The organism is Sulfitobacter sp. HGT1, from assembly GCF_013282155.1.
Taxonomy (GTDB): domain Bacteria; phylum Pseudomonadota; class Alphaproteobacteria; order Rhodobacterales; family Rhodobacteraceae; genus Sulfitobacter.
Genome location: NZ_BLWI01000010.1, coordinates 1 through 56,839 on the forward strand (window position 1 = coordinate 1; position 56,839 = coordinate 56,839).

54 protein-coding genes and 1 pseudogene are annotated in these 56,839 nt (G+C 59.2%); 30 read left to right on the plus strand and 25 right to left on the minus strand.

The features are described 5' to 3' along the window. Window positions 1-187: hypothetical protein (locus HGT1_RS18230; RefSeq protein WP_217902982.1), on the plus strand; the 187-nt coding region annotated here is incomplete at its 5' end. Between the two features lie 119 nt (window positions 188-306). Here HGT1_RS18230 and HGT1_RS10030 read toward each other — a convergent pair. Genes HGT1_RS10030 through HGT1_RS10045 form a run of 4 tightly spaced genes read right to left on the minus strand, consistent with a single transcriptional unit; the run spans window position 307 to window position 4,720 of the window. Then, the gene (locus tag HGT1_RS10030; protein WP_176249810.1) at window positions 307-618 is read right to left on the minus strand and encodes a hypothetical protein; all 312 of its coding nucleotides are present in this window, start codon (window positions 616-618) and stop codon (window positions 307-309) included. Beyond that, entirely contained in the window at window positions 605-1,903 is a 1,299-nt protein-coding gene (locus HGT1_RS10035; protein WP_176249811.1) for an acyclic terpene utilization AtuA family protein, read from the minus strand. Before HGT1_RS10035 ends, HGT1_RS10030 begins: the two co-directional genes overlap by 14 nt. Continuing rightward, the gene (locus HGT1_RS10040; RefSeq protein WP_176249812.1) at window positions 1,900-3,759 is read right to left on the minus strand and encodes a TRAP transporter fused permease subunit; all 1,860 of its coding nucleotides are present in this window, start codon (window positions 3,757-3,759) and stop codon (window positions 1,900-1,902) included. Before HGT1_RS10040 ends, HGT1_RS10035 begins: the two co-directional genes overlap by 4 nt. A 1-nt stretch (window position 3,760) precedes the next feature. Beyond that, entirely contained in the window at window positions 3,761-4,720 is a 960-nt protein-coding gene (locus HGT1_RS10045) for a TAXI family TRAP transporter solute-binding subunit (protein ID WP_176249813.1), read from the minus strand. 90 nt (window positions 4,721-4,810) lie between these two features. Here HGT1_RS10045 and HGT1_RS10050 point away from each other — a divergent pair, with 90 nt between their 5' ends. The 3 genes from HGT1_RS10050 (at window position 4,811) to HGT1_RS10060 (ending at window position 7,469) form a co-directional block, all read left to right on the plus strand. Then, window positions 4,811-5,761, plus strand: a complete 951-nt coding sequence (locus HGT1_RS10050) for a LysR family transcriptional regulator (RefSeq protein ID WP_176249814.1) — start codon at window positions 4,811-4,813, stop codon at window positions 5,759-5,761. Window positions 5,762-5,949: 188 nt separating this feature from the next. Further along, window positions 5,950-6,600, plus strand: a complete 651-nt coding sequence (locus tag HGT1_RS10055) for a DUF1007 family protein (protein ID WP_176249815.1) — start codon at window positions 5,950-5,952, stop codon at window positions 6,598-6,600. Further along, window positions 6,585-7,469 (plus strand): nickel/cobalt transporter, encoded by an 885-nt coding sequence (locus HGT1_RS10060; RefSeq protein WP_176249816.1) that lies wholly within the window; start codon window positions 6,585-6,587, stop codon window positions 7,467-7,469. Before HGT1_RS10055 ends, HGT1_RS10060 begins: the two co-directional genes overlap by 16 nt. A gap of 274 nt (window positions 7,470-7,743) precedes the next feature. Here the strand turns inward: HGT1_RS10060 and HGT1_RS10065 are convergent, their stop codons facing one another. Continuing rightward, complete coding sequence (locus HGT1_RS10065) at window positions 7,744-9,162, minus strand: MATE family efflux transporter (RefSeq protein WP_176249817.1); 1,419 nt, start codon at window positions 9,160-9,162, stop codon at window positions 7,744-7,746. 181 nt (window positions 9,163-9,343) lie between these two features. Between HGT1_RS10065 and HGT1_RS10070 the strand changes: the two genes are divergently transcribed. After that, window positions 9,344-9,787 (plus strand): helix-turn-helix domain-containing protein, encoded by a 444-nt coding sequence (locus tag HGT1_RS10070; RefSeq protein WP_176249818.1) that lies wholly within the window; start codon window positions 9,344-9,346, stop codon window positions 9,785-9,787. Window positions 9,788-9,994: 207 nt separating this feature from the next. Here the strand turns inward: HGT1_RS10070 and HGT1_RS10075 are convergent, their stop codons facing one another. Further along, window positions 9,995-10,348, minus strand: a complete 354-nt coding sequence (locus HGT1_RS10075; RefSeq protein WP_255200163.1) for a response regulator transcription factor — start codon at window positions 10,346-10,348, stop codon at window positions 9,995-9,997. Window positions 10,349-10,556: 208 nt separating this feature from the next. Here HGT1_RS10075 and HGT1_RS10080 point away from each other — a divergent pair, with 208 nt between their 5' ends. Next, window positions 10,557-11,765, plus strand: coding sequence for a CynX/NimT family MFS transporter (locus HGT1_RS10080; protein ID WP_176249819.1), 1,209 nt, complete (start codon window positions 10,557-10,559; stop codon window positions 11,763-11,765). A gap of 173 nt (window positions 11,766-11,938) precedes the next feature. Here HGT1_RS10080 and HGT1_RS10085 read toward each other — a convergent pair whose 3' ends face one another. Next, window positions 11,939-12,529 (minus strand): hypothetical protein, encoded by a 591-nt coding sequence (locus HGT1_RS10085; RefSeq protein ID WP_176249820.1) that lies wholly within the window; start codon window positions 12,527-12,529, stop codon window positions 11,939-11,941. Window positions 12,530-13,000: 471 nt separating this feature from the next. Here HGT1_RS10085 and HGT1_RS10090 point away from each other — a divergent pair, with 471 nt between their 5' ends. The 7 genes and pseudogenes from HGT1_RS10090 to HGT1_RS10120 all read left to right on the plus strand — a co-directional run bounded on the left by HGT1_RS10090 (window position 13,001) and on the right by HGT1_RS10120 (window position 20,913). Beyond that, complete coding sequence (locus HGT1_RS10090; protein ID WP_176249821.1) at window positions 13,001-13,591, plus strand: rhodanese-like domain-containing protein; 591 nt, start codon at window positions 13,001-13,003, stop codon at window positions 13,589-13,591. Between the two features lie 537 nt (window positions 13,592-14,128). After that, a complete protein-coding gene (locus tag HGT1_RS10095; protein WP_176249822.1) occupies window positions 14,129-15,136 on the plus strand; it encodes a TRAP transporter substrate-binding protein in 1,008 nt (335 codons plus the stop codon). Continuing rightward, window positions 15,120-15,704: a TRAP transporter small permease gene (locus tag HGT1_RS10100; RefSeq protein ID WP_176249823.1), complete on the plus strand. Its 585-nt coding sequence runs from the start codon at window positions 15,120-15,122 to the stop codon at window positions 15,702-15,704. Before HGT1_RS10095 ends, HGT1_RS10100 begins: the two co-directional genes overlap by 17 nt. Beyond that, a complete protein-coding gene (locus HGT1_RS10105; protein ID WP_176249824.1) occupies window positions 15,701-16,993 on the plus strand; it encodes a TRAP transporter large permease in 1,293 nt (430 codons plus the stop codon). Before HGT1_RS10100 ends, HGT1_RS10105 begins: the two co-directional genes overlap by 4 nt. Further along, on the plus strand, window positions 16,990-18,687 hold the full coding sequence (locus HGT1_RS10110) for a dihydroxy-acid dehydratase (protein WP_176249825.1): 1,698 nt from the start codon (window positions 16,990-16,992) through the stop codon (window positions 18,685-18,687). Before HGT1_RS10105 ends, HGT1_RS10110 begins: the two co-directional genes overlap by 4 nt. Further along, window positions 18,684-19,127, plus strand: coding sequence for a nuclear transport factor 2 family protein (locus HGT1_RS10115; RefSeq protein ID WP_176249826.1), 444 nt, complete (start codon window positions 18,684-18,686; stop codon window positions 19,125-19,127). Before HGT1_RS10110 ends, HGT1_RS10115 begins: the two co-directional genes overlap by 4 nt. A gap of 318 nt (window positions 19,128-19,445) precedes the next feature. Then, window positions 19,446-20,913: pseudogene (locus HGT1_RS10120) on the plus strand (IS3 family transposase). 433 nt (window positions 20,914-21,346) lie between these two features. On the opposite strand, the gene HGT1_RS10125 reads toward HGT1_RS10120, so the two are convergent. The 5 genes from HGT1_RS10125 to HGT1_RS10145 all read right to left on the minus strand — a co-directional run bounded on the left by HGT1_RS10125 (window position 21,347) and on the right by HGT1_RS10145 (window position 24,913). Beyond that, complete coding sequence (locus HGT1_RS10125; RefSeq protein WP_176249827.1) at window positions 21,347-22,414, minus strand: IS630 family transposase; 1,068 nt, start codon at window positions 22,412-22,414, stop codon at window positions 21,347-21,349. A 125-nt stretch (window positions 22,415-22,539) separates the two neighbouring features. Next, the gene (locus HGT1_RS10130) at window positions 22,540-23,193 is read right to left on the minus strand and encodes a hemolysin III family protein (RefSeq protein WP_176249828.1); all 654 of its coding nucleotides are present in this window, start codon (window positions 23,191-23,193) and stop codon (window positions 22,540-22,542) included. Window positions 23,194-23,278: 85 nt separating this feature from the next. After that, window positions 23,279-24,253 (minus strand): Gfo/Idh/MocA family protein, encoded by a 975-nt coding sequence (locus HGT1_RS10135; protein ID WP_176249829.1) that lies wholly within the window; start codon window positions 24,251-24,253, stop codon window positions 23,279-23,281. A gap of 180 nt (window positions 24,254-24,433) precedes the next feature. Further along, window positions 24,434-24,646, minus strand: a complete 213-nt coding sequence (locus HGT1_RS10140) for a DUF1127 domain-containing protein (RefSeq protein ID WP_176249830.1) — start codon at window positions 24,644-24,646, stop codon at window positions 24,434-24,436. Between the two features lie 96 nt (window positions 24,647-24,742). Then, window positions 24,743-24,913, minus strand: a complete 171-nt coding sequence (locus HGT1_RS10145) for an RSP_7527 family protein (RefSeq protein WP_176249831.1) — start codon at window positions 24,911-24,913, stop codon at window positions 24,743-24,745. 372 nt (window positions 24,914-25,285) lie between these two features. On the opposite strand from HGT1_RS10145, the gene HGT1_RS10150 reads away from it, so the two are divergent. Next, window positions 25,286-25,630 carry a TfoX/Sxy family DNA transformation protein gene (locus HGT1_RS10150; RefSeq protein WP_176249832.1) on the plus strand — a complete coding sequence of 115 codons (345 nt, stop codon included), beginning with the start codon at window positions 25,286-25,288 and terminating at the stop codon, window positions 25,628-25,630. Window positions 25,631-25,733: 103 nt separating this feature from the next. Here HGT1_RS10150 and ndk read toward each other — a convergent pair whose 3' ends face one another. Further along, on the minus strand, window positions 25,734-26,156 hold the full coding sequence (ndk, locus tag HGT1_RS10155) for a nucleoside-diphosphate kinase (RefSeq protein WP_176249833.1): 423 nt from the start codon (window positions 26,154-26,156) through the stop codon (window positions 25,734-25,736). Between the two features lie 104 nt (window positions 26,157-26,260). On the opposite strand from ndk, the gene HGT1_RS10160 reads away from it, so the two are divergent. From HGT1_RS10160 to HGT1_RS10170, 3 genes are all read left to right on the plus strand, one after another. Next, on the plus strand, window positions 26,261-28,123 hold the full coding sequence (locus HGT1_RS10160; RefSeq protein ID WP_176249834.1) for an ABC-F family ATP-binding cassette domain-containing protein: 1,863 nt from the start codon (window positions 26,261-26,263) through the stop codon (window positions 28,121-28,123). Window positions 28,124-28,205: 82 nt separating this feature from the next. Continuing rightward, window positions 28,206-28,859: a MarC family protein gene (locus HGT1_RS10165; RefSeq protein ID WP_176249835.1), complete on the plus strand. Its 654-nt coding sequence runs from the start codon at window positions 28,206-28,208 to the stop codon at window positions 28,857-28,859. A 51-nt stretch (window positions 28,860-28,910) separates the two neighbouring features. Next, a complete protein-coding gene (locus HGT1_RS10170; protein ID WP_176249836.1) occupies window positions 28,911-29,498 on the plus strand; it encodes a TIGR02281 family clan AA aspartic protease in 588 nt (195 codons plus the stop codon). An 18-nt stretch (window positions 29,499-29,516) separates the two neighbouring features. Here HGT1_RS10170 and HGT1_RS10175 read toward each other — a convergent pair whose 3' ends face one another. After that, on the minus strand, window positions 29,517-29,975 hold the full coding sequence (locus HGT1_RS10175) for a DNA polymerase III subunit chi (protein WP_176249837.1): 459 nt from the start codon (window positions 29,973-29,975) through the stop codon (window positions 29,517-29,519). 3 nt (window positions 29,976-29,978) lie between these two features. Continuing rightward, a complete protein-coding gene (locus HGT1_RS10180; protein WP_176249838.1) occupies window positions 29,979-31,451 on the minus strand; it encodes a leucyl aminopeptidase in 1,473 nt (490 codons plus the stop codon). Window positions 31,452-31,588: 137 nt separating this feature from the next. Between HGT1_RS10180 and lptF the strand changes: the two genes are divergently transcribed. The 6 genes from lptF to rsmA are packed head-to-tail and all read left to right on the plus strand — an operon-like array spanning window position 31,589 to window position 39,012. Beyond that, window positions 31,589-32,719, plus strand: coding sequence for an LPS export ABC transporter permease LptF (lptF, locus tag HGT1_RS10185; protein WP_176249839.1), 1,131 nt, complete (start codon window positions 31,589-31,591; stop codon window positions 32,717-32,719). Beyond that, window positions 32,716-33,813, plus strand: coding sequence for an LPS export ABC transporter permease LptG (gene lptG / locus HGT1_RS10190; protein WP_176249840.1), 1,098 nt, complete (start codon window positions 32,716-32,718; stop codon window positions 33,811-33,813). Before lptF ends, lptG begins: the two co-directional genes overlap by 4 nt. 1 nt (window position 33,814) lies before the next feature. After that, a complete protein-coding gene (locus HGT1_RS10195) occupies window positions 33,815-35,932 on the plus strand; it encodes an LPS-assembly protein LptD (RefSeq protein WP_176249841.1) in 2,118 nt (705 codons plus the stop codon). Next, a complete protein-coding gene (locus tag HGT1_RS10200; protein WP_255200164.1) occupies window positions 35,920-37,155 on the plus strand; it encodes a peptidylprolyl isomerase in 1,236 nt (411 codons plus the stop codon). The genes HGT1_RS10195 and HGT1_RS10200 overlap by 13 nt, the downstream gene beginning before the upstream one ends. Continuing rightward, window positions 37,152-38,123 carry a 4-hydroxythreonine-4-phosphate dehydrogenase PdxA gene (gene pdxA, locus HGT1_RS10205; protein WP_176249842.1) on the plus strand — a complete coding sequence of 324 codons (972 nt, stop codon included), beginning with the start codon at window positions 37,152-37,154 and terminating at the stop codon, window positions 38,121-38,123. Before HGT1_RS10200 ends, pdxA begins: the two co-directional genes overlap by 4 nt. A 46-nt stretch (window positions 38,124-38,169) precedes the next feature. Then, window positions 38,170-39,012, plus strand: a complete 843-nt coding sequence (rsmA, locus tag HGT1_RS10210) for a 16S rRNA (adenine(1518)-N(6)/adenine(1519)-N(6))-dimethyltransferase RsmA (protein ID WP_176249843.1) — start codon at window positions 38,170-38,172, stop codon at window positions 39,010-39,012. An 82-nt stretch (window positions 39,013-39,094) separates the two neighbouring features. Here the strand turns inward: rsmA and HGT1_RS10215 are convergent, their stop codons facing one another. From HGT1_RS10215 to prfA, 3 genes are all read right to left on the minus strand, one after another. After that, window positions 39,095-39,811 (minus strand): DUF4167 domain-containing protein, encoded by a 717-nt coding sequence (locus tag HGT1_RS10215; RefSeq protein WP_176249844.1) that lies wholly within the window; start codon window positions 39,809-39,811, stop codon window positions 39,095-39,097. A gap of 215 nt (window positions 39,812-40,026) precedes the next feature. After that, window positions 40,027-40,869: a peptide chain release factor N(5)-glutamine methyltransferase gene (prmC, locus tag HGT1_RS10220; protein ID WP_176249845.1), complete on the minus strand. Its 843-nt coding sequence runs from the start codon at window positions 40,867-40,869 to the stop codon at window positions 40,027-40,029. Further along, the gene (prfA, locus tag HGT1_RS10225) at window positions 40,866-41,921 is read right to left on the minus strand and encodes a peptide chain release factor 1 (RefSeq protein ID WP_176249846.1); all 1,056 of its coding nucleotides are present in this window, start codon (window positions 41,919-41,921) and stop codon (window positions 40,866-40,868) included. Before prfA ends, prmC begins: the two co-directional genes overlap by 4 nt. A gap of 63 nt (window positions 41,922-41,984) precedes the next feature. Here prfA and HGT1_RS10230 point away from each other — a divergent pair, with 63 nt between their 5' ends. Then, complete coding sequence (locus tag HGT1_RS10230; protein WP_176249847.1) at window positions 41,985-42,284, plus strand: hypothetical protein; 300 nt, start codon at window positions 41,985-41,987, stop codon at window positions 42,282-42,284. On the opposite strand, the gene HGT1_RS10235 is transcribed toward HGT1_RS10230, so the two are convergent. Genes HGT1_RS10235 through HGT1_RS10250 form a run of 4 tightly spaced genes read right to left on the minus strand, consistent with a single transcriptional unit; the run spans window position 42,213 to window position 45,774 of the window. Next, a complete protein-coding gene (locus HGT1_RS10235; RefSeq protein WP_176249848.1) occupies window positions 42,213-42,644 on the minus strand; it encodes a DUF1499 domain-containing protein in 432 nt (143 codons plus the stop codon). The genes HGT1_RS10230 and HGT1_RS10235 overlap by 72 nt on opposite strands. A 51-nt stretch (window positions 42,645-42,695) precedes the next feature. Next, the gene (speB, locus tag HGT1_RS10240; protein WP_176249849.1) at window positions 42,696-43,643 is read right to left on the minus strand and encodes an agmatinase; all 948 of its coding nucleotides are present in this window, start codon (window positions 43,641-43,643) and stop codon (window positions 42,696-42,698) included. Further along, window positions 43,640-44,605, minus strand: a complete 966-nt coding sequence (gene speB / locus HGT1_RS10245; protein WP_176249850.1) for an agmatinase — start codon at window positions 44,603-44,605, stop codon at window positions 43,640-43,642. Before speB (HGT1_RS10245) ends, speB (HGT1_RS10240) begins: the two co-directional genes overlap by 4 nt. Next, a complete protein-coding gene (locus tag HGT1_RS10250; RefSeq protein ID WP_176249851.1) occupies window positions 44,605-45,774 on the minus strand; it encodes a M20 aminoacylase family protein in 1,170 nt (389 codons plus the stop codon). Before HGT1_RS10250 ends, speB (HGT1_RS10245) begins: the two co-directional genes overlap by 1 nt. A gap of 63 nt (window positions 45,775-45,837) precedes the next feature. Here HGT1_RS10250 and mazG point away from each other — a divergent pair, with 63 nt between their 5' ends. The 4 genes from mazG to HGT1_RS10270 all read left to right on the plus strand — a co-directional run bounded on the left by mazG (window position 45,838) and on the right by HGT1_RS10270 (window position 49,579). Beyond that, complete coding sequence (gene mazG / locus HGT1_RS10255; protein ID WP_176249852.1) at window positions 45,838-46,662, plus strand: nucleoside triphosphate pyrophosphohydrolase; 825 nt, start codon at window positions 45,838-45,840, stop codon at window positions 46,660-46,662. A 75-nt stretch (window positions 46,663-46,737) separates the two neighbouring features. Next, the gene (locus tag HGT1_RS10260) at window positions 46,738-47,679 is read left to right on the plus strand and encodes a nucleoside hydrolase (protein ID WP_176249853.1); all 942 of its coding nucleotides are present in this window, start codon (window positions 46,738-46,740) and stop codon (window positions 47,677-47,679) included. Continuing rightward, window positions 47,676-48,125, plus strand: a complete 450-nt coding sequence (locus HGT1_RS10265; protein ID WP_176249854.1) for a GNAT family N-acetyltransferase — start codon at window positions 47,676-47,678, stop codon at window positions 48,123-48,125. The genes HGT1_RS10260 and HGT1_RS10265 overlap by 4 nt, the downstream gene beginning before the upstream one ends. Window positions 48,126-48,166: 41 nt before the next feature. Continuing rightward, entirely contained in the window at window positions 48,167-49,579 is a 1,413-nt protein-coding gene (locus HGT1_RS10270; protein WP_176249855.1) for a YdiU family protein, read from the plus strand. Here the strand turns inward: HGT1_RS10270 and HGT1_RS10275 are convergent. Then, the gene (locus tag HGT1_RS10275; protein WP_176249856.1) at window positions 49,576-50,469 is read right to left on the minus strand and encodes a DMT family transporter; all 894 of its coding nucleotides are present in this window, start codon (window positions 50,467-50,469) and stop codon (window positions 49,576-49,578) included. The genes HGT1_RS10270 and HGT1_RS10275 overlap by 4 nt on opposite strands. 138 nt (window positions 50,470-50,607) lie before the next feature. Here HGT1_RS10275 and HGT1_RS10280 point away from each other — a divergent pair, with 138 nt between their 5' ends. Further along, window positions 50,608-51,483: a DUF533 domain-containing protein gene (locus HGT1_RS10280; protein WP_176249857.1), complete on the plus strand. Its 876-nt coding sequence runs from the start codon at window positions 50,608-50,610 to the stop codon at window positions 51,481-51,483. Window positions 51,484-51,533: 50 nt separating this feature from the next. Here the strand turns inward: HGT1_RS10280 and mfd are convergent, their stop codons facing one another. After that, window positions 51,534-55,016: a transcription-repair coupling factor gene (gene mfd, locus HGT1_RS10285; RefSeq protein ID WP_176249858.1), complete on the minus strand. Its 3,483-nt coding sequence runs from the start codon at window positions 55,014-55,016 to the stop codon at window positions 51,534-51,536. 31 nt (window positions 55,017-55,047) lie between these two features. After that, window positions 55,048-55,575, minus strand: coding sequence for a component of SufBCD complex (locus HGT1_RS10290; protein ID WP_176249859.1), 528 nt, complete (start codon window positions 55,573-55,575; stop codon window positions 55,048-55,050). A 153-nt stretch (window positions 55,576-55,728) separates the two neighbouring features. Here HGT1_RS10290 and hemB point away from each other — a divergent pair, with 153 nt between their 5' ends. Further along, complete coding sequence (gene hemB, locus HGT1_RS10295) at window positions 55,729-56,727, plus strand: porphobilinogen synthase (protein ID WP_176249860.1); 999 nt, start codon at window positions 55,729-55,731, stop codon at window positions 56,725-56,727. The last annotated feature ends 112 nt before the right edge of the window (window positions 56,728-56,839 follow it).

The window sequence follows — 56,839 nt, forward strand, 5'->3', positions numbered from 1 at the left end:
AGTTTTAAGTGACATCCAACATAAGGACCTAATGGGGTTCGATCTATCCAAGCCTTATTCGCTTTCCACTTCAGGGCCGGATTCAGAGTTCTTTGCTGAAATAACCCGTGTATGTGCAGCAAGCCCGTCGTTGGATGCATTGGAAGCCATTGGCCAAGCCGCACGAAACCTCAATCTAACGGATTAGCCTGCCACGCGATTGAGGCTGTCGTAGGTTTTGAAAACTGACCTGTTCATCATTGATGTGTCCGCAAGGTGGGTTGACAGACTGGATCGGCAGTTGGGCAATATTTCAGTGCCGGCCGCTTACGAATGATCGGGCGTCAGCGGCATTTCAAGCAGGATTGAGGAAAGACATTTGCCATGGGCGTCCAGTGCCAAGGATCTTGTCACCCCGCCTTTGAGCGCCCCTGCAAGGACAAAGTTCATCGCACAAAGCTGAGGCAGTACATAGCGCGTCACGGCGCTGGCTGGCTGGTTCAGGTGCGCGGCGACACGGTCGGCTGTGACATCGGCAAGCAGACGATCAAAATCCTCTGCGCGGTAAGCGATAATGGATATGTTCGAAGTATCGCCTTTATCTCCGGTTCGGCCGTGCGCCAGATCATGCAGCTTCATCGTTCACTCCCAAAAGGTCAGAGCGCAACAAGACGCTATCTGAAGGCATCAATGTCGAGGCAATGGCAATGATTTCCCGCACTGATTTTGAAACGCCACCCCCTGCTGCGGGGCCGCATAGGTAAAGCGATTCCACTTCTTCGCCGATCAGACGGGCTGTGGCGGCGCTGGTGCAGCGTGCGGTGTAGCGCAGACGTGTATGATCGTCGCTTCCGATCAGATGACCCAGCCGCTCTTGGATATCAGGAGCATCAAGCCGTTGGTCCAGAATTGATCTGGCCAGTTCGGCACGGGCGCGGGCGTTGATACCCATGTAGGATATTTGCCCCTCTCCCTGCCAGCCATCCCGGTAAGCCACCGAAACCTTGAGCTGTCCGGTCGGAGGATGTCCGGCTGCACCGCGGACAGCCACGCGGTTCGTGCCAATGGCTTCGAAGGTGACCTTTGAGAAATCGGCCACAACGTCCGGCTGCAGGTAGCGTGCGGGATCATGGATTTCGTAAAGTAGCTGTTCGGTACACGTGGCCGGTGTGACAGTTCCGCCGGTGTTCTCAAGCTTGGTCACAACGGCATTACCGTCTGCCGTCACCTCGGCAAAGGGAAAGCCGATATTGGCGATGTCAGGCACATCCTTGACGCCCGGATCGGCAAAATACCCGCCTGTAATTTGCGCTGAACACTCAAGGAGGTGTCCGATCAATGTACCGCGGCCGAGCTTTTCGTAGTCGTCCATGGCCCAGCCAAAGTGATGCACCAACGGCGCCAGAAACAGCGCAGGATCAGACGCACGGCCGCATATGACGATGTCAGCACCCTGCGAAAGCGCTTCGACGATGCCGGAAATGCCGATATAGGCGTTTGCCGAAACCATGCGTTGCCCTAGGGCCGAGGCGGGCTGATGGGTTTCGTCAAGAATGAAATCCGCGATCCGGTCAGAGACATCGTCCCCCGTCACCGTCGCGACTTTCAACGACAAGCCAAGGTCAGCCACGATGGCGCGCGCTTTTTTCGCTGCTGCACGCGGGTTGGCTGCCCCCATGTTCGTGATAATCTTTGTGCCGTGTTTTGCACAGCCCGGTAGGGTCGCGCGAAGGCGGCGTTCAAGCAGGGGATCATACCCCCCGTTGGGATCGTCAAGCCGTGCCTTTTGCGCCAATGCGATGGTGCGTTCTGCCAGACATTCGAAGACCAGAACATCCAGCGCCCCGCGATTGGCAAGGTCGGTAGCCGGTTCGATCCGGTCCCCTTGAAATCCCGCGCCACAGCCAATTCTGAACGGTTTCATGCCAAGACCTCCTTGGACCGTTGGCCCAGCTTGCGCGCGCCGAAATACACAGCGAATGCAATGATTGGCGTGATTGGGTGGGGCCAGATCGCAAGAAGGATCACCGCAATCAGCAAAGCCGTGTCAATCAGCCGGTTACCGACAAGCGGCGACCCTGTCAGCAATGTCGGCACCGCAATCACAAGCACCGCCCCTGCCAAGATCGCTTCGGCGATCGCCACCGGGCCCCCTTGCAGCAACATGCCCGGAAAAAGCAGCAGCAAGAAGGGCACGAGATAGGTCACGGCACCAAGACGAACGGCTTGCCCGGCGGCAGGCAGCCAGTTCGTGTTTGCTATGCCGGCCCCCACAAAGACCGCCACGCAGACGGGCGGCGTGATCACAGAGATGGTGGCAAAATAGAACACGAAAAGATGGGCGGCCAAGGGGTCAACCCCCACAGCTGTCATTGCGGGTGCCAGCACGGCGGCAACCAGAACATAGGCGGCGGTCGTCGGCAGACCCATCCCCATGATCAGGCAGACAAAGCCCACGATGACCGCAACCATTGGCACGCTGTCACCGGCCATCGACACAATCAGGGAGGACAACGTGACGCCGATGCCCGTCAGATTGATCATCGACACCAGCACCTGCGCGCCCGCCAACAGCACGCCGATGATGACCATGCCTTTTCCCGCATCTTCCAATCCGTTGATGACCTTTGCGATCATCTCACGCGGGGATAGCCTGCCGGCTTCGGTCACAACAAATGCGATCAGCAGACCGATGACGCCGTAAAATGCAGCCGTAGCAATAGAGCGGCCAAGCCAGATGCCGATGCCCAGCCCGCCAAGCGCACAAAGGATCGGTGCGACGCGACGCGGTGACACGATTGTTGCCCATGCAGGCAGCTCGTCCTCTGGGACAACCGCAAGACCGCGGCGCAGAGCGACAAAATGAACGGTAACGAAGACAGAGGCATAGAACAGGATCGCAGGAATGATCGCCCCGAGGATAATCGTGGTATATGGCAGGCCCAGAATTTCGGCCATGACGAAGGCGGCAGCCCCCATGATTGGCGGCGCAATTTGGCCCCCTGTCGATGCCACGGCCTCAACCGCTGCGGCGAAGGGGCGCGGATAACCCAGCCGGATCATCATCGGGATGGTAAAGTTACCCGTCGTCGCAACGTTTGCCACAGCGGAGCCAGAGATCATCCCGAACAATCCACTCGCAATCGTTGCGATTTTGGCCGCGCCACCAGGCTGGCGACCGCCAAGGCGCATCGCAAGGTCCATGAACGCCTGCCCACCGCCAGTGTGCAGCAACAGCGCGCCAAACAAGACAAAAGCCGCGATGACCGTGGCTGCGACGCCCGTTAGCATGCCCCAAATCCCGAGATCCCCCAGAAAGATCGTTTCGGTCACAAAGGCCGTGTCGAAACCGCGATGGCGCAAGGCTCCGGGCAGCAGGTTTCCGAATAGGGCATAACCAAGCCCCACCATAACAAGGACCGGAAAGATCAACCCGACGGTGCGCCGCCCAAGCTCCAGAACCGCCAGTACAAGCCCTACGGTCAGCGCTTTGTCCAAGGTTGTGGCCCACGGCAGGGATGTCATTATTTCGTCGTAGTTCCAGACAACATAGCCGCAAGCGATCAGGACAAGGGCGCAAAGCGCAAGATCAATTGCGACACCCATCGGACGCCAGCGGGTGCCGGCGCCCAACGGGTAGAGTGCGAAACCCAAAGTGGATACAAGCGCAAGGAAAACCGCGCGCTGGATCAGCCCTTCGAAAGGGCCGCTTGCCGCTGTGTAGAAAACGAAGGCTCCTACCAATATGGCAAGCGCTTTTTGGATATTCGCAAGGGTCATCTTACTCGGCCTTCAGCTTGGCCGGGATTTCCATGCCCTGTTCCTCGAACCAGCGCGCGGCTCCGGGATGCAGTGGTACGGTGCCATAGTCCAAAGTCATCTGCGCCAAGTTGACACCCTTGAGCGAGGCCATCGCATTGGCCTGTGCCGTTTCGTCAGCCATGATGGCAGAAACGATTTGGTAAGCCGTTTCATCGTCCATGGATGCCGGTGCCGCAACACCAACCCCAAAGGCCCAGGTGCTGTAAGCGGGGATACCATCAGCAGCACCTGCTGGAATTTCCACGACGGAAATGTCTGGCATGTCTGTGCGCAGGGTTTCGGCCTGTTCGGGGCTTAGCCCGAGAACCGAAATATCTGTCGAAACCGCGATATCCATCGTGGACCCGTCAAGCTTGATGCCCGAGCCGGATTTGACATAGCCCACAAGGCGATTGTCCTTGATTGCGCCCACGATATCGGTTGTCGACCCGCGCACGTAATCGGCGCTCAGGCCAAGAGTTTTGAACACGGCTTCGGTCGTGGCTTCGGTAGAACCGCCCTTGATGCCAGGATTGAATCGTTTTCCCGCCAGCCCCTCAAGACTGTCCACATCAGCATCAGCGCGAACAACGACGTTTTGTGGCGCGTTGGTATACACCCACAGCAGACGCAGGTCTTGCGCATCGCCCTCAAACGCGTTGGTCCCCGACACGGCGTGCTGGACGGCATTTGTTGTCACCAGACCAAGGTCGATCTGTCCGCGGCTCATGCGGCGGATGTTGTCCAACGTCGCGCCTGTCTCGACCACAGAGGCTTTGAGCCCTTCGGTGTTTTCGTTGATCAATTGTCCTACGGCAACGAAATAGCCGTAATGGCTGGACGATGCCGAGGTCGACCCTATCAGTAGGTCGGTTTCCTGCGCAGCCAGTGGCGATGCAAGCAAAGTTGCGCCCAAAAGCGCGGCGAATGTATGTTTCATGATTTCCTCCCTTGGATGCCCTATCGGGGCCGGGTGATGATGCAATGGATTACCTGTTGCGAAAATAGTTGATTTTGGGATAATTGATGCATGAATCGCAACAATATGTCCCTGTCTGATTACACCGCGGTACTGACACTGCAAGAAGCCGGATCATTCCGCGCCGCCGCCGAGGCTTTGCGCATATCCCCCTCTGCGCTTTCCCGCCAGATTTCCGCGCTCGAAGATCAGCTTGGAACGCGGCTTTTTGACCGGGACACGCGCAACGTCAAACTGACAGCAAGCGGCACTGTGCTTGCCCGGATCGCGGCGCGTATGGTTAACACCGCCCAGGATGCCCATGCAGAGTTCGACGCTCATCTCTCTGCGCGCCACGGACAGCTAACCATTGCGGGGCTACCGTCTGTCACGGCGGCGTTTTTGCCCCAGATCCTTCGTCGTTTTACATCCAAGTACCCGGACATCGACCTGAAAATCATCGACGCGCTATCAGAAAGCGTGATCGAGGTGATTGAAACGGGGCGTGCGGAAATCGGATTTACTGCGGGGACTCTTTCAACGCGGTCGCGTCTGGCGTTTCAACCGGTGATGGATGATGCGTTTGTTGCAATCGGGGCACCCGACGGGCCGCTTGAGGAAGACCGGCCCTATGATTGGTCAGAGCTGGTCGAGATGCCGTTCATCGCAATGGCCCAAGGCACGTCCGTGCGTGAATTGCTGGACGGCGCATGCCTGCGGTTGAACCGCCCGCTTTCCCCCCGCTTTGAGGTCGCGCATCTGGCGACCGCAGGTGCCTTGGTGGCCGAGGGACTGGGCATTACGGCCTTGCCGGAACTGACACTGCCGGTGTTGCCGACTGAACGCCTTGTCCAGCGATCCATCATCGGATTCGGTGCCAGACGGCGCATCGGTCTGGTGCGTCAAACCGGTCGATCTCTCTCTCCCGCAGCCAGTGCTTTTCTGGAGGTTCTGTCGGAAACGCCCGTCAAATCCAAACACTCGCCCGTCGGCATTCGGGCAAGACGATCTGGCAATCACTGACACTTTCGCGACACCGGATGGCTCCTTGCTCTCTTGCTGTTATCGCTCGCCATATCTTAGGGCCGTTTGTTGTTCGTGGCGTCACAAAGCCAAAAAGGAACCACGGGCCCGTTTTCCTCTTGGCCGACAATTGCTTAAGCAAACCACGGCCAGTTGCATTAAACTTCGAGCAGAGATAATCAAAAATCATGCTCAGATTTCTTGCTCCCTTGCTTTGTAGTGCCCTTGCCACTTCCCTGGCAGCCCATCCTCATGTCTTCATTGATACAGGGTTTGAACTGATCGTTGACGATTCAGGGCAGTTGACCCACGTGAGAACAACTTGGGAATATGACGAGCTTTATTCGCTTTTGATCACTGAAGACATGGCGCTGGACCCGGATGGCGACGGGATACTGACCGCAGACGAAATCGGCAAACTGAATGGGTTCGACATGCAGTGGATCGAAGGGTTCAATGGCGACCTTGTGATCGCCGCTGGCGATAAGGGTGTTCCGCTTTCGGGGCCGACGGAAGTGGCGACGAAATTTGAGGCTGGCCGCATCATCACAACGCATTTGCGGACGCTTGAAGCACCCATTCCAGCAGGTGAAACAGGGATCATCAAGGCCTACGATCCGACCTATTACACCGCCTACGAAGTGACCCGACCCGTCACCCTGATTGGTGAAAGCACCTGCGATATCACGCAGACAGCACCGGATGTGAACGCCGGGGTGGTCGCGCTGCAACAAGAACTTTCTATGCTGGACCCCGATATGAATCCGTCGGATGCCGGACTGCCGGAAATCGGCGCGCAAATGGCAACGACCGTGAGCATCACATGCGCCGCGCTCTGACGCTGGCGGCACTGACCGTGATCATCGCGCTGTTGGCGCTGTGGTGGACCGGCGGCTTTGACCGCGTTGCCTATTGGGCCGCAAGCCAGCAGCGCGAGTTTCAGAATACCATTGCCACCGCATTGCGTGCCGCGCGTGGCGGTCAGCCCGGGGCGATTGCCGCGTTGCTGTCTGCGTGTTTTGCCTATGGCGTGGTGCATGCCGCAGGCCCTGGACATGGCAAGGTGCTGATCGGCGGCTATGGTATGGCAAAGAGTGTGCCGATGCTGCGGCTGGCGGTGATTGCGCTGGCCTCCTCGTTGGGGCAGGCCGTTACGGCGGTGGCGCTGGTCTATGCCGGTGTGACTTTGCTTAAACTGGGTCGCGAGGCGATGGTCGGCATGACCGAGGCCATCATGGCCCCGGCCAGCTATGCCGCGATCGGGTTGATCGGCCTGTGGTTGGTGTGGCGCGGCATGCGATATTTCAGGCCCGCAGCCCATCACCATCATAACGACGATATCTGCCCAAGCTGCGGCCATGCGCACGGGCCGACCATTGCCGAAGTCGAACAGGCCGTGACCCTGCGTGAGGCGCTTGTTCTGATCTCAAGCATCGCGGTGCGTCCTTGCACCGGCGCATTGTTCGTCTTGATCATCACGTGGCAGATGGGGATTGCCGAAATCGGTATCGCCGGTGCCTTTGCAATGGCGTTTGGCACGGCGGTCATCACGATTGCCGTTGGCATCGGCGCGGGCGTGCTGCGCAATGGCGTATTGGCCGGGTTTGCCAACTCTCCACGGGCGGCGGGACTGGCCGCAGTGATCGAAATCGCCACCGGCAGCTTTGTGGCTCTGCTTGCGGCTGGATTGCTGCTGAGGGCGCTTTGACACGCGCTGTTCCACTCTGGCCAAACCGTTTCGTCAATGTTGAACCGTCTCGGTTTTGCCAAAGACTTTGATCATCGGTTTGGCAACAAACTCATGGATCACCTGATCGTCCTGTTTTTGAGTTCTGCTGCGCACCTTGCTCATGACCTGCGTTGGTCTCACCTCTAGAACCTCCGCGACGAACGGATCGCAGCCAGTTCTTCCCCTCTCCGACCATCATGCCCCTGGGGACGAACCTCTGCCCCCAAGTGAAATCCTCAAGATGAAATTGCCGTCATGGCCTTGCCTTGCTCCAACCACCGAACCGGACAGCAAGGGCAATGATTCCGCCGTAAACCAGCATGGCAGCACCGATGGCCGCGAAGACGCCGTTCACACCCATTTCCGTGTATGTCGTGAGGATCAGCCCACCGACAAGCGCAACAGCCATGCGGCCGAGGCTGCTGATCACCGGCCATACCATCCGACCGGCCCCCTGGGAGGCGAAATAGAGCCCGAGGCCCAGCCCGAATAAACCGTAAAAGGGGCCTACAAAACGGAAATAGCTGCGCCCGGCGTCAAGCGCGGCGGCGTTCGAGGGCTCCAAGAACAAGCCAAGCCAGAGGTCCGGAAAGACAGCCAACAACAAACCGATCCCGCCGACAATCCCGGCCGCCGCGCAGGAACCGGTCCAGGCCACTTGCAGAGCGCGGTCGGTCCGACCTGCACCAATGTTCGCGCCAACCATCGCCGTCATCGCCGCACCGATGCCGAAAATCACCGGGATCATCATGAACTCCAGCCGTGCGCCAAGGCCGTAGCCAGCCAGCGCCCCTTCCCCGAAGCGCCCAACCAGACCCGTCATCATGATGATCGTCGTGGTCGTCAGCACGGTAATGATCGACGCAAGCGCCCCCACCTTCAGGATGTCGCGAAACATGCCAGCGTTAAGGCGTCCGATCGCCCCTTTGAAGACCAGGCCGGCTCGGCCGAAGGCGATATAGCCTATTGCGGCACTGCCGCCGAGCGCGAAGGCCGAGATCGGGCCAAGCGCCAGCCCGGCCATGCCGAGCGCAGGCAACGGCCCCCACCCAAAGGCAAATCCACCCGACAAGGGGATCGACATCAGTGAGACACTGAGCAAGACAAGTGCGGGTACCCGCATGTCGCCCGTGCCGCGGATCACGCTGAGCGAGGCATTGCAGAGCCAGATCGCAGCGCATCCGGGGAAGAAGACCAACGCATATGTCGTGGCGGCCGCGACGGCCTCGGACCCGCCCCCGAGCAGGCCGAAAAAGCGCGCCCCGAACAGTGTGACCAACACCGCCATCACGAGGGCGAGCCCGCCTGCGATGATCCAGGCGGCCACGGCCAGCGTGGCCGCCCGCGCGATGTCCGTGGCCCCGAGCGCCCGAGCGACTGAAGCTGAAATCGCCCCGCCAATCGCACCTGCCGATAGCATCTGTGTCAGCATCACCAGTGGAAACACCAATGCCAGCCCTGCGAGGGCCGTGACACCGATCAGGCTGGCGAAATAGGCCTCGGCGATGCCTTGCGCGGCCTGCACGAACATCGCGATCACGTTTGGCGCAGCCAGCCTCGCGAGTGTCGGTGCGACGGGAGCTTCGAGCAGCAGGCGGGTGCGGGACGCCCGCGCACGCCCTGCCGCATCGGCGGGCGGATGCGCGTCGGAGACGGGGCTCGAGACAGCCATCAGATTGCCCCGCGGCCAAGGTTGTTGGGGGAATTGCAGACCCTTAGCCCAATCGCGGCAATCCTAGTCGCATTCATCCCTGCCCCTCCCCTAAATGAAACTTGCCTAGTCCGTTCTTTTTCGGAACGCACTAGGCATAAGTTCCTTTTCGGAACCTGTCAATTGCTGCTATAATGTTAAGATGAAATGGAACGACCTTCAGAACGAAGCCTGTCCCGTCGCCCGCGGCCTGTCCGTGATCGGCGACCGCTGGACCATGCTTGTGCTGCGCGATTGCTTTCTGGGCATCCGCAGGTTCGAACAGATACAAGAGCGGCTGGGCATCACACGCCACGTTCTGGCTGACCGTCTGCGCAAGCTGGAGGCGGCTGGCGTGCTTCGCCGCGAGCCCTATCAAGAGCGTCCGGTTCGCCACGAATACCGGCTGACCGAGCGCGGCAAGGCGCTCTACCCTGTTCTGGTGTCCGTGATCGAATGGGCCAACGAACACGTGCCCCCGCCCGTGGAATCCTCCGTCACTTTAGTCTCTCGCAAGACCGGGACCCCCATCGCGCCCGTGCTCACGGATGCGAATACCGGCGAGGAAATTACCCACCGGACCGTGATGGCTCTGAGACCGGAATAGGCGGCCCAAGGCTTCCGCCCATGGCGATCGGGGTGCCGCGATGCAGCCTTTGCAAAGTGGGCTTTGACACCGAGGCACAGCATACCGGTAAAGATTGCCGCGCTGCGGAACACCCTGCCAGATACCAATGGGCATCATTGAAGATCGATTGGATCTGGCAAAGCGCAAATTGTGCTTAACGTGCTATGGTAGAGCGCAGCGCACTTATCATTCTGGCATTTTCGATGGCGATGGCGCTTTGATCACGTCGTCGATCCGGCCCTCCGACCGGCTGATGATACCAAGAACCTCGCCGAGCGCCTGTTCGCGACTGAGGGACTCTTCGAGGCTCAGCGCAAGCTCCGAGATGATTGCGGCTTGATCGGTTTCGTCTCTTGGTCCGATGGCGTCGCCTTCGAGTACCTTGAAAAGTTCCAGCTTCGACGAGATTTCCAGCTTCCGATATATTGACGAAAGATGGGTCCGCACGGTGGAGGGCGCTATGCCTAGCTGCTCCGCAATCCGGTGGTAGGTGCCGCCGTTTGCATAGGCGCGCGCGATTTCGGTTTCCCGTGCGCTCAATCGTTCCTTGTCCATTGTCTGGCCTCGAAAATCGCTTGCCTGGACCATCCTGCTTGAAGCTCTTTATCTTGCCAATACAGCATTTGCATGAGGCACCGTCCAGCAAATGGTGCAGGAACAATGATGCGTTAGGCCGATACCTACGGCCCGTGAACAAGTATATTGTATTGGAACCTCGTCGTCAGAAACCCAATCGGAGCAACTTCACATGCCGCAGCAAACTTTCCCGCAACGGTGGCGCATATTGGCTCTCTTGTTTCTGGTGCGCATGACGATGGCGATCCAGTTTCAGATGGTCGCGGCATTGTCCCCGGTCATTGAAGATGCCTTTGCCGTCAGCCTCGCCGATGTCGGCGTCCTGATTGGTCTGTATTTCGCCCCCGGTATCTTCATCGCGGCCCCCGGCGGGGCACTGGGCCGACATTTCGGTGAGAAGCAGGTCGTTCTCGCGGGGCTAGCCCTCATGCTGATCGGTGGGGCCATGATGTCCCTGTCAGGCGGTTGGTCCATGCAGCTTTACGGACGCCTTGTCTCGGGCGTTGGTGGCGTCATTCTGAACGTGCTTCTGACCAAGATGGTCGCCGACTGGTTCGCGGGGCGCGAGATTAGTTTCGCCATGGCCGTATTCGTGAATTCATGGCCAGTCGGGATCGCGGTTGCCTTGATCGGCCTGCCGATTGTTGCGCTGGCCGGGGGATTGACGCTGGCTATGGGTGTCATCATGGGGCTGATCATCGTGGCCTTCTTTGGCCTTTTGCTGATCTATCGCGCGCCCCAGGATGCCCCGCGCCCCGGTGTGGCATCGTCTGCCAAAGTGCAGGGTGCCCTTTTTTGGGTGGTGCTGACCGCGGGTGCGATCTGGGGGATCTACAACGCGGCATTGGCCATTGTGTTCAGCTTTGGCCCGCAATTGTTCGTCAGCCGGGGCATGGGCCTTGCCGAGGCGGGCTCCGTGACATCGCTCGTGCTTTGGTGTCTTGCGATCATGGGCCCGATTGGCGGGTATCTGGCGGACCGCAGCGGGCGCAGACTGCTGATTATCGCGATCGGTAACCTGAGCTTTGCGTTTTTTATCGTGCTTGGCGCTTTCATCGAGACCTCGGTCCTTTGCGTCATCGCGATCGGACTTTCTTCGGGGGTGGCCGTGGGCGCGATGGTCAGTTTGCCGTCCTTGATCCTCCCGCCTGCGGCGCGCGCTGTGGGCATGGGGGTCTTCTTTACCGTCTATTACGCTTGTATTGCCGCAGGGCCGATGATCGCGGGCCTCGTTTCCGAATGGGCAAGCCTTACTGCGACGTTCCACTTCGCAGCCGTGCTCTTGGCCATCACCGTCGGCCTTCTGCCCCTTTATCATTGGCTATCAGGACGGGTGTCAGCTAGTGCCGCCCATCACGACGCCAAGGCCAAGGCGGTTTGATGGCCCCACAGCTTGGTGGCGCAGGGCCGATAGTTCCGGCTGTGTTACTATGCGTTGCGGGTTCTGCGCGGAGGTTTTGCTTGCCCTGACACTGAGGCAATACCCGGGGGGGAGGCATTACTGCGGGTGCCCAAACGCAAGAAAAGCTATGCGTAGATGGCCTTCTTACGTCATTAAGGTTTGAGCATGCCTTCAAAACAATCTTCGCAGATGGCATGGCTGATGCGCACTTCGCTCTTTCCGCACCCAACGTAGTAGTCTTCAGCCGACATCCATTGATCCTCGCGGACCGTGGGGGATTGGACTCTTTGGCACCAACTGCACATCATGGCGGTCGGTAGGTGGTTATCATCTTTCGCCAGTTCTCGGAGTCTCTTGAAATCAAATAGGCCTATTGGAGGCCGCTGCTGAGAATACTGCTCAACGGATTGAAAGATAAATCCCGTGCACACATCATCTGAGAAAATTGGCCTAAGACTTTGACGGATCTTGCGCTTTCGGTCCGGGCTGTCACAGCGAATAGGCAGCACCCAAGACCAGTTGGGGTCCAGCGCTATTCTCTCCATCACACGCCGCAACTGATCTTGAACCTGTGTACCGCCAATGAAGTCAAACAGGCTGCTACCCAAAATCGCTTCTGCTGCGATTTCCGGCGCACCGTTCTGGACTGCAAACGCATTCCAGTTGGTTGCTCCGATGTCTCGGATGATGCCATTTCGGTCAGTTGCAAACGTCAGGCCATCCATCGCATCCAGATCTGACATTTCGACAATAAATCTTTCTTCTCAGCGACGGATGCCGCACTGAACATGAATAAATCTTGCTTCATTTTAAATTTTTATCAAATTCTGGAAGTGGTATCGACACTAGCCAATCTGGATTTCAGGCATCCAAAGATATTAACTTTCGCTTAGCAGGCATTGGTGCAATTTGCAACGATTGAGAGCTTCCCGCCCAGTGCTGTATTGCGATCGACCAGACCTTAGGCTCGCATCGCGAGACTTTTGGCAGCACGCCGCGCTTTCAGTATTTTGAGACGCCAGTCGCGGTCCGAAACGACACCACACGAGGCTGAATTCCTCCAGAACACCTCATGGAGGCTCACCGTCGCAGGACGACCAAAACCTTTGTCATGACGGTGGGCCGTCTTGAAATCGGGTAAATTTTGATGACGGAGCGCCATACAGGGGCTAAGCTTTGCCTCAGACCGCCGATGTAATCTGGAGGACCAAATCATGAAAAATCTCGCATGGACAATCGCCCTGACATTCATCGCCGGGGCGGCGATGGCGGGAAATGAAGTGGGTATCACCAAGGACATGCCTTCGGTCACCGTGCCGACGGCGAACGGGATGGTGGAGATCGACCGGATCCAGGACACCGAAAACCAATTGAGCGGTGAATGGGCGCTGACATCCCGCCCCTGCCCTGATTTTTGCATTCAACCGCACAGCCCTGCGGAAGGGGTCACCACGATCGGCGAACTGGAACTGATCGAGATGCTCAAGGACCCCGACGCCGTGGTGGTGGACAGCCGCACGCGTGACTGGTTCGAGGGCGGCACGATACCCGGCGCGATAAACATTCCTTACACCTATGTCGTGGATGAGCTTGCGCAGTTGGGCTGCGAGCCGGATTTTGAAGGCTGGGACTGTGCGGCGGCAAAGCCCGTAGCGCTGTTTTGCAACGGGGTCTGGTGCGGCCAGTCGCCCGCGGCGATCCGCAATATGATCAAGGCTGGCTACCCGGCAAACCGCATTTTCTATTATCGCGGAGGCATGCAAACCTGGCGTCTGCTTGGCTTGACCGTAATTGGTGGCGAATAACGAGCCAGATCGGCCATCCATTGCGAATGCAATCGCTGCGGCATCTCGAAAGCAGGCGATGGTCAGTGGTGCAGAATATCTGGGGCTGTAGACGATTAGAGGCACTGTAGGTTTTCTATAGGCTCGTGTGTTTTGAACAGCGCTGATATCTTCACTGGATATAGCAGCCAGATCTTTGCACATCGATCAGGCTTTAGGCCATGAAATGTACGTTCGTCATCCCGCTGAAGTGCCTTGTGACACCTTAGAGGTTCAACGTCTGGTAACTTTATCAGACTCGCGTTCTGCGCCCCGAGTTCAGAGCCAGATCATCGCTGATCGCGACCTGCGACAGGCCGCCGACAACGTCACCATTCCGGGCAAAAATCCCGTTCGTTCCGTCCAACTCCGGTTCTTTCCGTCCGATGTGACGCTCATCGACGTCGCTGTCATATCGTCCGAACCTTTCAACAGACTTGCGGTATCAAATCTCATAAGCCATGCTCCGACGACAATCCGGCCGGTTCGAGTCGGACTATTTAAGACGGGAGGAAGATAATGAAAATCAACATGATGGTGGCTGGATCAATGATCGCAGCACTGACATCTGGTGCGGCCTGGGCTCAGGAAGTGACGCTCCGGCTGTCGCATTGGGTGCCACCAACGCACCCCATTCAGACGCTCGGGATCGAGCCTTGGGTGAAATCGCTGACGGAAGCTTCTGACGGGCGGATCGCCGTGACGATCTTTCCGGCGCAACAGCTTGGCGCAGCGCCCGACCACTACGACATGGCGCGCGACGGCATCGCCGACATCACATACACGAACCCTGGCTACCAAGCCGGGCGTTTCCCGAAATACAGCCTGGTCGAAATTCCGTTCCACGCCTCCAACGCCACAGGCGGGGCACAGGCATTGCATGAATGGTACGCCCCGATTGCAGAAACCGAGATGTCGGATGTCAAGTTCTGCCTTGCCAACCCGCACGATCCGGGAACATTCCATTCCAAAACCCAGATCAAAGTGCCGGCAGATATCAAAGGTCTGAACGTCCGTCCTGCGCACGCGACCATGTCGCGCTTTGTCAGCTCGCTTGGTGGTGGCCCCGTTCAGGTACCTGCCCCCGAGGCGCGCGAAGCAATCGCCAATGGCACAGCGGACGCGATCACCTTCCCTTGGAATTCCGTCTATATCTTCGGGATCGACAGCGAGACGCCGTATCATCTCGACATGCCGTTCTACATCTCGGCACAGCTTCTTTTGATCAACAAGGACAGCTATAACGGGATGCCCGATGATCTGAAGGCGATCCTGGATGATCACTGCACCCCGAAATGGTCGCGCCGCTTCTCGGAGGGCTGGGCCGAGAACGAAGCATCGGGTCGTCAGAAGATGGTAGATAGCAGTGAGCACACGCTCTACGCGCCGACAGAAGATGAGGTGCAGATGTGGCGTGACGCTGCGGCACCGCTGATCGATCAATGGAAAGAAGAAGCCGGCGATGACGCGCAGGCCCTCTACGACGGCTATGTCGAAGCGCTCGAGCGTCATGACGCCCGATACTGACTCAAAAGGTTGGGCGGCACCACGGCCGCCCAACCGTTCTCCCGTGTTGCGGCTGCAGCACGTGCTCGAGCGGATATCGCACGGAATTGAGATCGTGGCAGGCTGCATCATGGGGCTGGTCACACTTCTGGTCGTTGCCTCTGCGACGGGGCGGTATCTGTTCGCTTACCCGTTGCCTGACGCCTTTGATATGTCGCGCCTTTTGCTGGGGGCGGCTATCATGTGGGGGTTCGCCAGCGTCGGCTTCCGGGGCTCACATATCAAAGTCGATATTCTAGTAGAGCGCCTGTCGCCCGGACCACGCCGCTGGATCGACGCATTCGCTTGGACCCTGCTGCTGATCTTTACCGGACTGCTGGCCTGGAAGATGTTCGGCCGCGTATCCAATGCTGCCATCAGCAACGAAACCACCATGGACCTGCGCTTGCCCGCCTGGCCGATGATGGGGCTGATCTGGCTCGGTGTCGCTGTCAGCCTACCTGCGATCCTCGCGCGGCTCATCCTCATCGTGACGGGCCGCGGATCTCTTGACCCTTACGAAAGCATTGAAGTGAAAGACGAAACATGAGCGGTGATCTGATCGCTATATTGGGATTTGTCGCGTTGTTCGCGATGATGATCCTGCGCGTCCCGATCGGTATCGCAATGGGCCTTGTCGGCGTCGGCGGCTTCGCGGCGGTGACTGGTTGGAAACCTGCCCTTAATCTGCTGGCACAATCGCCGATACGCACAGTGACCGATTTCAACCTGACGCTGATCCCGTTTTTCGTACTGATGGGCGTGCTTGCGACCAACTCCGGCATGTCGCGCGAACTTTTCCGCACGGGTCGTCACTGGTTCGGCTTCATGAAAGGCGGCATGGCGATGTCCACCATCGGTGCTTGCGCGGGGTTCGCGGCCATCTGCGGGTCGTCGGTTGCCACCGCTGCCACGATGACAAAGATCGCCTTGCCAGAGATGAAAGAGGCGGGCTATCCGGACGAAGTGTCGACTGGCGTTATCGCGGCGGGGGGCACACTTGGCATCCTGATCCCGCCTTCGGTCGTGCTTGCCGTTTATGGCTATATCACTGAACAGGATGTGGGCGTGCTGTTTATTGCTGGCATCGTGCCGGGCATCATCGCCATCCTGATGTATATGCTTGCCGTCCGCTTTGCCTATGGCAAACGTCTACCTGCCGGAGAGAAATTCAACCTAGGTCAGGCTGTGCGCTCCCTTTCGGGGGTTTGGGCGGTGATGTTGCTTTTCCTGCTCATCATCGGTTCGATCTATTTCGGCTTTACCACCGCAACGGAGGCGGCGGCGGTGGGGTCGTTCCTGACCGCGCTGATCGGCATATTGCGCGGGCGGCTTACGGCACGGCTCTTGCTCGACAGTCTGATCGAGGCGCTTCGGACATCTGTTGCGATCTATACGATCCTGATCGGAGCGATCCTGTTTGGCTATTTCCTCGCCATCACCCAAAGCCCGCAGAAGATCACCGCCTGGCTCGTGGAACTCGATCTTGGGGCCTATGGGACGCTGGCGCTGATCCTTCTTTTTTTCGTGATCATGGGCTGCATCCTTGACGCAATGGCGATGATCATTCTGCTCGTCCCTATCGTCTTTCCGATCGTGACGCAGCTCGGCTTCGATCCGATCTGGTTCGGGGTGATTATCGTGATGACCGTGGAGCTGGGGCTGATCACGCCGCCTGTGGGAATGAACGTCTTCGTCATCAACTCGATTGCGCGCGATATTTCCCTGCCAACGATCTTTCGTGGGGTGCTGCCGTTCGTCTGTGCAGACGTCCTGCGTCTGATACTGCTTGTCGCCTTCCCTGTACTGGTTCTTTGGCTGCCGAGGACGATGCAATGAGACGATTTCCGACCATATACTCGACGCTGATGCGCGAGAATTCCAAGGCGTTTCTTTACGGTATGGGGATGAGCGACGACGACATCGCAAAGCCGCAGATCGCCGTGGCCCACACCGGGGGCGGTATGAGCCCCTGCAACATGAACCTTGGCGCGCAGGCGGCCCATGCTGCCGAAGGCGTGCGGCAGGCAGGCGGCTATCCGCACGAGACGCCGGTGGTTTCCGTCTCTGACGGGTTGACGATGGCGCATCCGGGGATGCGGTTCTCGCTGATTTCGCGGGAACTGATCGCTGACAGCATTGAGGCGACGATGCGCGCGCATTGCTGGGACGGGCTGATCGCCATCGGCGCATGCGACAAGAACCTGCCGGGCATGATGATGGGCATGGTCAGGGTGAACGCACCGGGTGTGTTTTTGCACGGTGGTGCGACATTGCCGGGTGTTGTGCGGGGGAAGGAGGTCTCCGTGCTGGATGCATTCGAGACCATCGGACGGATGATCGCGGGCGATGCGGACCGCGAAGAGCTTGAGGATTACCAGCGCCACTCTATCACCGGCCCCGGCGCTTGTGCGGGGCAGTTCACCGCGAACACGATGGGGATGGTTTCAGAGGCGCTCGGGCTGTCACCGGTCGGCGTGTCCATGGTCCCTGCCGGTGATCCGATGCGCGAACAACTGATGCATTTTGCCGCCCGTGCGGTGGTCGCCGCCATCGATGGGGACGGACCGCTGCCGCGCGACCTTGTCACCCGCAAAGCGATCGAGAACGCCTGCGCCATCGTCGCGGCGACGGGTGGGTCGACCAACGCAGCACTTCACATCGCTGCCATTGCGCACGAGGCTGGGATCGATTTCGGAATCGAAGATGCGGCAAAGGTTTTCCAGCGCACCCCGTTGATCGGGAATCTCAGCCCGGGCGGAAAATACCTAGCCGCACATGTTCAGGCCATTGGTGGCACACCTGTCATCCTCAAGGAACTGATCGCGGGCGGATATGTTGACGGGTCGGCCTTGACCATCACCGGACAAACGCTTGCAGAGGCCGTCGCCGATGCCGCCTCACCCGATGGCGACGTTGTCCGAAGCCTATCCGCACCGATTGCGCCCACCGGCGGCATCGTGGTGTTGACTGGCAACCTCTGCCCCAAAGGTGCGCTTCTCAAGGTGGCGGGCCTGACTGATCTCAGTTTTCGGGGACCTGCGCGCGTGTTTGATGGCGAAGAGGCTGCTCAGAAAGCGGTGGAAACGCGCGCCTACGTTGAGGGTGACGTCCTCGTGGTGCGGGGCGAAGGACCCAAGGGCGCGCCTGGCATGAAGGAGATGCTGGGGCTCACGGCTCTTCTTTATGGACAGGGCATGGGCGCGAAAACCGCGTTGCTTACGGATGGCCGGTTCTCGGGTGCCTCGCGCGGCATGTCCATCGGCTACGCGTCGCCTGAATCGGCCGTCGGCGGGCCCATCTCTTTGGTCGAAGACGGCGATTTCATCACCATCGACGCAAGACCGGAAGTGGCCAGCATTACGCTTGAGGTTGATCCGGCTATCCTTGAAGATCGCGCAAAGGCGCGGGGGATTCCGGCACTGCCGCGCCAAGGCGGGCTGTTGGAGAAATACGCCGCGTCGGTCCAAGGTGCCGAGCGCGGCGCGGTGACACATTCCGGAGCCGTTGACACAAGTGGAGACTTAGATTGACCGAACCAAACCCTTACGATCCCAGAACGCGCAATGACTTGACCGAAAACGAGAAAACTCTGCTGCGTTTCATGAACGATTGCATGCATGGCGACGACCTTTCGCTGCTCGATACACTGGTGGCAGAAGATTACATCCAGCATACGCCCGGCATCGGACAGGGACGCGCGGGGGTGCGGGAATACATCGAAAAGATCGCCTACCGCCGCGAGGGCCGCAAGGAGTGGCGACCGGTACAGATATTCTCGGCGGGCGATATGGTGATCCTTCACAAGATCAGCGCAACGCACATCTTCGCCGATTTCGTGCGCTTCAACGACAAGGGCCAGATGGCGGAGCACTGGGACGTTGTGCAGCCACACCCGGAACCGGGCTACGACCCAATGCGCCCGTCAACAGAGAACCTTGATCGCTTCAAGACGCTCTTCAATCTCGACTAGCCCAACGCGACGAACGGCACGGGGGCAAGCCTGCATAGCCAGTGACCTGCCCCCCCCCAAGGCTCCCTCGTTCAAAACGAGCGTTTGCGGGTTTCGGTTTTCTATTTTTCGTCGCAAAGCATCTGTGAAAATAGAATAAAAAATGCGCTCACTGCAACCGCAGCCACCCTTCCAACATCCTCGCCCGCTCCAGCATCCGCACCCTATCACGTAAAATCAGACGCCGCCCAGTATGTCTGACGTCAGCGCCCGTGGGACAGATTTGAGGATTTGAATAAGGGAGGATTTCTGGTTCATCTTATCGATTAGGCGATCGAGATGACGAAGAAGCCACAGACATCGAAAGACGCCGCCGACAAGGTGGTTAAGAACATCCGCCGCAAGACCCGCCAGACCTATTCGGCGGAAGAGAAAATCCGCATTGTATTGGCAGGTCTGCGCGGCGAGGAAAGCATCTCGGTGCTATGCCGCCGGGAGGGTATTGCTGAGAGCCTGTATTATAGCTGGCCGAAGGAATTTCTCGAAGCCGGCAAGCGCCGGTTATCTGGCGACACGGCGCGGCAGGCCACAGCGCCTGAGGTAAAGGATTTGCGTTCTGAGGCCTTGGCCCTGAAAGAATGCGTCGCTGATCTGACCCTTGAAAACCGTCTGCTCAAAAAAAGCATGACAGGGGCTGGGGAGTTCGAGGAATGAGATACCCTGCGTCCGAGAAACTGGAGATCATCCGCACCGTTGAGGGATCGCATCTGCCGGTTAAGCAGACCCTCGACATGCTGGGCATCCCGCGCACGACATTCTATCGATGGTACGACCGTTACGTTGATGGCGGGCTTGATGCGCTGGCTGACAGATCCCCATGCCCAAGATCTGTCTGGAATCGCATCCCCGATGCCCGTCGTGACGACCTGATCGAATTTGCGCTGGAACATGAAGCGCTGACCACACGGGAGCTGGCCGTCAAATACACCGATGAGAAACGGTATTTTGTCTCTGAATCATCAGCTTACCCACTGCCCGGCAGGGTATGCGCAGCATGCACGAGAGGGGCATTCTCAAAGCTGCTGAACTGATTACTGCCCCTGATTATGTGGTGATCAAAGCGGCGGAGGAGTTCAAAGACAAAACCACAGCCATCAACGAGATGCTCCTCTCGGGCATGTAAACATGCCCTGGCGGGCGAGGGGCAGACCGACTTTACCTACTTCAAGATCATTGGCTGGGGCTGGTATTATCTGAGCACGATCTTGGATGACTACAGCCGCTACATCATTTCCTGGAAACTCTGCACCACTATGCGCGCTGAGGACGTGACAGACACAATCGAACTGGCGTTGACAACATCAGGCTGCGACCAGGCGGTTGTGCGGCACAAGCCACGTCTGCTCAGCCCCTCTCGGGATCATGCTTTGCATGACCCTGTCGGGCAATGGACAATGGCTCCTGCTACATCTCTGGTGATCTGGCCGAATGGCTGGAAGGGCAAAACATGAAGCATGTCCGTGGTGCGCCGTTCCATCCACAAACCCAAGGTAAGATCGAACGCTGGCACCAGACCATGAAGAACAGGGTTCTGCTGGAGAACTACTACCTACCCGGTGATCTTGAACGCCAAATCGGGGCCTTCGTCGATTACTATAACAACCAGCGTTACCACGAGAGCCTGAACAACGTCACACCTGCCGACGTCTACTTTGGCCGCGACAAAGCCATTCTCAGGGAAAGGGAAAAGGTCAAGAAACAGACAGTCCGACAACGCCGCTTGCAACACCAAAAACAAGCAGCATAATCAATAACACACACGAGCCAGAGCCTCCAATGCTCAAGCTGCTCTGATGTCCCATTTTATATGACGACGGACAATTCCGATCACCAAAAAAGAGGAATTGCTTCGTCGGTCTATCGCTTCGTTAGGCGAGAGACTGAGGTCAAATTAATTCCAAGCCAAATTCAGACATCAGCTGCATGATCGCTATGGAAGAGCTTGGCTCCTCATACAGGCTACCTTTAGTAGGCCATTTCAAGAAATTGTTTTCCTCCGTTATGGAAATTATGCGCTGTAAGGGCAAACATCAGTGATCCCGCTCCGGACAGACCACACCAACGTGCTGACCAGTCTTGTTGGCACTGCGTTACTGGGCCATGATCAGTTTGAAGCGTAAGGCTTCAGAATTAAGTTGAAATTATACTCATACGCCTGAATTGAGCTGAACTCTACGTGCTCAAATCACTTTATATTCGTCGAGCGAGATGATCCGAAAATTGTCGGTGACGGTATCGGTAAACGCGCGCCACTTGAGGGGCGATGTTTTGCGAAAGAACCCTAGAATTGCTTCTGTGAACTGGTCGAATGTGGCATAGTGACGATTGTGGGTGACACATTTATGCATGACACCCCAGAGACGTTCTATTGGGTTTAGATGCGGCGCATATGGCGGCAGGAAATGTAACTTTACCTGTCGCTCTGATCTCTCCAACCATGGCTGCAATATTTTGGCGTGATGGTAGCGTGCATTGTCGAGAAAGACGTGAATTGCCGTCATGGCTGGGTTCTTGGCTTCCAACTTTTCCAACATCTGCTGGGTTGTCTGGGCATTGATCTTCTCGCTTTCGACAAAGGTGAACTGAATGGTCTCTAGATCAAGCGCACCTTGAATGTTGAGCCGCTTGCGTCCCGATGTTGCTTTCAGGGCGATCTTTTGTGTCTTGGGGAACCAACCATGGGCCGGTCGACTTTGATGTTCTGGATGCACTGCGTCTGAAAAGACGACCATTTCATCCGCCCTCAGTCCAGTCATCAGGGCCTCATAATGGGCGATAAAGGCCGCTTGTTTGATCTCGTCGGCCTGAGCTGGCAACGACTGAGGTTTTTTATAAACGAAGCCTAAACGACGCATCAGCTTGGGGGCTCCAGAGGCGCTATAACTTTGGTAATGCTCAGCCAAAATATAGGCGCAAACTTCATCTGCGTTCCGCGCAGAATGTTCCGTGAAATGTGCTTGTGTGGCCCGTTCCTGTTCAACAGAAAGGTGACCCTGCCGTTGGCTGTAGTCCTTCAGCCCGAAAAACGACAGCCCCGCGCCTGCAAAAGAAAACCGCCACTCCGGCAATACTGTGGGACCGATGTCCAGTATCTCGCAGATGGTTTTGGCATCATAGCCCGCATCCAAAAGTAGAAACGCCCGGGCACGCTTCCACACAAGAGCATCGACCTTACGCTGACGGCAAATAGCCTGAAGGGCAGAGCGTTGCTCTTCTGTCAGGGCCACTAATTTTGTCTGCTTGTCCATGACGACATCATGCAGAATATCAGAGGAAAAGAAGTGCGACCAATTGACTCGGAAGCCTATGAAATACTCAGGTCAATTCAGGCATATCGGTATATGGGATTATTGTTGACGACTTGCCTTCACCATCAAACCGGATTGCCGGGAAAGAAGGCGCGCCAGATGCCGATAAACATCAGGATGCTGCCGATGTTGACGCACATATGCCATGTCGCATAGCGCAGCGGCATTGTTTTGCGGGCATAGAATACAGTCCCTACGACATAGGCAAACGCCCCGCCGATCACGCACCACAAGGTCGCCCAGGGCACCGTTGTCAGATCGGGCAAGGCGGCAAGCCCGATCGCGCCAAGCCCCAGATAGGATGCCGTGGACCACGGGGATTTGACTTGGGGGTTGGTGATCTTGTTCCAGATCGCCACGACGCTGAGCGCCCAGCTGAAACACAGTAAAAACAGCGTCCATGGGGTGCCCGCAAGCACAAAGAACGGGGTGAATGTGCCCGCAATGCTGGGGTAAATCGCAGCGTGGTCGATGCGGCGTAATTTGATGCGCTGCGCGTGCCATGGCAGGAAATGATAGGACCAGGACGCAAGGTTGGACGCCAGCGCGCTGCTCACATAGATCGCCGCTGCAATGATCAAGCCATAGCCGGGCAGCGTTGCTGATCTGACAATCAACGCCGTGCCGGCGGTCAGGATCAGGATCAGCCCGACCGCGTGCACGAACATGTCGGCGCGCCGGTGCGAGAGGACGATACTGGGGAAATTTACATCGGTCATTTGGCGTCTCTGGCTCAGTCTGGGCCTGCGTTAGCGGCCCGAACTGTCAAAGTCTACAACGCCGGTGCGTCACCTGCCCCGGATTTTATGCGGCGGGTGCCGGTTTGCCTGCCAGAATGGCTTCGATCAGAATCTGGACGTGCAATGCCTCGGGCAATGTGGCCAGACGGTTCGGTTTACCCTCAATCAGCAAGACCAGATCATCCAGCTGCGCGCGCAGGCTGGTCGCCCGCGGATCGGCGTAATCGTCCACCACAGGCGTGAAATCGCCCCCCGTCGACACGGCATCACGGTAGAATTCGGAAATGCGGCGGCTGGATTTGCTGCCTTTGATGGTCAGTTCCTGACGGTCCGGCTGCGCCCCGCCAACGCTGCCCATGATCGTCACAGGCGCACCGCTGGCCGATACCAGACGCGCGGCCACATGCGTTTCGCATAGTTTGCTGTCTGACGGATAATCAGGCTGCGCCCAAACCAGTTCCAGCGGCCCCAGAATGCGTTCGGAAAAGAACAGAAAATGCGAGATAACTTCGCGGGTCATGCCCCCTTCTGCGCGAAACCGCAGCCAGTCGGCGGCTTGCTGCCAGGCGCGGGGCCATGCGGCATAGGTCACGACGATATCGGCCCCTGCCAATTCGCCCAGTTCGCCCGCTTTTGCCGCTGCATGGACATCCGTCAGGGCGGCCCCGGCGGCTTGGGTGAAATTCACAGCGGCAGGCACACCGGATGCGGCGATTTTTTCGACCAGATCGCGGCTTTCCTCGACGTTGATTCCCAAGGGTTTTTCCAGAAACACGGCCTTTCCGGCCGACGCCGCAGCCAGTGCATAGGCTTTGCGGGGCACGGGAGGACAGGCAAGATAGACCAGATCAGCGGCGGCAATCGCGTCCTCGGCTGTGGCGGTCACGGTCACACCGGGGGCATTTACCGTGGCCGTGCGACAGGCGTCTTCGCTGGGGTCCCAGACCGCAACAACCGAATAGGCAGGGTGCAAAACCATATGTTCCAGCATCCGCTGCCCCATAATGCCCAAGCCGATGATCGCTGTTTTGATAGTCATTGCATCCCCCAAATTCACACATCTTGCTGCACACTCCGGTCGACCGGCAGTTAATTGCGCTGTTGAAGTCTAGCACAGGAGCAAAGCGGACAGCGACCCGAAAACGCACCCCTTAAAATATGAAACCGCCGCATAGCGGGGCTATGCGGCGGTGAAATCTTGGGGTGTTCTGGTCGCGGATTAGCGCAGAACGGATGCCTGTGCGGCAATGTGGCGGATTTCGCCGCGTGCGATGCCGATATCGGCCAGGTCGCGGTCGCTCATTGCGGACAGCTCATCAAAGGTTTGACGTACGGCGCGTTTTTGGGCGCGGTTGGCGCGAAAGCCTTCGATCAGGCTGTGCATTTTCGCTGCGACGTCAAAGCTTGGTGCGGATAGGGTTGTATAGCTCATTTTTTTCTCTTCTACGGTTTTGCGGTGGCCTATCCACCGCAATCGGGTTGGTGCTGCGTCAGATCCGTCAGGGAGGATCGGGATCAGAAGCAGATGTTACGCAGGAACTGCCCCGCGTGGTGTTTTCACGAACAATCCGCGCAGTTTAGCGGATGTGCGTCGTGCAAAGGCTGCGATGAACGCGCTGCGTTCGGCTTGGGCCTGTGCAATGATCCGGTTAACATCGGCCGGTGTCGCTGTGCGATATGTAAAGTTGGTACTCATCATTTACTTTCCGTTCCTGGGCTTTCGTGCCCGTGACCTTCATATGTGCCGGACATGTGAAATGTGCAAACCATAGGCGATATGCGGTTTTTGCATGGCTCGGCTGGCGACGGTTTTGCAGGTGCGGCAACCGGCATGAAATGAGCACAGGGCCGCCTTGGGATGGACAGATTGTTTCAACAGGCTTAACGGGCCCACAACTTTAGATTTCGCATCCAGAACGGAGCAGTCCAATGGCCCAAAGCATACCCACCCCCGCCAAGCCCGAACCCGCACCTGCACGACCCTCGCAGCCGCAGACAAAGGCACCGGTTTTCACCGATTACGCCAGCATCTGATCGTGACACGGATCGGCAAGCGCGTTAATTTGGCGCTATGTCGCATTCCAACTCCGATCCGGTTTCATCCATCCGCAACCTTGGCCCTGCATTTCAGGAAAGCTTTGCCAAGGTGGGGGTGCATAGCGCAGAACAGTTGCGTGAATTAGGTGCCGATGCCGCCTATGAGAAACTGTTGCGCAACGGGCACCGCCCGCATTTCATCGGCTATTACGTTCTGGTCATGGGGCTTCAGGGGCGCCCGTGGAACGATTGCAAAGGGGCCGAGAAAAAAGCCCTGCGTGTGAAATTCGACGCCATGAAAGCCCGCGCATTCGACCCCGTGGATGCTGAATTCGAACGCCTGATGGATCAGATCGGCGTCAGACCCGCCCCCTCTTAGGACATGTGCCGCAGCACCCTGCCCTGTGGCGCACCCGTGGCGCATATAGAAAAAGGGCCGCAGTTTCCCGCGACCCTTCTTTAGCTGTCAAATGCAGGTGGGCTTAGCCGACCAGCTCAAGACCCGAGAAGAAATACGCGATTTCAGTCGCGGCTGTCTCTGGTGCGTCCGACCCGTGAACCGAGTTTTCGCCAACTGATTCAGCAAATTCGGCGCGGATTGTGCCGGGTGCCGCATCGCTTGGGTTTGTTGCACCCATAACTTCGCGGTTTTTCGCGATGGCGTTTTCGCCTTCCAGAACCTGCGCTACGATTGGCGCGGATGCCATGAATTCGCACAGTTCGTCATAAAAAGGACGCTCGGCGTGCACTTTGTAGAACTCGCCAGCTTGGGCTTTTGTCAGGTGAATACGCTTGCTTGCAACGATGCGCAGACCTGCGTCTTCGAATTTTTTCGCGATTGCGCCGGTCAGGTTGCGGCGTGTTGCGTCTGGTTTGATGATCGAGAATGTGCGCTCAAGGGCCATGATAGCTCTCCTAATGGGGGTTAATTTGGGCGCTCCCTAACATGGTGCCTGTCCCATGAAAAGCCGTGATTGACGCGGGGCCGGACATGGTTCACACCGCGCCCATGTTACGCATTTCAGAAATCAACTATTCCGTCGAAGGCCGCCCCTTGTTTGAGGAAGCCAGCGCCGTCATCCCCGAAGGTCATAAAGTGGGCCTCGTCGGCCGCAATGGCGCGGGTAAAACCACCTTGTTCCGCATCATACGCGGGGAATTGGGGCTGGACGCGGGCGATATTTCACTGCCGTCGCGCGCCAAGATCGGCGGCGTCGCCCAAGAGGTCCCCTCCTCGGACGTGTCCCTGATCGACACCGTGCTGGCGGCAGATGTGGAGCGCGCAGCGCTGATCACAGAATCCGAGACCACCAAGGACCCGGTTCGCATCGCCGAGGTACAAACCCGTCTTGCCGACATCGACGCATGGTCTGCCGAAGGCCGCGCGGCCTCGATCCTCAAGGGGCTCGGCTTTGATGACCATGACCAGCAACAGCCCTGTTCCGCCTATTCCGGCGGCTGGCGCATGCGCGTCGCCCTGGCGGGTGTGTTGTTTGCACAGCCCGATGTGCTGCTGCTCGATGAGCCGACCAACTATCTCGACCTCGAAGGGGCGTTGTGGCTGGAAAACTATCTGGCCAAGTATCCGCATACGGTGATCATCATCAGCCACGACCGTGGCCTGCTGAACCGCGCCGTCGGGGGTATCTTGCACCTCGAAGACCGCAAGCTGACCTATTATCAGGGCAACTACGACCAATTCGCCAAAATGCGTGCCGAAAAACGGGCGCAGCTCTCTGCCGCCGCGAAAAAGCAGCAGGCGCACAAGGCGCATATGCAGGCTTTCGTGGACCGCTTCAAAGCCAAAGCCTCCAAGGCCAAGCAAGCGCAATCACGGATGAAAGCCATTGAAAAGATGGTGACAATCACCCCGCCAGAGGAAGCGGCGCGCAAGGTCTTTACCTTCCCGCAGCCTGATGAATTGTCGCCGCCGATCATCAGCATCGAAGGTGGCTCCACCGGCTATACCGAAGGCGTGCCCGTATTGTCGCGCCTTAACCTGCGCATCGACCAGGATGACCGCATCGCCCTGCTGGGCCGCAACGGTCAGGGCAAATCGACCCTGTCGAAACTGCTGTCCAACCGTCTGGTGCTGTTCGAAGGCAAAGCAGTCAATTCCAACAAACTGCGCATCGGTTTCTTTGCCCAGCATCAGGTCGATGAACTGGTCATCAACGAAACCCCGTTGCAGCACATGATCACGGCGCGCCCCGGCGTGATGCAGTCGAAACTGCGCGCGCAACTTGCCGGTTTCGGCCTTGGCCCCGACCAGGCCGATACCGAGGTCGGCCGCCTGTCAGGGGGGCAAAAAGCCCGCCTGTCGCTGCTGCTTGCCACTCTGGATGCGCCGCATCTGCTGATCCTCGATGAACCGACCAACCACCTTGATATCGAATCCCGCGAGGCCCTGGTCGAAGCGCTGACCCGCTATTCGGGCGCTGTGATCTTGGTCAGCCACGACATGCACCTTCTGTCGATGGTGGCCGACCGTCTGTGGCTGGTGTCCGATGGCACCGTCAAACCCTATGAGGACGACCTCGAGGCTTACCGCAAAATGCTGCTCACGGTCGAAAAACCGGTCAGCAAGAACGCCAAGCCGGTCAAAGAAGTCCCCAAACCCAAACGCGCCTCGCGCGAAGACATCCTTGCCCTGCGCTCCGAAGTGCGCACCGCCGAAGCCCGCGTGACCAAAATCAACGACATGCGCGACAAGCTGGCCAAGAAACTTGCCGACCCTGCCCTTTACGAAAAGGAAAAAGTCGGCGAACTTGAGGTGTGGAACAAAAAATACGCCGAAGTGATGGCCGCCCTTGAACGCGCCGAATCCATCTGGATGGCCGCTCTTGAAAAGCTGGAGACCGCCTCTGCCTGACACTATGACCCATTTCGGCCTGACTTCTCTGGCTCACAAATATCCCGGGGGTCCGGGGGCTGGCCCCCGGTAGCAACATATGATGACACTCGACATTGCCTTTATGATCACGGCCTTTGCCACCATGATCGTGATCATCGACCCCTTTGCGATCGGGCCGATGTTTCTGGCCCTGACCCCCGGCATGCCCCACGCCCAACGCCGCCGCATCGCATGGCGCGGCGTCTTTGTCGCGGGGTTGATCCTGCTGGTTTTTGCCGCCTTCGGCGAGGCCGTGCTGAACTTTATCGGCATTTCGATGGCCGCCTTCCGCGTTGCGGGGGGTATCTTGCTGTTTCTGACCGCGCTCGAGATGCTGTTTGACCGCCGTACCAAGCGGCGCGAACAAACCGCAGCCGATGCGGATCATGACCCTGACGATCATGATCACGACGACCCGTCGGTCTTTCCGCTGGCGATCCCGCTTATCGCCGGGCCCGGTGCCATCGCGTCGGTGATCCTGCTGACAGGCGAAAAGCCGGGCATCGAAGGGTTCGTCACCGTGATGGGCATCACCTTTGCGGTGTTGATCCTGATGGGCATCACCATGCAGGCCAGCGGCTATCTGGAACGGGCCTTGGGCAAGGTCGGCATCAACGTCATCACACGGCTTTTGGGGATGCTTTTGGCGGCGCTCTCGGTGCAATTCGTGCTCGATGGCCTCAGCGCATTCGGATTTGGCCCCGGCGCGGGCTGACAAAGGCCGCAACACACCCCATATTCCAGATCAGGAACAAGGGATTTACCTATGCCAGAATTCGAAACCGGCCGTCTGATCTATCTTTTGGTGTTGCTTGCGATGGTCGCGGGCTGGTTCTTTATGCAAGGCCGTGGCGAAGGGTTTAACAAAACCCTGCAACAGGCCGCGGTCTGGGGCATGATCTTTATCGGGGCCGCGGCGGGTTACGGTCTGTGGGGCGATATCAGCCGCAGTTCGGCCGTGCCGCAGCAAAGCTATGAGGCCGGGATCGGCACGGTCACCATCCCGCGCGCCCGCGACGGGCATTATTACCTGACCATGCAAATCAATGGCGCGGCGATCCGTTTTGTGGTGGATACCGGTGCCAGCGACATGGTCCTGACCCGCGCCGACGCGCAGCGCGTTGGTCTGTCACCCGATACCTTGAACTATCTTGGCCGCGCCAACACCGCCAACGGCGAAGTCCGCACCGCATTCGTGCGCCTGAACGAGGTGCAACTGGGCACGGTGCGTGACTTCGATGTCTCTGCCGTGGTCAATGACGGAGATATGGCGCAATCCTTGTTGGGCATGGGCTATCTGCAACGCTGGGGCCGGATCGAGATTTCGAATAACGAACTGATCCTGACACGTTAAGACCGCCCCGCAACCTGTTCAGGTTTCTGCCTTTTTCTCCCAGTTGCCGCTTTCTTCGGACCAGTATTGTGCCGATGCGCCGGCATCTTTCAGCGCTTTCCACTGGCCGCGCGCCTTGTTCAGCGCGATCTCGTCCAGCCCGTCGAACAGGATGCAGACGCGGTCCAATGCTGCAACTTCATCCGCCGTCACATCGGCCCCGTGGATCGAAAAAACGCAAGTCGCCCCGTTTGGCGTATCGCTTTTCGTTGTCAGCAACACCGGCTGGTCCGCATCATGGGGGCCGCCTGCCAACCCGTGTGGCAAGAACCCGTCATCGGGGCCCAGCCACAGGGCGGCATCCATTTGCGCCAACAAAGTGTCATCGGTCCCGCGAACTGCCACGCGCCACCCTGCCCCTTGGGCCTTGCCCAACAGCATGGTTAACGTCTCGACCAGCGGTCGCTGGGTCAGGTGATAGAAATACGCGGCACCCATTGTCTATTCGCCCTCGTAATGGTCCGAAATCAACCGGTTCAACGATGCTACACCCCAGCCTGTCGCACCTTTCGGGGCCAATGCGGTTTCCTCTTTGACCGAGGCAACACCGGCGATATCAAGGTGGATCCACGGCGTTTCGTCTTTCACGAACCGCCCAAGGAATTGCGCAGCCGTCACAGCACCGCCATTGCGACCGCCGATGTTTTTCATATCGGCGATCCGGCTTTCCAGCAACTTGTCATAGCCCGCACCCATCGGCATCCGCCATGCGCCTTCTTTTTCGGCACCAGCCGCTTTCAAAAAGGCGTTGCACAGCGTGTCGTTGTTGGAAAATACGCCTGCGTTCTCATGGCCCAAGCCCACTACGATCGCGCCTGTCAGGGTGGCAAGGTCGATCATGGCGGCGGGTTTGAACTGTTCTTGCGCGTACCACATCACGTCACATAGCACCAACCGCCCTTCGGCATCCGTGTTGATGACCTCGACCGTGTCGCCCTTCATAGTTTTGATCACATCGCCGGGGCGGGTCGCGGTGCCCGAGGGCATGTTTTCGACAATGCCCACCAGACCGACGACATTGGCCTTGGCCTTGCGCAACGCCAGACTGCGCATCACGCCTGACACCACGCCCGCGCCGCCCATATCCATTGTCATGTCTTCCATGCCGGCCCCGGGCTTGAGGCTGATACCGCCGGTATCAAAGACCACGCCCTTGCCGACCAAGGCCAGCGGGGCCGTGCCTTTTTTGCCGCCATTCCATTTCATAACAACCACATAGGACGGGCTGGCCGACCCCTGTCCAACAGACAAAAGCGTCCGCATGCCCAGCTTTTCCAGCTTTGCATCGTCCAGCACTTCGACCTCGAGGCCGATGCTCTTCATCGCGGCCAGACGGTCGGCAAATTCGGTTGTGGTCAGCACATTGGCCGGTTCATTGGTCAGATCGCGGGTCATAAACGCCCCGTCGGCAATGGCCAACAGCGGCTCCGCTGCGGCTTTCACCTCGTCAGGCGTGCTGGCCATGACCGTAACCGACCCTTTGCGCGGCTTGCCTTTGCTTTTGTTATCCTCGAACGAATAGTCGCGCATCGCCAGACCAAAGCACAGCTCCGCCGATTTGCGCAGCCCGCCGGTCAGCACCAGCAAATCCGCCTCGCCGCGCTGTTTCGCCAGATTTGCCCCTGCTTTGCGCAGGTCATGCACGTCTGCGTTATTGGCCAGTTGCACCACATCCACGGCTTCGGCTGCCATGCCTGTGGGATAGCCCATGCTCAGCACGTCGCCGGGTTTCAGATCGGTGAACTTGGTGCTTTGAACCAGCCGTTCCAACGCGCCTTTGGTCAGCTTGTTGATCCGACGCGCACTTGGGTTCATCTTGCCTGTGGCATCCACCGTCACCGCCACGCGGCCGGCATGGCCTGCGATCTGGTCGATGTCGGTTTGGACAAAACTCATTGGGGTCAATGCGGTCATGTTCGGGGTCCTTTTCATAAGAATTGCCCCAAGACCTAGCGCGCAGTCGCCGGTAAGGCCAGATAGCAGTTTTCGCGGGCGCTATTTTGCTTTATCGTGACCGAATAATTACAGTTCAAACACCTAAGGGATGCAGATTGGCTAAGTTTGACCGCTATATGTTGTCCCAATTGCTGATCCTGTTCAGTTTTTTCGCGCTGATACTGGTGGCGATTTTCTGGATCAATCGGGCTGTTGTCTTGTTTGACCGGCTGATTGGGGATGGCCAGACCGCGCTGGTATTTCTTGAGTTTACCGTTCTGGGCCTGCCCAAGCTGATCACCACCGTGTTCCCAATCGCCGCTTTTGCAGGGTCGGTCTATGTGATCAACCGCATGACCAGCGAATCCGAACTGATTGTGATGCAGGCAACGGGCAGCGGCCCGTGGCGTCTGGCGCGGCCCGTGCTGGTCTATGGCATCTGTGTGGCGGTGATGTTGTCGATCCTCACGCATTTTCTGGTGCCCATGGCAAAAGGGCAATTGAGCCAGCGCGAGACCGAGATTTCGCAAAATGTGTCGGCGCGTCTGCTGACCGAGGGCGAATTTTTGCATCCTACCTCCAAGGTGACGTTTTACACCCGGCTGGTTGGGGCCGATGGCGTGTTGCGCGATGTGTTCCTGTCGGATCGCCGTAACCCCGAGGAAGGCATCATCTATTCCGCATCGGAAGCCTATCTTGTGAACAACGGCGACGGCACCACCCTGATCATGGTAGACGGGCTGGCGCAGCGTTTGTCCAATGAAACCAAACAGTTGTCCACGGCCAAATTCCGCGATTTCTCGTTTGATATCTCGGCGCTGGTCAGGAACCAAGCCAGGGAAAACCTGTCGATCGACAGCATGGTCACGCCCCGGTTGCTTACCCGTTGGGGCGATCTGGGCGGCAGTGGGCTGATCAGCCAGGGTGCCATCACAGAGGAGTTCCATTCCCGCTTTGCCGCGCCGCTGTTTTGCATTGTTGCTGCGATGATCGGCTATGCCACGTTGATTCTGGGCGGGTTTTCGCGGTTCGGGGTCTGGCGCGAGATCGTGATCGCCTTTGGTTTGCTGATCGCCATTGACGGGATCGACGGCAGTCTGGTGGATATCGTGCTGAGGGATGCCAGCCGCTGGCCGCTTGTTTATCTGCCCAGCCTGTTTGGGCTGGTGTTGGTCACGGGGATGATCTGGCATGCGGCCCATCCGGCCTGGCTGCGCCGGTTGCGCCGCAGAAAGGTCGCTGCATGATCCTGCATTTCTATTTCGCACGGCGTTTCTTGACCGGTTTCCTGCTGATCACGGGGGTGCTGTTCGCGTTGGTGATCTTGGTCGATATGGTCGATCAGGCCCGCAAGTTTTCAAGCTACGACATCAGCTGGCAACGGGTTCTGGGGCTCACGTTGCTGAACACGCCCGAAACCTTGAACCTGATCTTGCCGCTGATCATGATTCTGGCGACGGTTGTTTTGTTTCTGTCGCTGGCCCGATCGTCCGAACTGGTGGTGACCCGTGCCGCTGGCCGCTCTGCGCTCAGCGCGTTGCAGGCACCTGTGGCGGTGGCGTTTATTATCGGGATCATGGCGGTTGGGATGCTGAACCCGATCGTTGCGGCCACGGCGAAACGCTATACTCAGGTCACCGAAAACATCCGCGCCGGCGGTGCATCAGCCTTGTCGATCAGCGACGAAGGGTTGTGGCTGCGTCAGGGTGGCGATCCGGGGCAGACGGTGATCCGTGCATGGCGGTCGAACGGCGATGCGTCGGTTTTATATGATGTGACCTTTATCTCTTATGCGCCCGAGGGGGGCCCGAACCGCCGGATCGAGGCGACAAGTGCATCCCTTGAGGATGGCAACTGGGTGCTCACCGGGGCCAAGTCGTGGCCGCTTGAGGTCGGGGTAAATGCCGAAGGCAACGCCGCGTATTTCGAAACGCTGACCCTGCCGTCGAACCTGACCCTTGACCGCATCCGCGAAAGCATCAGCGACCCTGGTGCCGTGTCGATCTACGAGCTCCCGGCGTTCATTCACCAGCTTGAGCAAGCAGGCTTTTCCCCGCGCCGTCACAAGGTCTGGCTGCAGACCGAACTGGCGCGGCCGTTCTTCCTGGTGGCGATGGTTCTTGTTGCGAGCGCATTCACCATGCGGCATACGAGGTTTGGGGGCACAGGCGTTGCCGTCTTGGCATCGGTCTTGTTGGGGTTCGGTTTGTATTTCATTCGCAGCTTTGCACAGATTTTGGGTGAAAACGGGCAAATTCCGGTGATCCTCGCTGCCTGGGCTCCGCCTGCTGCGTCCATTCTGCTGGCCCTTGGTCTTTTGCTGCATGCGGAGGATGGCTGAAATGCGGCGTCTTCTGTTGATCCTGTCGTTATTCCTGCCCCTGCCCGCATGGGCCCAAAGCGTGGACGAGCGCCCAGCGGTTCTGGTGGCTGACGATTTGCTGATCACCCGTGATCGTGTTCTGGTTGCGCGCGGAAATGTCGAGGCGTTTCAAGGTGATACCCGCATTCGCGCAAAATCCATCAGCTATGACGGACAATCCGGCGCGCTGACCATCGAAGGGCCGATTGTGCTGACCGATGGCACGGGCAGTGTGATTTTGGCCGATGCCGCAGAACTGGACGCCGGGTTGCAAAACGGTCTGCTTCTGGGCGCGCGCATGGTGTTGAACCAGCAGGTGCAACTGGCCGCCGTGCAGCTTGACCGGGTCGACGGGCGCTATAGCCAGCTTTATAAAACCGCCGTAACCTCTTGTAAAATATGCAATGATGGCGAAGTGCCCCTGTGGCAGATCCGCGCCCGCCGGGTGATCCATGACGAAGCCGCCCAACAGCTTTATTTTGACGATGCGACGTTTCACATCAGAACCGTACCGGTTTTTTACCTGCCGCGTTTGCGCATGCCCGACCCGACCCTTGACCGCGCCACCGGCTTTCTGACGCCATCGGTGCGCACCACGTCCCAGTTGGGGACAGGGATCAAGGTTCCGTATTTCATCAAACTGGGCGACAGCCGCGATCTGACGCTGACCCCTTACCTGTCGACCGCCACCCGCACGCTTGAATTCCGGTACCGTCAGGCTTTTGTCACCGGACGCATGTCCTTCGAGGGGGCCTATACCCGCGATGACGAACTGCCCGGTACAACGCGCGGCTATCTGGTCGGGGACGGCACATTCGATCTGCCGCGCGATTACGAGCTGAGCTTTAACATCAAGATTGTCAGCGACGACGCCTATTTCACGGAATACGGTTATTCCGACGAAGACCGCCTGCGCAGTGATGTCACCGTGACCCGCGCCCGCCGCGACAACTATGTGCGCGCAAGCCTGTACAACTTTGAAACCCTGCGGGACGGCGAAATCAACTCCACCCTGCCGACGCTGGTGATTGACGGCGAAGTCGAACGCAGGTTCTTTCCAAAATCCCTCGGTGGCGAGGTCCGGTTATCGCTTCAGGCCCACAGCCATCAACGCAGTTCGGTGATTGATGTGATCGGGCGCGATGTTGCGCGGATCAATGGCAAGGTGGAGTATCTGCAACGCTTTACCCATCAAAGCGGTTTCGTCACCGATGCCCGTGGCGGGCTCAGTTTCAACGCCTTTGACATTACCCAAGACAGCAGTTTCGAGCAAAACCACGCTGAACTGGTGCCCTTTGCCGCGGTCGGGCTGAGCTATCCGATGATCCGCCGTGGTGCCAATGGCGTCACCCAAACCCTGACCCCGCTGGCGCAAATCGGTTGGGTTGGCGGGCAACGCCTGAACATCCCCAACGACGAAAGCACGCGGGTCGAATTCGATCAGGGCAATCTGCTAAGCCTGTCGCGCTTCCCGCGTCCAGACCGGCGCGAACGCGGCACGCTCTCTGCCGTGGGGGTGACATGGGCGCGGGTTGACCCAAAAGGCTGGGATGCCCATCTGGCCGTCGGTCAGGTCTTCCGCTCCGTCTTTGACGCCGAATTCACCGATACATCCGGCATGTCCGGCACCAGTTCCGATATCCTGCTGGCGGGGCAAATCAGAAACCGCGCCGGTATGTCCCTGACCGCACGCACCTTGGTGGACAGCGATTTGCAGATTTCCAAGGCCGAACTGCGCGGCGATTGGCTGTTTCGCAATGCCAGTCTGGGTGGAACCTTTGTCTGGCTCGAGACCGATCTGGTCGAAAACCGGCCCGATCCCATATCCGAACTGTCGCTGGACGGGTCCTATGATTTCCGCAAACATTGGACGGCCAGCGCGGACGTGCGCTATGATATCGAAAACCGGCGCGCGGCAACGGCGGGGCTGGGCCTGACCTATAACAACGAATGCGTCAGCGTCGACCTTTTGGTCCGCCGGCGCTATACCTCATCAACAAGTGTTGAGCCCTCGACGGATATCGGGTTTAACATCGGCCTGCGGGGCTTCTCGGCCTCCAACGGAAAAGAAAGATATGTGCGATCATGTGGGATGTAACTAAGATGAACCTGAACCGTCTGACACAGAGTGTTGCGATCATCGGCCTTGCCGTGATCACAGCCGCCCCCGCGCTTGCGCAAAACCTCTATGCGCCGGTGGCAAAGGTGAACCAGTCTGTTGTGACCGAATTCGAGGTTCAACAGCGCCAGCGGTTCTTGCAACTGCTGAACGCACCCGGTGCCACCCGCGAAGGCGCGATTGATACCTTGATCGACGAACGCCTGCGCAACGAAGCGGTGGCCGATGCCGGGATCGAACTGACCGCCGAAGGCATCAACGAAAGTCTTGAAGAGTTTGCAAGCCGTGCAAACCTGAGCGCTGCCGAATTCACCAAAGCGCTTGGTCAGGCCGGCGTCTCCCCCGAGACCTTCCGCGATTTCGTCGTCAATTCAATCGGCTGGCGTGAACTTGTCCGGGCGCGCTATGCGTCCCGCGTGCAGATCACCGACGCCGAAATCAGCCGCGCGCTCGGGACAACACGGGGCAGCGGTGTGCGGGTTCTTGTGTCGGAAATCATCATTCCCGCCCCGCCGCAAAACGCAGCCCGCGTGAACGCGCTGGCGGAACAAATCTCGCAGACCCGCTCGGTTTCCGAATTCTCGAACTACGCCAGCAAATATTCCGCGACCGCATCGCGCGGCCGTGGCGGGCGTCTGGACTGGCAAGACCTCTCCGCCTTGCCACCCAGCCTGCAAGGGTTGATCCTGGGCCTCGCACCGGGCGAGGTGACAGCACCGCTGCCGATCCCCAATGCCGTGGCCTTGTTCCAGTTGCGCGACATTCAGGAAACCAGCACATCGGCACCGACATATTCCACGATTGATTATGCCGCTTACTATCTTGCCGGTGGCCGCAGCCCTGAAACCTTGGCGCAAGCGGCGAAAATCCGCGCCCGCGTCGACAATTGCAACGATCTTTACGGCGAAGCCAAAGGCCAGCCCGCCGAAGTGCTGGAACGTGTGACCAAAAGCCCGGGCGAGATTTCGCAGGACATCGCGATCGAGCTTTCCAAGCTTGATCCGGGCGAAGTCTCCACCGCGCTAACCCGCTCCAACGGTCAAACGCTGATGTTCCTGATGATGTGTGGCCGCACCGCCGCCGCCAATCAGGAAGCCAGCCGCGAAGACGTGATCAACGCCCTGCGCCAGCAACGTCTGGTGGGCTATGCGGATCAGCTGCTTGCGGAATTGAAAGCCAACGCGCGCATCGTCCGCAAATGATCCGGTCAACACGGCCTGTCGTCATCTCTTGCGGAGAGCCGGCAGGCATCGGCCCCGAGGTCGCAGCCCGTGCATGGGCCGTGCTCGCTGGTGAGGTCCCGATGCTCTGGCTGGGCGACCCGCGCCATCTGCCCGCCGATATCCCCCACCGCGTGATTGATCGCTGTGATCAGGCCCTTGATGTCGGCACCGATGTGCTGCCGGTTCTGCCCCACCCCTTCCCCGCGCCCAATGTGGCGGGTCAGGCCGACCCCGCCAATGCCCAAGCCGTGATTGATGTGATCGCACGGGGCGTTGATCTGGTGCGCGCGGGCGATGCCTGTGCGCTGACCACCGCGCCGATCCATAAAAAGGCCCTCAAAGACGGGGCCAATTTCGCCTATCCGGGTCATACCGAATATCTTGCGGCCCTTGCGGGCGTCGATGATGTGGTGATGATGCTGGCGTCGGATCAGTTGCGCGTGGTGCCTGCAACAATCCATATCGCGCTGGATCAGGTGGCCCATGTGCTGACCCCGTCGCACCTGCGCCGGGTGATCGAAATCACTGCGGCGGGGCTGACCGCCCAATTCGGCATCGCCAAGCCCAGAATCGCCATCGCAGGGTTAAACCCACACGCAGGCGAAGGCGGCACCATGGGCCGGCAGGAAATCGACTGGATGAATGATCTGGTCGCCACCATGCAAGCCGAAGGCTATGACCTGATGGGCCCCTTGCCTGCCGATACAATGTTCCACGCCGCAGCCCGTGCCCGCTATGACGCGGCGATTGCAATGTACCATGATCAGGCGCTGATCCCGATCAAGACCCTCGATTTCGACCGCGGCGTCAATGTGACCCTGGGCCTGCCCTTTATCCGGACCTCGCCGGACCACGGCACGGCCTTTGACATCGCCGGAAAAGGCATCGCAAACCCCACCAGTATGGTCGAGGCCATTCGCCTTGCCTATAAAATGGCGGGGTCCTGATGCTTCTCTGGCTCTTAAATATCCTCGCCGAAGGCGAAAGTACAACATGACCACAATCGATACCCTGCCGCCCCTGCGCGACGTCATCAACACCCATGATCTCAAAGCCCGCAAATCGCTGGGCCAGAACTTTCTGCTTGATCTGAACCTCACCGCTAAAATCGCGCGGCAGGCAGGGGATATGTCGGGCTGCGATGTGCTTGAAATCGGGCCTGGCCCCGGGGGGCTGACCCGTGGCCTGCTGGCCGAAGGGGCGCGGCGCGTGCTGGCCATCGAAAAAGACAAACGCTGCCTGCCCGCCTTGAACGAGATCGCCGAGGCTTACCCGGGCCGCCTGACAGTGATCGAAGGCGACGCTCTCGAGATCGACCCGCTGGCCTATCTGACCCCGCCGATCCGTATCGCGGCGAACCTGCCCTATAATGTCGGCACGGAACTGCTGGTACGCTGGCTGACCCCTGCGCAATGGCCCCCGTTCTGGGAAAGCCTGACCTTGATGTTCCAACGCGAAGTCGCGGAACGCATCGTGGCCAAGCCGGGTTCCAAAGCCTACGGGCGGCTGGCCTTGCTGGCGCAATGGCGGGCGGATGCGCGGATCGTGATGAACCTCCCCCCCGAGGCCTTTACCCCGCCGCCCAAAGTGTCGTCTGCGGTGGTCCATCTGACTGCTCTGGCAGAGCCGCGTTACCCTGCCGATCCCGCCGTGCTCAGCCGTATTGTGGCGATGGCGTTCAACCAGCGCCGCAAAATGTTGCGCTCGGCGCTCAAAGGCGCGGCACCCGATATCGAGGACCGTTTGATCGCTGCCGGCATCAAACCGACCGAGCGCGCCGAACAAGTCTCGCTTGAAGCGTTCTGTGCGCTGGCCCGCGAGCTGGCCAAACCCTAGGCATCCGAGCATCAGCTTTCGATGGTAAAACGAAAAAGGCCCCGCAAATTGCGAGGCCTTTTCGATAAAATTCAAGGGTGCTTTATTCAGCCGCTTCCGTGTGGTCGCCACCCGCGTCCGGTGACGCGTTCGACGCATCATCAGCCTTGGGCTGTGGTTTGCGACGGGGCGCACGGCGGGGTTTTGGCTTGCTCTCGGGTGTCTCGACCAGATTGCTGTCGCTGTCATCACCAGCTTGCGACGCATCCTCGCCCTGAGGGGCATCGGGTTGCTTGGGGTGGCGGTTGCTGCTGCGGCGGCGTTTTGGCGCGTCGCCACTGTCTTGGGCAGGTTGCTGTCTTTGATCACCGTCACTGGCTTGTGTGCTTGGCTGGTCTGCACCGTTTGCATCGCCCTCATGCGAAGGTCCGCCATTGGCGGCATCGCGTTCCTGACGCTCGGCCCGCTCGCGGTCCCGCTCGGCCTGGCGTTCGCGGTTCTGGCGGTCTTGTTCTTCCTGACGCTCGCGCTGCTGGCGTTCCTGCTCTTCGCGACGCTGGTCCATCTCGCGCTGTGCTTCGGACAGCATGCGCAGATAATGCTCGGCGTGCTGCTGAAAGTTTTCGGCCGCAACGCGGTCATTGCTCAGCTGGGCATCGCGGGCAAGCTGGTTATATTTCTCGATAACCTGCTGCGGCGTGCCGCGCACTTTGCCTTCGGGGCCAGAGCTGTCGAACACGCGGTTCACGACGTTGCCGCCACTTTGCGGTTGGCGGTTGCGACTGTTCTTGGATCGGGAACGTGATCTGGAAGATTTCATGTAATTCGTTCAGCCTTGTTATGCTGTGCTTCGAGAAAGCCGCCGGATGTATTTACATCCTTCAAAAGCGCGCCATACGATATGTTGGGCTTAGCGCCGAGCGGGACCGCCAATGTAGCATCCACCGCTTCAACAAGATTGAATAAGCACGGCTATGAGGTGCGATCAAGCACAAACTGTCAAGAATACGAAAGATCGGGTGGATTTTGGCATTTTCATGCTGGCGTATCGGCCCAAAGGACACGGTCGCGCCCGTCCAGATCGGGCAGCACCCGAACCCGGCCCCATCCGGCGGCTTTGAAAATCCCTGCCACATCCGGGCCTTGCTGCCAGCCGATTTCGGCCAGCACACGGCCGGTGGCGGTCAGATAGCCCTGGGCCTGCGATGCAATCACCCGGTAGGCGCTGAGCCCGTCCAGCCCGTCGGTCAAGGCCATCTCGGGTTCGTGCAGCCGCAATTCGGGCGATACGCCCGCCATTTCGGATTTTGCCAGATAGGGCGGATTGGCGACGATCAGGTCAAACCGGCCGTTCGCCGCCTCGAACCAGTCGGATTTCCGGATGTCTGCCCGCGCATGCACCCCATGCAGCACCGCATTGGCACTGGCTTGCAGGCAGGCCGATTCCGACAGGTCCAGCCCCACGCCATGGGCGTCCTGCTGCTCTGCCAGCAAGGTCACCAGAATGCAGCCCGACCCGGTGCCCAGGTCCAGCACCCGCTCAAAGGGTTCGGACAGGGCCAGCTCGATCAGCGTCTCGGTTTCGGGGCGCGGGTCCAGCACATCGCGGCTGACCTTGAAATCGCGCCCGTAGAACGCGCGTTGGCCGACCAGATGAGACACAGGCACCCGCACAACCCGCAACGCAATCAGGTTCTCATAGCGTTCTGCGATTTCTGGGGCGATTTCTTCGGGCGCGATCAAGGTGACGCGCGATGCGTCCACCGATGCCGCATGGGCCAGCAACAGCCGCGCATCGCGGGCCGGATCAGGCACCCCTGCCGCGCGCAGACGTGCCGCAGCTGATGCCATCGCTTGCGCCGCTGTGGGCGCGCTCACTGGCCCATCTCCGCCATCATGCGGGCTTGGGCATCTGCGGTTAGCGCGTCGATGATTTCGTCCAGATCGCCCTGCAAAATGGCATCAAGGCGGTACAGGGTCAGGTTGATCCGGTGATCGGTCATCCGCCCTTGGGGAAAGTTATAGGTCCTGATCCGCTCAGACCGGTCGCCCGACCCGACTTGCGCCGCCCGATCGGCCGATCGCGCAGTGTCCACGCGCTGACGCTCCGCATCATAGAGCCGCGCTTTGAGCACCTGCATCGCGATCTCGCGGTTGCGGTGCTGGGATTTCTCTGACGACGTGACGACAATGCCGGTGGGGATATGGGTGATCCGCACGGCGGAATCGGTGGTGTTGACGTGCTGGCCCCCTGCCCCCGAACTGCGCATCGTGTCGATCCGCAAATCATTGGGGTCGATGTGAATATCCACATCCTCGGCCTCGGGCAGCACGGCGACAGTTGCCGCCGAGGTGTGAATGCGCCCGCCGCTTTCGGTGGTGGGCACGCGCTGCACACGGTGCACGCCGGATTCGTATTTCAAACGGGCAAAGACATTCTGACCCTTGATATGGGCCACGACTTCCTTGACGCCGCCCAACTCGGTCATCTGCTCTTCGATCAGATCAAACTTCCAGCCCTGCGTTTCGGCATAGCGCTGGTACATGCGCAACAGGTCCGCCGCGAATAACGCAGCCTCGTCACCGCCGGTACCGGGGCGGATCTCCAGCATCGCAGGTTTCGCATCGGCCGCATCCTTGGGCAGCAACGCCAGTTGCAACGATGCTTCGGCTTTGGGCAAGGCTGCCTTCAGGCGGGGCAATTCTTCCTCGGCCAGCTCCGCCATTTCGGGGTCTTTCAGCATGGCCCGCGCGTCGTCCATGTCCTGCAACAGCTGGCGGTATTCCTCAATCTGCTCGACCACAGGGCGCAGGTCGGCATATTCCTTGGCCAGCTTGGCGAAATCGGCACCATCCGACCCGGACGACATCGACGCTTCCAGAAACTGGAAACGTTGGGTGATTTGAGCAAGGCGGTCCATGGGGATCATCGGGTTTCTGTCGCTGATGATCGCGCTATGGTCAAGGGCCGCTGTGTGCTAATATCCAACCTCATGAAACAGATTGCTCTGATATTGGGCCTGTTTGCCCCGCCTGCCGCCGCCCAGTCCACCTATCCCAGCGGAAAGCCGGTCGATTGCTACTGCACCGACACCCAAGGCCAACGGGTCGAACTGGGCGATACCCTCTGCATGGAGGTGGGCGGTCGGCAGTTTCTTGCGCAATGCCAGATGTCGCTCAACGTGCCGATGTGGCGCGAGGTGCAACAAGGCTGCCAGACCTCAAGGCTGGACCGCGACCCCGATGGACGCCAGAACCTGTTTAAGCCGTTTCCGGTTCACGCCCATATCTGACCGGCCAAACCGCAACCGGCTGAAAAACGTTAAACGGGTCTGGTCGTCCGAAACAGCAACCGTGGTGTAATCGGGAAACCCCCAAAGCAGCGAACGGGTCACGTAAATCTGCTGGCCTGCCACCTCGCCCAGCTTCTGGCTCCGTGGCTGCGCCAGTATCGCGGCCTCAAATGCCTCCAGCACGGGCTTGGGGTCCTGATCAACCGCGGCCACAACCCTGAAACCACCCTCCGTCGGATAGGCCCCCGGCGCATCGGCATTGGCATCCACGGTCCAGTTCGCCGCGTCACTGGGGGCAAAGCGCACATAGGCCTGCACCCCGACAAACACCAAAACCACGACCCAAAAGAAACCCATCATTCGCTTACCCTTCATTTGGCCAAATAAACTCCCCGCGGAGCGTCCGCCGGATCAGCGATACGCAACGCCGGGCAGGATACACATGATTTCAAACAGGATATTCGCCCCTGTCAGCGCCGTGTTCCCCGATGTGTCATAGGGCGGCGATACTTCAACCAGATCGGCCCCCACGACGTTCAACCCCTTGAGCGCACGCAAAAGCTCCAGCGCCTGCGGCGTGGTTAGGCCGCCGATTTCAGGCGTGCCGGTACCCGGTGCATAGGCCGGATCAAGGCTGTCGATGTCATAGGTGATATAGACCGGTGCATCGCCGATATCGCGCCGGATTTCCGCCCCCAGGGGCGACAGGCTGCGGTGCCACAGCTCATGTGCGGGGAACTGCTGGAACCCCCAACCGGCGGCTTCGGTGAAGTCATCGGCCCCGTAACCCGACCCGCGAAGGCCGATTTGATAGGTCTTCTCCGAGTTTATCAGACCTTCTTCATAGGCGCGGCGAAAGACGGTGCCGTGGGTTTCGCGCTCTCCGAACATCTCGTCGTTGACGTCTGCATGGGCATCCACATGGACAAGGGCCAGCGGCCCGTGCCGTTTCGCCATTGCCCGCAGGATCGGCAGGGTGATCGAATGATCGCCCCCGATTGCCAGCGGCATCGCGTCATACTTCAAGATCGCGTCGTAACTCTCTTGAATGATTGATAAACTATCTGAAAGGGAAAATGTGTTGATCGCCAGATCACCAATATCAGCGACCTGCAGCCCGTCAAAAGGTGCCGCCCCTGTGGCCAGATTATAGGGCCGCAGCATCGCGCTCTCGGCGCGGACCTGTTTTGGGCCAAAGCGCGTGCCGGACCGCCACGAGGTGCCGATATCCAGTGGAATACCCAGCACCGCGACGTCCAACCCCTTGAGGTCACTTGCCGACGGCAAGCGCATAAACGTGTTGGGCCCCGAAAACCGCGCCAGATCATTGCCGCTGATGGGTTGGTTTTTCTTGCTCATGTGTTTCGCATTCTCCATCCCAACAGGCACAGGATTTCTGTCGCCACATGTGCGCCCGCGATTGCCGTGGCCCCGGTGGTGTCAAAGGGGGGTGAGACTTCGACAATGTCGCCACCGACGATGTTGATCCCCGCCAGATCACGCATCATGATCGCGCATTGCGCCGATGTCAGCCCGCCCCAAACCGGCGTGCCGGTACCGGGCGCAAAGGCCGGATCAAGGGCGTCGATGTCAAAGGTCAGATAACAGGGCCGGTCGCCAAGCACCTGTTTGATCTTGGCCACTGCCGCTTGCGGGCCTTTCTCATGGACTTCGCGGGCGTCGATCGTCGTGACCCCCAAAGTGTCCGGATTGGTCGTCCTGATGCCGACCTGAACGGAAGTGTGCGGATCAACAATGCCGGATTTGACCGCCTTGTAGAACATCGTGCCGTGGTCGATCCGGTCCATGTCATCATCGGGCCATGTGTCGGAATGCGCATCGAATTGCAGCAGGCTGATCGGCCCGTATTTTTCGGCATAGGCCTTGAGGATCGGGAAGCTGATGTAATGATCACCCCCCAGCACCACACTTGCGGCACCTGCGTCCAGTATTCCCTTGATATGTTTGGTCAAAGCGGCAGGAAACTGGCTGGTGTGCCCGTAATCAAACGCCAGATCGCCATAATCGGCGATGGCAAATTCGCTCAGCACGTCGAAATCCCAACCATAGGGCGGATCATAGGGCTGCAAGCTGGATGCCTCGCGGATCGCGCGCGGGCCAAGGCGGGTGCCGGTGCGGTTGGTCACGGCTTGGTCAAACGGCACGCCGGTCACGGCGATGTCAACGCCGCGCAGGTCTTTGGTATAGCGCCGGCGCAGAAATGACGTCGCCCCGCCAAAGGCGTTCTCAAAGCTTGGTCCCTTTAGCTCCTCGCGGGTAAAGGCCTGATCGACTTGGGTTTTTGCGTCTTCTAGTGCCATTAGTGACCTGCCGTCGGTTGAAGCTGTTCGACCAGCTGCACAAAGAACGACGCCCCAACGGGGGCAACATCATCGTTGAAGTTGAATTTCGGATGGTGAAGCCCCGCTCCCTCGCCAGCGCCCAAGAACAGATAGGCACCGGGGCGTTCTTCCAGCATATAGGCAAAATCCTCGGCACCGGCGACGCGGGGGAATTCCGCATCGACATTTGCATCGCCCACGACGCTGCGGGCCACATCGGCGGCCAGCGCAGTTTGCTCGGGGGCGTTCACGGTGCTGGGATACCCTTCTTCGTAGTCGAGCGTTGCGGTCACGCCGTAACTTGCCGCCTGCCCCTGAATGATCGCTTCCATCCGCGTGCGGATCAGCGTTTGCACCTCCTTGTCAAAGGTCCGCACGGTCCCGTTGATCATCGCGGTATCGGGGATGATGTTGCTAGCCGATCCGGTGTGGATCTGCGTCACCGAAATCACATGTTCCTGCGCCGACAGAACGTTCCGGCTGGAAATCGTCTGGATCGCCTGCACGATGCCGCAGGCGGCAACGACCGGATCGGCAGTTTCATGCGGCATGGCCCCATGGCCGCCGCGCCCGTTGATCTGGATGGTAAAGGAATCAACCGCCGCCATGATCGGCCCCGGCGTGGTGAAAAACGCCCCGAATTCGGCCCCGGGCATGTTGTGGATGCCGTAGACCTGCGCGATGTCGAAACGGTCCATCATCCCTTCGGCACACATCACCTGCGCGCCGCCGCCGTCTTCTTCGGCAGGTTGGAAAATCAGCGCCACACGGCCCGCGAAGTTGCGCGTCTCGACCATGTATTTGGCGGCCCCCAGCAGCATCGCCGTATGGCCGTCATGGCCGCAGGCGTGCATTTTGCCTGCATGCGTCGACGCGTATTCGACGCCGGTTTCCTCAAGGATCGGCAGCGCGTCAAAATCTGCGCGCAACCCGATCGTGGGGCCGTCGCCATTGCCGTTGATGATCGCCACAATGCCGGTCTGCGCGATGCCTTCGTGAATTTCGTCGACGCCGAATTCTTGCAGCCGTTCCTTGATAAAGGCGGCGGTCTTGGGGCAGTCAAAGCCCAGTTCAGGGATCGTGTGCAGATGTCTGCGCCATTCGGTCATCAAAGGGGCAAAATCGGCGATGCGGTTGACGACGGGCATTGGGTGGACTCCTGCATATATCTTGGTCAGGTTGCATCTGACACCAGACACAAGGGCGCTGCAATGGGCGAGAAGACGAAAGATGCATTGATCCACGATCAAAGCGCGGGAATTGAGCGGTTGTTGGAGATCATGCGCCGTTTGCGGGATCCCGAAACCGGATGCCCGTGGGACATCGAGCAGGATTTCGCCAGCATCGCACCCTATACCATTGAAGAAGCTTACGAAGTTGCCGATGCGATTGAACGCGGCGACTGGACCGAGCTTGAGGGCGAATTGGGCGATCTGCTGCTGCAAACCGTCTATCACACCGCGATGGGCGAAGAAGACGGGCATTTCACCTTTCAATCGGTGGTGCGCAACATCAGCGACAAGATGGTCGCGCGGCATCCGCATGTGTTTGGTGATGAATCGCGCGACAAATCAGCCGATCAGCAAACCGCTGATTGGGAAAAGATCAAGGCGGCTGAACGCGCGGACAAGGCCCAAGGCGGCGCGCTGGACGGGGTTGCCGTGGGCCTGCCCGCCCTGCTGCGCGCCTACAAGCTGCAAAAACGGGCGGCGCGTGTGGGGTTTGACTGGCCCGATACCGGCGATGTCGTCGCCAAAATAGCCGAGGAAGCCGCCGAACTGGTCGAAGCCCGCGATACCCTGACCCAGGCCGAGGTAGAAGAGGAATTCGGCGATCTGATGTTCGTGATGGCCAATCTGGGGCGGCATCTGGGCCTTGACCCCGAAGCGGCCCTGCGCAGTGCCAATGCCAAGTTCATCCGCCGCTTTGAAGGGGTCGAGGCGCGGTTGGCTGACATCGGGAAAACCCCCGCAGAAAGCGATCTGGCCGAGATGGATGCGCTGTGGGATGCGGTGAAACGGGCGGAACGCAGCTAGTCCAACCGCTGTCTGCTGGACAAGCGGCACGGCATGCGGCAAGGCAATGAACCAGGCACGACAGGAGAGTTAACCATGACACCGCGCAAGATTATCATCGATACCGATCCCGGTCAGGACGATGCGGTTGCGATCCTGCTGGCGCTGGCCAGCCCCGAAGATATCGAGGTGTTGGGCATCACCTGCGTCGCGGGCAACGTGCCGCTTGATCTGACCACACGCAATGCGCGGATCGTGTGTGAACTGGCGGGCAAGACCGATGTAAAGGTGTTTGCCGGTTGCGACCGCCCCTTGGGCCGCGAACTGGTCACGGCGGAACATGTGCATGGCAAAACCGGCCTTAATGGCCCCGATCTGCCCGAACCCACGATGCCGCTGCAAGACGGTCACGCGGTTGATTTCATCATTGATACCTTGCGCGATCATGCCCCCGGCACCGTGACGCTTTGCCCGCTGGGGCCGCTGACCAACATTGCCACAGCGCTGGAGAAAGCCCCCGATATCGCCAATCGCATCGCCAAGATCGTGCTGATGGGCGGCGGCTATTTCGAGGGGGGCAATATTACGCCCGTTGCCGAGTTCAACATTTACGTTGACCCGCAAGCTGCTGATATTGTTTTTAAATCCGGCGTTCCAATCGTGATCATGCCGCTGGATGTCACCCACAAGGCGCTGGTCACCGCCGCGCGCAACGATGCATTCCGCAACATCGGCAGCCCCGTTGGCGTCGCCGTGGCGCAGATGACCGAATTCTTTGAGCGGTTCGACAAGGAAAAATACGGCTCCGAAGGGGCCCCTTTGCATGATCCTTGCGTGACCGCCTATCTGATCCGGCCCGATCTGTTCACGGGCCGCCACATCAATGTCGAGATCGAAACCCAGTCCGAGCTGACAATGGGCATGACCGTTGCTGATTGGTGGGGTGTGACCGACCGTGCGCCCAATGCGACCTTTATGGGCGATATCGACGCCGACGGGTTTTTCAGCCTGTTGACCGAACGGCTGGCCCGGTTATGAGCGCCGCCTTTACCCTTGCCAGGCCAGAGCATCTGGAGCAGTTGATCGCACTTGTCGCGGCCTTTCACGCCGAGACAGGGATCACCCAAACAGACGAGGCGCGCCGCAACGGTCTTGCCCCGCTGCTGGACGGTATCCCCCACGGGGTTGCTTATTTGATCGGCCCTGCCCGTGCGCCCATCGGGTATGTCATCATCACTTTTGGCTGGTCGGTGGAATTTGGCGGGCTGGATGCGATTGTCGATGAAATCTATGTCCGGCCCGGTGTGCGCGGCCGCGGGATCGCCTCCGAGGCACTGTTGACCCTGCCCAATGCACTGTCCGGTGGCGGCGTAAAGGCCATGCATCTTGAGGTGGATAAGACCAACGAGAAGGCGCAAAAGCTTTATTCCCGCGCCGGGTTCAAACCCCGTGACAATTACATGTTCATGACCCGCAAGCTGTGATCGGGCTGGCGAAACGGGCCATCGGCCCCTATATCTGACCCATGAAAATCAGCGCCCCCTTTGATAACAGCTTTGCCGCATTGCCGGCCGGCTTTTATACCCGCATCGCCCCGACCCCTGTGGCCGACCCCAAGCTGCTGGCGTTCAACGCCGGTCTGGCGCAAATCCTTGGTCTTGCCGAGGCCGGGTCCGATGATCTGGCCGCTACCTTTGGCGGCAATGACCTGCCGCAAGGGGCTGACCCGTTGGCGCAGCTTTACGCGGGGCACCAGTTTGGCAATTACAACCCGCAGCTTGGCGATGGCCGTGCGATCCTGCTGGGCGAAGTCATAGACAGCACCGGCCAACGGCGCGATATCCAGCTAAAAGGGTCCGGTCCGACACCCTATTCGCGCGGCGGTGACGGAAGGGCATGGCTGGGCCCTGTGTTGCGCGAATATGTGGTGTCCGAGGCGATGCACGCCCTTGGCATCCCCACGACCCGCGCCTTGGCCGCTGTCGCCACGGGCGAGGATATCTACCGCGAAACCGCCCTGCCCGGTGCCGTGCTGACCCGCGTTGCCGCCAGCCATCTGCGCGTCGGCACGTTTCAGGTCTATGCCCATCGCGGCGAGGTTGAAAACCTCCGCACGCTTACCGATTATGCCATCAAACGTCACTATCCGCAGGCCGACGGGCCTATGGGGCTGCTGCGCGCCGTTTCTGCTGCGCAGGCCGATCTGATCGCGGCGTGGATGTCTGTGGGGTTCATCCACGGGGTGATGAACACCGATAATTGCTCCATCTCGGGCGAGACGATTGATTACGGCCCCTGTGCTTTCATGGATGCGTTTCACGCCAACCGCGTGTTCAGCTCGATCGACCGTCAGGGGCGCTATGCGTTCTCCAACCAGCCGCAAATCGCGGTGTGGAACATGGCGCAGCTAGCCACCGCGCTGATCCAGCAGATGGAGGCGGCAGACGACGCCATCGCCGAGGCAACCGAGATCGTGCACGCCATGCCCGACCAGATCGAGGCGGCCTGGCTGAAACGGTTCGGTGCGAAAATCGGCATTTCCGAAGCGCAGCCCGAAGACGCCGCCTTGATCGATGACCTGCTGGCGTTGATGCAACAGAACGGCGCGGATTTCACCAATGCGTTCCGCGCGTTGGGAACCGATACGGCGCAGGACCAGTTCACCGACCGCGACGGTTTTGCCGCGTGGCAGTCCAGATGGCAGGCGCGTATTGCGTCGCAACCGGATGCGCAGGCCGTGATGGCGGCGGCAAACCCAGCGATCATCCCGCGCAATCACCGGATCGAACATATGATCGAGGCTGCGGTCGCTGGCGACATGGCCCCGTTCAATCGGCTGATGACCGCACTGGCGACACCGTTCGAGGCGACGGACCCCGATCTGCACCGTCCGCCGACAGATCAGGAAATCGTGCCCGCGACCTTTTGCGGGACCTAGGCGTTTGGCAGGCGGGGCTTTCGGTTGATCAGGTAAATGCCCGCCGCCACCAACACCAAGGCAGCCCAGACCGACCATGCGACATGCTCGGACAGCAACAGCCACCCCAAGATCACCGAAAACACCGGTGACAGAAAGCTGAACGATGCCACGGTCGATGCGGGATAGACCGACATGAGCCAGAACCATGCCAGAAACCCAAGGCTGGCGACAGCGATGATCTGAAACCCCAGACCCGCCAGATGGATCATCTGGACATCGCGGATCAAAGGGCCGAACAGCGGGGCGATCAGCACCAGAATGGGCCCGGAAATCGCAACCTGGCACATCAGCTGCTGCGCAGGCGGGACCTTTTCCAGCGGGGTGACCCGCACCAGCAACGCGATCCCTGCCCAACAGAACGCCGATGTCAGCGCCAGTATATCCCCTGTCCAGCTGACATGCCCGCCACTGCGGTCGCTCAGCGCCAGCGCCACGCCGGACATCGCCATCCCAAGCCCGATGATCTTGAGCCGGGTCAGGCGTTCACCGGGGATCAGGAAATTCGCGGCAATCGTCAGCCAAACCGGCATGGAATAGAAAATAATCGACGCCCGGCTGACGGTGGTGCCATCCAGCGCCATGAAAAGGCAGGTGAACTCAAAGGTGAACAGCAACCCCGATACGACAGCCCAGCCGCGCGCCGCGCGGGGAAAGGCAAAACTGACACCCCGCAGTTTCATCCAGATCACCAAAATCACAATCGCCCCAAGCGACCGCAGCCCCGCCGCAAACACCGGATTGAACCCGCCATTCGTGACTTTGATCACCACCTGGTTAAAGGCAAGGTTGAGGGCGAAAGCGATCAGCGCGATGGCCCCGAATGTGTCTATCTGAGATTTGCGTTCCATGCCTCACAAACCCGTGTTGCTTGCTGCTTGTCAATCGCATAAAGCCGCCGAGCTTTGGGCCGCAGGTCTATATTAGGTTGTGCCGCCCCCTCATTTGCAACACAGTCTGCGCATAATTTACCAACGGGGATTTTGAAAATGAGCTTGATGAAAACACTGGCCAAGGTGGCGATTGGCGTTGCCGTGGCCAAAGGTGCCAGCGCGATGATGAAGAAAAGCAGCGGCGGATCGCAAAACGCGGGCAGCGCGGGCGGCCTTGGCGGTTTGCTGGGCGGTCTGACAGGTGGTGCGTCGGGCGGCACGGGGACTGCGGGCGGCGGATTGCAAGACATGCTGGGCGGTTTGATGGGCGGCAGCGCCGGATCAAGCGGCGGCTTGGGCGGATTGCTGAACCAGCTTGGCGGCAGTTCCGGTGCCTCTGGTGGTGGTTTGGGTGGTTTGTTGAACCAGTTGGGCGGCGCTGGCGGGTCTGCCGCATCTGGCGGTGGTCTGGGCGGATTGCTGGGCGGTCTGGCGGGTGCTGCGGGTGCTGGCGGTCTGCTGGCGGGGCTTGGCGGCTCAACCAGCGGTAAACCGGAACGCGAGGAAGCCGATTTCGGTGCTGTGCTGAATTCTCAGTTTGATGCCAATGCCACCCCCGCGATCCAGCCGTCGCAGGATCAGGAAGTTCTGGCCGCATTGATGATTGCCGCGATGATTCAGGCCGCGAAATCCGATGGTACCTTTGACGAGGCCGAGCGCGAGAAGCTGCTTAGCCATCTTGGCGATGTCGATGCCGAGGAAGCGGCCTTTGTGCAGGCGCGTATGGAAGCACCCGTTGATATTGACGGATTGGTTGCCCAGACCCCCGATGGCATGGCCGCGCAGGTTTATGCCATGTCCCTGCTCGCCATTGATCTCGATACCCAAGACGAGGCGCAATATCTGCACCAGCTGGCCAAGGGGTATGGGATGGCACCGGCTGCGGTGAATGAAATTCACGCGCAAATGGGTGTGCCGTCGCTGTATACCTGATCCGCTAGAACCGAATTAAAACGCGGGTGAAAGCCTGGGCCTGAAACGGCTCAGGCTTTTGCTTTTTTCTGCTGCTTTTCCTTGGCGATGACATGTTCGGCCAGATCGCGGGCAATGGCAAAGGCCCCTTTGATCTTGTCCGTATCCGTCGCCCAATCGCGTTTCACCACGATCTTGTTATCCTTGACCTTGGCCAAGCCACGCTGGTTTTGGATAAAGGTCACCAACCCCTCGGGCGAGGCGAATTTGTCGTTGTGGAACTGGATCGTCACGCCTTTTGGCCCGCCGTCCAGCTTGGCAATCCCTGCCCGTTTGCACATCGCCTTGATGCGGATCACGAGGATCAGCGTGTTGACCTCGCGCGGGAGCTTGCCAAAGCGGTCGATCAGCTCGGCGGCAAAGCCTTCGAGTTCGACCTTGGTGGTCAGGCCCGACAGGCGGCGGTAGAGCCCCAGACGCACATCAAGGTCAGGCACATAGGTTTCGGGGATCAGCACAGGCACGCCCAGATTGATCTGCGGTGCCCATTGGCCGTCATCTTCGATCACGCCTTCCAGCTCGCCCGCCTTGATCTTGGCAATCGCGTCTTCCAGCATGGATTGGTACAGCTCAAAGCCGACATCGCGCATCTGGCCGGATTGTTCTTCGCCCAGCAGGTTGCCCGCGCCGCGAATGTCCAGATCCTGCGACGCCAGCGTGAACCCTGCCCCCAGCGTATCGAGACTGCCCAACACCCGCAGACGCTTTTCGGCGGTGGCGGTCAGTTTGGCGCGCGGTTTGGTGGTCAGATAGGCATAGGCGCGGGTTTTTGAGCGCCCGACACGGCCGCGGATCTGATAAAGCTGCGCCAGACCGAACATATCGGCGCGGTGCACGATCATGGTGTTGGCGGTCGGAATATCCAGACCGGATTCAACAATCGTTGTGGCCAGCAGGATGTCGTACTTGCCGTCGTAAAACGCGTTCATGCGGTCATCCAGCTCGCCCGCAGCCATCTGGCCATGGGCGACCAGATAGGTCAGTTCGGGCAGTTGTTCCTTCAGGAAGGCCTCAATCTCGGGCAGATCGCTGATGCGGGGCACCACGTAGAATGACTGCCCGCCGCGATAATGTTCGCGCAACAGCGCCTCGCGCAGGGTGACGCTGTCGAATTCGCTGACATAGGTGCGGATCGCCAGACGGTCCACGGGCGGTGTGCCGATGATCGACAGATCACGCACGCCCGTCAGGCTCAGCTGCAAGGTGCGCGGGATCGGGGTCGCGGTCAGGGTCAGCACGTGGATATCGGTGCGCATCGCCTTGAGGCGTTCCTTGTGACCCACGCCGAAATGCTGTTCTTCGTCGATGATCAACAGGCCGAGGTTGTTGAATTTGATGTTCTTTGCCAGCAGCGCGTGGGTGCCGATCACCACATCAACGGTGCCCTTGGCCATGCCTTCGCGGGTGGCATTGGCGTCTTTGGCCGACACAAAACGCGACAGTTGGCGGACCTCGAGCGGGAAGCCGCGGAACCGTTCGGCAAAGGATTTATAGTGCTGCCGCGCCAGCAAGGTCGTGGGGGCAATCACCGCGACCTGCAAGCCCGACATTGCGGCCACGAAAGCAGCACGCATCGCGACCTCGGTCTTGCCAAAGCCGACATCGCCGCAAATCAGACGGTCCATCGGATTGCCGGATGTCAGATCGTCGATCACATCGTTGATGGCAGACATCTGGTCGTCGGTTTCGGTATAGGGGAAGCGCGCGGAAAACGCGTCCCACATGCCCGGAGGCGGGTCCATGATCGGGGCGCGGCGCAAGGCGCGTTCGGCAGCAATCCGGATCAGCTTGTCCGCCATCTCGCGGATGCGTTCCTTGAGCTTGGCTTTCTTCGACTGCCACGCGCCGCCCCCCAGCTTGTCCAGCAGACCTTCGTCATGGCCGTATTTCGACAGCAGTTCGATGTTTTCGACCGGCAGGTACAGCTTTGAATTCTCTGCATATTCCAGCAGCAGACATTCATGGGCGGCACCAGCGGCGGTGATGACCTCCATCCCCAGATAGCGGCCAATGCCGTGGTCGACATGCACCACCAGATCGCCCGGTGTCAGCGATTGGGTTTCGGTCAGGAAGTTCTCGGCGCGGCGTTTGCGTTTGGTGGCCCGGATCAGACGGTCGCCCAAGATGTCTTGTTCCGAGATGACGGTGAGCTTGCTTTTCTCAGCCGCCAATGGGGCCTCGAACCCGTGTTCCAGCGCCCAGACCGCCAGATGCAACCCGCGTTTGCCGATCCGCGTGCCATTTTTGATGGCAATGGTTTCGCCCATGCCTTCGTCTTCGATCAATCCGGTCAGCCGTTCCCGCGCACCTTCGGAATAGCTGGCAATGACAACGGGGCCTTCGTTCAGTTTCACCTTAAGATGTTTGGCCAAAGCCCCGAAAAGGCTGATAGATTCCTGTTGGCGTTCAGGCGCGAAATCACGGCCGATACGGCCGCCTGCATCCAGAACATTCGGGCCTGTGGGCTGCGGCAAGGGCTTGAACTGGATCACCCGCTTGCCAATCAGCGCCTGTTCCCATGCGGTGTCGGTCAGATACAGACCTTCGGGCGGCGCGGGTTTGTACACGCTGTCCATCTTGGAGCGGTTCGCCATCGCAAGGCGGCGGGTCTCGTACTGGTCGGCGATGCTGTCCCACCGCGACAAACGCTGTGCGGTGACCTGATCATCCAGCGTGACGCTGGCCTTGGGCAGATAATCAAAGATGGTTTCCAGTTCTTCGTGGAAAAACGACATCCAATGTTCGGCACCTTGATGTTTGCGCCCCGCGCTGATGGCCTCGTAAAGCGGATCATCCGTACCCGCCGCCCCGAATTCGATGCGGTAATTCTGGCGAAACCGCGTGATCGCCGCCTCGTCCAGAATGACTTCGCTCACGGGGGCCAGTTCGACCAGATCCAGCTTTTCGGTGGTGCGTTGGGTCAGCGGGTCAAAACGGCGCGCGCCATCCAGCGTGTCGCCGAACAGATCCAGCCGCACGGGGCCCAGATCACCGGGCGGGTAAATGTCGATGATCCCGCCCCGGATCGCATAATCACCGGGTTCGGTCACTGTTGGGCTTTGGACAAAACCCATACGCACCAGAAAATTGCGCAAGGCTGCTTCGTCGATGCGGTCGCCGACACGGGCGGCAAAGGCGGCATCGCGCAGAATGGCGCGCGCGGGCACCCGCTGGGTCGCCGCATTTAACGTGGTCAGCAGGATAAACTGGTCGGGCATCCCATGCGCCAACCCCGCCAGCGTCGCCATGCGCTGCGCCGAGATATCGGCATTGGGTGACACGCGGTCATAGGGCAGACAATCCCAGCCGGGAAAGGTGATGACCGGCATATCGGGCGCAAAGAACCGCAGCGCGGATTGCATCGCGGCCATACGTTTGTCATCGCGCGCCACATGGATCACGGGGCGCTTGTTTTTGGTCAGCTCGTCCAGCAACGCGCGGGCATCAAAGCCTTCGGGCACGCCGGACAGCGTTATCTGAGTGGTATTTGACATGAGATGTCACTTGATCCTCGGGCGGGTTTTGTCAACCGCCGAACGGACCCACATAGAGGTTTTGATACATCCCCCAGATCGAGGTGACGAAAATCGAAACGATCCCGATCATCTGGGTATAAAGCCGGTGCCGCGTCAGACGCCGGTAGAGCAGATCACCCGTGGCCGATTCCTCGTGGATTTGCTGGGCTGTCGACACGCTCAGCACCCCGACAAGGCACAGCGGAAAGGCCAAGAGCAGCACCGCTTGTGCGAATTCAAAGTGATAAAACACGGCCAAGGTGAACAGCATGGTCAGGAAAAAGCAGCTAAAGCCCAAAATCCACATGCCCGACACCTGCGTGATATACAGCAAACGGTTCACGTTGATGCGGACCATGTCCTCAAGATCGATCTGGGCCTGTTCGCCCTGACGGCGCGCGCGCAGCACCATGTCATAGGGCACACCCAGCACCCAATGGCTGGCAGAGGACCAGATAACCGCCAGCGCGATCCAGAACCAAAGGTTCGAGAACGACCGCATGTCGATCACTTCTAAAATTGTTTGGTATAAATCCAAGGAGTGCCTGTCTTTGATCGTGAAATTTTATAGCAGCGGCGCATAGCAATACAACCTACGTCCGTGATAACGGGGCGTTTCACCAATTCCTAGCCTTGAGCCGTGCAAAAATAAATGGCAAGCCTTGTGTTGAAACATCCGAGGTATTTTTTCATGAGACCCCAACAAGCTGCCTTTCCGGCGACACGTCTGCGCCGGACCCGTCAATCTGCGGGCATCCGTGCGCTGGTGCGCGAAAACTCGCTTGAGCTGGGGGATCTGATCTGGCCGGTGTTCGTGCGGTCCGGCGAAGGCATCGAAGAGCCGATCCCGTCGATGCCCGGCGTGTTCCGGCGCAGCGTGGACAAGGTGGTCGAAGCCGCCCGCGAGGCGGCTGATCTGGGCATCGGGGCGATGTGCATATTCCCCTATACCGGGATCGAGGACCGCACAGAGGATTGCGCCGGTGCCTGGGACCCTGACAACAACCCCAACCGGGCCATCCGCGCGATCCGCGATGCGGTGCCCGAGATGGTGATCATGACCGATGTCGCGCTGGATACCTATAATATCAATGGCCATGACGGGTTTGTCGAAAACGGCATTATCGTCAATGACCGCACGGTCGAGGCGCTGGTAAAGATGTCGCTGGCACAGGCGGATGCAGGGGCAAATATCATCGGTCCTTCGGATATGATGGACGGGCGCATCGGTGCCATTCGCGCAGGGCTCGAAGGGGCCGGCCATTCCGATGTGATGATCATGAGCTATTCCGCGAAATATGCGTCGGCATTTTACGGGCCGTTCCGCGATGCGGTCGGCGCATCGGGTGCCCTGACGGGCGACAAGAAAACCTATCAGATGGATTACGCCAACAGCAACGAAGCCCTACGCCTGATTGAACGCGACCTGCGCGAAGGTGCGGATATGGTCATGGTCAAACCCGGCCTGCCCTATCTGGACATTTGCCACCGGGTGAAAACGACCTTTGGTGCGCCGACCTTTGCCTATCAGGTGTCGGGTGAATACAGCATGATCAAGGCCGCAGCCCAAAACGGCTGGATCGACGAAGAACGCGTCATGATGGAAAGCCTGATGGGTTTCAAACGCGCCGGTTGTGATGGCGTCTTGACCTATTTCGCACCGGCAGTCGCGCGTTTGATGGGGGCTTAGCCCTTAAACCCGTATATAAATCACGAATGGGTGGCAGATCACCGCCGATTCGTGGCCTAAATTGGTGACACCGCGGATTATTCGGCATATGATTGCTGATAAGTCGGGACAA

Bases quoted from the DNA above. Each gene is read 5' to 3' on its own strand.
- HGT1_RS10160 (WP_176249834.1), top strand. From the start codon at position 26,261: ATGTTACGCATTTCAGAAATCAACTATTCCGTCGAAGGCCGCCCCTTG.
- ndk (WP_176249833.1), bottom strand. From the start codon at position 26,156: ATGGCCCTTGAGCGCACATTCTCGATCATCAAACCAGACGCAACACGC.
- HGT1_RS10235 (WP_176249848.1), bottom strand. From the start codon at position 42,644: ATGATGGGTTTCTTTTGGGTCGTGGTTTTGGTGTTTGTCGGGGTGCAG.
- HGT1_RS10265 (WP_176249854.1), top strand. From the start codon at position 47,676: ATGAGCGCCGCCTTTACCCTTGCCAGGCCAGAGCATCTGGAGCAGTTG.
- prfA (WP_176249846.1), bottom strand. From the start codon at position 41,921: ATGATCCCCATGGACCGCCTTGCTCAAATCACCCAACGTTTCCAGTTT.
- speB (WP_176249850.1), bottom strand. From the start codon at position 44,605: ATGGCACTAGAAGACGCAAAAACCCAAGTCGATCAGGCCTTTACCCGC.
- HGT1_RS10035 (WP_176249811.1), bottom strand. From the start codon at position 1,903: ATGAAACCGTTCAGAATTGGCTGTGGCGCGGGATTTCAAGGGGACCGG.
- HGT1_RS10150 (WP_176249832.1), top strand. From the start codon at position 25,286: ATGTCGCATTCCAACTCCGATCCGGTTTCATCCATCCGCAACCTTGGC.
- speB (WP_176249849.1), bottom strand. From the start codon at position 43,643: ATGAGCAAGAAAAACCAACCCATCAGCGGCAATGATCTGGCGCGGTTT.
- HGT1_RS10275 (WP_176249856.1), bottom strand. From the start codon at position 50,469: ATGGAACGCAAATCTCAGATAGACACATTCGGGGCCATCGCGCTGATC.
- HGT1_RS10095 (WP_176249822.1), top strand. From the start codon at position 14,129: ATGAAAATCAACATGATGGTGGCTGGATCAATGATCGCAGCACTGACA.
- HGT1_RS10200 (WP_255200164.1), top strand. From the start codon at position 35,920: ATGTGGGATGTAACTAAGATGAACCTGAACCGTCTGACACAGAGTGTT.
- HGT1_RS10180 (WP_176249838.1), bottom strand. From the start codon at position 31,451: ATGACCGCATTGACCCCAATGAGTTTTGTCCAAACCGACATCGACCAG.
- HGT1_RS10105 (WP_176249824.1), top strand. From the start codon at position 15,701: ATGAGCGGTGATCTGATCGCTATATTGGGATTTGTCGCGTTGTTCGCG.
- HGT1_RS10270 (WP_176249855.1), top strand. From the start codon at position 48,167: ATGAAAATCAGCGCCCCCTTTGATAACAGCTTTGCCGCATTGCCGGCC.
- HGT1_RS10030 (WP_176249810.1), bottom strand. From the start codon at position 618: ATGAAGCTGCATGATCTGGCGCACGGCCGAACCGGAGATAAAGGCGAT.
- lptG (WP_176249840.1), top strand. From the start codon at position 32,716: ATGATCCTGCATTTCTATTTCGCACGGCGTTTCTTGACCGGTTTCCTG.
- HGT1_RS10050 (WP_176249814.1), top strand. From the start codon at position 4,811: ATGAATCGCAACAATATGTCCCTGTCTGATTACACCGCGGTACTGACA.
- HGT1_RS10130 (WP_176249828.1), bottom strand. From the start codon at position 23,193: ATGACCGATGTAAATTTCCCCAGTATCGTCCTCTCGCACCGGCGCGCC.
- HGT1_RS10085 (WP_176249820.1), bottom strand. From the start codon at position 12,529: ATGTCAGATCTGGATGCGATGGATGGCCTGACGTTTGCAACTGACCGA.
- HGT1_RS10060 (WP_176249816.1), top strand. From the start codon at position 6,585: ATGCGCCGCGCTCTGACGCTGGCGGCACTGACCGTGATCATCGCGCTG.
- HGT1_RS10110 (WP_176249825.1), top strand. From the start codon at position 16,990: ATGAGACGATTTCCGACCATATACTCGACGCTGATGCGCGAGAATTCC.
- HGT1_RS10040 (WP_176249812.1), bottom strand. From the start codon at position 3,759: ATGACCCTTGCGAATATCCAAAAAGCGCTTGCCATATTGGTAGGAGCC.
- rsmA (WP_176249843.1), top strand. From the start codon at position 38,170: ATGACCACAATCGATACCCTGCCGCCCCTGCGCGACGTCATCAACACC.
- HGT1_RS10145 (WP_176249831.1), bottom strand. From the start codon at position 24,913: ATGATGAGTACCAACTTTACATATCGCACAGCGACACCGGCCGATGTT.
- HGT1_RS10215 (WP_176249844.1), bottom strand. From the start codon at position 39,811: ATGAAATCTTCCAGATCACGTTCCCGATCCAAGAACAGTCGCAACCGC.
- HGT1_RS10175 (WP_176249837.1), bottom strand. From the start codon at position 29,975: ATGGGTGCCGCGTATTTCTATCACCTGACCCAGCGACCGCTGGTCGAG.
- HGT1_RS10100 (WP_176249823.1), top strand. From the start codon at position 15,120: ATGACGCCCGATACTGACTCAAAAGGTTGGGCGGCACCACGGCCGCCC.
- HGT1_RS10250 (WP_176249851.1), bottom strand. From the start codon at position 45,774: ATGCCCGTCGTCAACCGCATCGCCGATTTTGCCCCTTTGATGACCGAA.
- HGT1_RS10230 (WP_176249847.1), top strand. From the start codon at position 41,985: ATGAAACAGATTGCTCTGATATTGGGCCTGTTTGCCCCGCCTGCCGCC.
- HGT1_RS10280 (WP_176249857.1), top strand. From the start codon at position 50,608: ATGAGCTTGATGAAAACACTGGCCAAGGTGGCGATTGGCGTTGCCGTG.
- HGT1_RS10070 (WP_176249818.1), top strand. From the start codon at position 9,344: ATGAAATGGAACGACCTTCAGAACGAAGCCTGTCCCGTCGCCCGCGGC.
- HGT1_RS10165 (WP_176249835.1), top strand. From the start codon at position 28,206: ATGACACTCGACATTGCCTTTATGATCACGGCCTTTGCCACCATGATC.
- pdxA (WP_176249842.1), top strand. From the start codon at position 37,152: ATGATCCGGTCAACACGGCCTGTCGTCATCTCTTGCGGAGAGCCGGCA.
- mazG (WP_176249852.1), top strand. From the start codon at position 45,838: ATGGGCGAGAAGACGAAAGATGCATTGATCCACGATCAAAGCGCGGGA.
- HGT1_RS10140 (WP_176249830.1), bottom strand. From the start codon at position 24,646: ATGAGCTATACAACCCTATCCGCACCAAGCTTTGACGTCGCAGCGAAA.
- HGT1_RS10195 (WP_176249841.1), top strand. From the start codon at position 33,815: ATGCGGCGTCTTCTGTTGATCCTGTCGTTATTCCTGCCCCTGCCCGCA.
- mfd (WP_176249858.1), bottom strand. From the start codon at position 55,016: ATGTCAAATACCACTCAGATAACGCTGTCCGGCGTGCCCGAAGGCTTT.
- HGT1_RS10260 (WP_176249853.1), top strand. From the start codon at position 46,738: ATGACACCGCGCAAGATTATCATCGATACCGATCCCGGTCAGGACGAT.
- HGT1_RS10125 (WP_176249827.1), bottom strand. From the start codon at position 22,414: ATGGACAAGCAGACAAAATTAGTGGCCCTGACAGAAGAGCAACGCTCT.
- hemB (WP_176249860.1), top strand. From the start codon at position 55,729: ATGAGACCCCAACAAGCTGCCTTTCCGGCGACACGTCTGCGCCGGACC.
- HGT1_RS10065 (WP_176249817.1), bottom strand. From the start codon at position 9,162: ATGGCTGTCTCGAGCCCCGTCTCCGACGCGCATCCGCCCGCCGATGCG.
- HGT1_RS10055 (WP_176249815.1), top strand. From the start codon at position 5,950: ATGCTCAGATTTCTTGCTCCCTTGCTTTGTAGTGCCCTTGCCACTTCC.
- HGT1_RS10090 (WP_176249821.1), top strand. From the start codon at position 13,001: ATGAAAAATCTCGCATGGACAATCGCCCTGACATTCATCGCCGGGGCG.
- HGT1_RS10080 (WP_176249819.1), top strand. From the start codon at position 10,557: ATGCCGCAGCAAACTTTCCCGCAACGGTGGCGCATATTGGCTCTCTTG.
- HGT1_RS10045 (WP_176249813.1), bottom strand. From the start codon at position 4,720: ATGAAACATACATTCGCCGCGCTTTTGGGCGCAACTTTGCTTGCATCG.
- HGT1_RS10135 (WP_176249829.1), bottom strand. From the start codon at position 24,253: ATGACTATCAAAACAGCGATCATCGGCTTGGGCATTATGGGGCAGCGG.
- HGT1_RS10170 (WP_176249836.1), top strand. From the start codon at position 28,911: ATGCCAGAATTCGAAACCGGCCGTCTGATCTATCTTTTGGTGTTGCTT.